We start from the raw sequence: 57,671 nt of genomic DNA, 5'->3' as shown, positions 1-57,671 counted from the left end.
AACTTAGCGTCGATTCTATTAGCAGCATTAATATCAGATACACTGAACTTGAAGTCACCAACAACAACCCCACAAGACTTTAAGATTGCTCTTCAATTAGAAGCTATTTCTGGATTGAATCGTTATCAATTTGCTCAAGAAATGTATGAAGTAACATCTTCACTTCGTAATAAAACTTATGAAGAGATTATCAACCAAGATATAAAAACATTCCATATTTCGGGACAGGTTGTAATGGTCTCGCAAATTGTAATCTACCACTTTACGGAGTTAGATGCAATTCAAGATACCTTTGAATCTTCAATGGAAGACTATGTATTGAAACACAGACTGGATTTACTCGTCGTCGTATTTACAAGTGTTGAAGATAATGGGTCGATTGTTGTTTCAGCAGGATCATTAAAGAATGCTGTACTTGAAGCCTTCCCTAATGAAGAGGGAAGTGATCGTAATTTCTTACAAGATGTTGTTTCCCGTAAGAATCAAATTATTCCACGATTATCTGCAGCAATAGCTAAAGTAGTTGCTTCAAATCATACGAAGTTAAAATAAGAAAACAGTTCCTATAATGGTTAGCTTACCATTTACAGGAACTGTTCTTTTTTTAATTTGTTAATCGAGATTACGGTAGAGTGCTTCAAGAGATTGAGACTCAATCCACTTATGATTGTTCTTTGCTAGTAATTCTTGAGCTTCAACTGGTCCGTCCGTATAGGCTGGATAGAAATCAATTGCTTTGCGACTATGTCTTGTAATGTTCTCAACAAATGTCCAACTTGCTTCAACCTGTTTGTAACTTACAAATAACGTCATATCATCTTCCATTGCTGAATTTAGTAAACGTTCATATGCTTCAGGAGTATTGAGACGGTTGTGAACAATACAGCTCTGGCAGAAGTCCATATAGACTGTTTCAATAAGATTCTCTTGACCAGGTTTCTTAATATTGAAACGGAGATAAATACCTTCTTCTGGTTGAATCTTGATTACTAAGACATTTGAAGGAATATCATCTTTTGATTTGAATTCAATGATGACTTCAGTGGAGCGGTTGTTCATTCTCTTTCCTGTACGAACGTAGATTGGGGTGTTTTCCCAACGGTTCATATTAAGTCCAAGTTTGAGAGCAACATATGTCTCAGTCTGAGATTCTTTATCAACGTTCTTTTCATCACGATATGCTAAGGAATCTTCGTTTTCTGTATATTGACCCCAAACAATATCGTCATTGTAGTCATCAATATAGAGACTGTCGAGTACTTTTTCCTGTTCGTGATGTAATGCTGCAACACTATCATCTTTTGGGGGATCCATTGCAACAATCGAAAGAATTTGTAGGATGTGGTTTTGGAACATGTCTTTCAATGCACCAGTTTGGTCATAATAATTACCACGACTTTCGACACCTACAAGTTCATTGGCTGAAATTTGGATGTTCTCTATGTGGTGATTATCCCATATGTCTTTGAACAGTGTGTTCGCAAAGCGAATAGTATGGATATTTTGCACCATTTCTTTTGCGACATAGTGGTCAATACGGAATACCTTGTCACCGAATATCTCTGTGAGTTTTGCTTCAATTTTTTTGGCTGAATGCAAATCATCACCAAAAGGTTTCTCAATAATAATTTTACTGTTGTGAACAAGTCCTGATGCTTCTAAGTTTTCAGCGATTGTCGTGAAATAAGTTGGGGCAACCGCAAAGTAAATGAGGTTTTCACCACTACATTGACACTCTTTATAGAAATCTTTTAAGCGTAAATAGCCTTCAAGTTCAGTAAATACCATTTTAAAATAGTGTACATAACTAAGAAATGTATCTGCTAGTTCATCGGTGACATTGAATCGAGCATGTTCAAAGAGCCATTCTCGAGCAATTGAACGATACTTTTCTTGAGTATATTCACGTCTTCCGATGATAATAATCTTAAAATTTTCTGGTAATTCTTTGGTAACCATTAGATTGTAGAAAGCTGGTAACAACTTACGGTAAGTAAGGTCACCAGTTCCACCAAAAATGGTTATTGTTTGATTATTTTTCTTCATTGTTGCTATTCCATTCGTAATGGAATACTCCGTCCATGTCGATACGTTCAAATGTATGCGCACCAAAGAGGTCGCGTTGTGCTTGAATTAGGTTAGCGTTTGAACGAGCGCTACGGTATGAATCAAAGTAGCTGATAGCCGTTGTAAATGCAGGCATGCTAATTCCGTTTTGGATGGCCATACTGATGACATCACGTAAACTTTGGTGATAATCTTCTAATTGTCTTGCGAAACTATCGTCAAGCATTAAGTTTGCAAGTGCAGGGTTTGTATTATAAGCATCACTAATACGGTTTAAGAAGCGTGCACGAATAATACATCCTTCACGGAAATTACGAGCAATTGCCCCGAAATCTAAGTCCCACTTGTATTCAACACTTGCATTCTTAAGTAGGTCAAAACCTTGAGCATAAGCAATAATCTTGCTTGCATAAAGTGCTTTACGGACCATCTCTACAAAGTATTCTTTGTCATTAATGATTGCTTTATCAAATTCTGGTTTAAGAATTTCAGAAGCGGCAACACGTTGTTGTTTTTGTGATGACATGAATCTTGCGAATACTGCTGAAGCCAATAATGATGCATCAGTTCCAGTATTAAGTGCTTCTTCAGCTGTCCATTTTCCTGTACCTTTTTGAGCGGCAGTATCAAGAATGACGTCAACCATATGTTTTCCAGTAGCTGGATCAACTTCTTTAAAGATTTGTGCAGTAATTTCGATTAAGAAGCTTTCAAGTTCGCCTTGATTCCATTCATTGAAAATAGCTGCCATTTCATCATTGGTAAACCCACCAAGATGTTTAAGAACGGAGTAGCTTTCAGCAATAAGTTGCATATCTGCGTACTCAATACCGTTGTGGACCATTTTTACATAGTGTCCAGCTCCATCTGTTCCCATATAGGTTGCACAAGGTTCATTGTTGTATTTTGCTGCAATGTTTTCGAGAATATCTTGGACATAAGTGTAAGCATCTTTGCTTCCACCTGGCATTATAGCAGGACCAAAACGAGCTCCTTCTTCACCACCTGATATTCCTACTCCTAGATAACGTAAACCTTTAGCTTCAATAGCTTCAGTGCGTCGAATTGTATCGTGGAAATTTGAGTTACCACCATCCATAATAATATCGCCTTCATCAAGTAAAGGAATTAAACCATTAATTACTAAGTCAACAGGATTTCCTGCTTTAACCATAATCATGATTTTGCGTGGTTTTTCTAATGAAGCAACAAAGTCTTCAAGTTCTTTATATAAATGTAAATGTGTATGTGGATTTTCGCTAATTACCTTAACACCAACTTCATATGTACGATTAAATAAAGCGACATGGTAACCATGATCTGCCATATTTAAAGCTAAGTTTGACCCCATTACTGCTAGGCCAATTACCCCGATTTGATTTTTTTGCATAATTTCCTCCATATTCTTCTATGCTTCTATTGTACAATAAACAATAGTAAATACCTAGGTTATTCCTAATCTATTAAAACTATTTTGCTTGGTTTTTCACAGCGTTCATTTTTTCATTAATTGCATCTTGATCACCGAGATAATAATGACGAATCACTTTCATAGTGTCGTCAAATTCGTAGACTAACGGTGTTCCTGTAGGGATATTAACATCAACAATTGCTTCTTCGCTCATTGAATCGAAATACTTAACAAGTCCTCGAATAGAGTTACCGTGAGCAACGATGAGAACGTTTTTTCCATTAAGCATATCAACTTTTATATGATTTTCAAAATATGGGACTGCACGTTCAATTGTTTCTTTAAGTGATTCCGTAAAAGGGAGAACTGATTTATCTACGATATCTCGATACATGACATCATGAATAGGTGCATGTTTATCATTTTCATCGAGTGCAGGAGGAAGGACATCAAAAGATCTTCTCCAAATATTAACTTGTTCTTCGCCGTATTGTTCTGCTGTTTCTTTCTTATTAAGACCTTGAAGGGCGCCATAGTGACGTTCGTTAAGTTCCCATGCTTTGGTAACGGGTAACCAATTACGATCCATCTCATCTAAGATATGATTTGTGGTGTGAATTGCACGTTTTAGGTAAGAAGTGTAGACAATATCGAAATCAAAGTTGTTTTCAAGAAGTAGCTTTCCGGCGGTCTTTGCTTCTTCTTGTCCTAGATCTGACAAATCTACATCTGTCCAACCAGTGAATAAGTTCTTTTCATTCCAAACGCTTTGACCATGTCGTACTAATACTAGTTTCATAATAATAACCTCCAATAAGACTATTTTACACCTAAATCAAAGAAGTTTCATTGAATATGAAAGATAACTGTTTACTTATAGAAATTCATGAAGAAAAATCAAAAATTCCAGATTTTAGCACTTAACGCTTGACACTGCTAAAACAAGTGGTATACTAATAATGTAATAGCACTTAGATAGGTCGAGTGCTAAAGGAGGCATATATTATGAAACAAGAATTAACACGTAGACCAGTGAGTTTGTTGGAAAGTATCTTTGGTGAAGACTTATTAAATAATGCTTCATTTGGTACCGGTATTGATATTTATAAAGATGAAAACAGTTATACAGTAGAACTTGAAATGCCTGGATTTACTAAAGATGACATTGATGTTCAATATAACGGTGATGTTTTATCAATTAGAGCAGAGCATAATGAATCTGAAGAAAAAGACGAAAAGAATTACTTCTATCGTTCTAGAAAATCTAGCAGCGTCAATCGTCAAATTAGATTCTCAGATGTAGATGATAGTAAAATCGATGCAGAGTACCAAGACGGTATCTTAAAAGTTATCTTACCAAAGAAAACTCAAGAAGAAATTGTAAATAGAATTTCAATAAAATAAGGAACGTATGTAATAGAGTTTTAAGCTCAGGAGCATACGCTCCTTTTTTGTTTGGTGATCATGTTAAACTTCTGTTAATTTACCATGTTTATTTTGTATTACAAACTAATATTCGTTATACTATAGTCATTACTAAAGGAGAAGTCTTAATATGATGAAACTAACGAAAGAAGAGAAATCATGGGTAATGTACGATGTTGCAAACTCTGCTTTTATATTGATCGTAACGGCTACAATTCCAATATATTTTAGAACTTTAGCTACTGATGCAGGAGTTTCAGAGAATATTATTAGTGCTTGGTGGGGAACGGCTACTTCTATATCTCTATTTATTTTGGCGTTTATGTCGCCATTTCTAGGTGCTTTAGGGGACTATAAAGGCATGAAAAAACGCCTCTTTACGATATTCTTACTGATTGCGGTTGTTTCTGCCTTTGGCTTTACATTCGCAAACGACTGGCAAGTATTTATTGCACTTTATATCGTTGCGCGCTTGGGGTATTCTGCCTGTAACATATTCTATGACTCCATGCTTGTTGATGTAACAACAAACGAACGTATGGATGCTATATCATCGTATGGGTATGCTTATGGATATGTCGGGAGTACTATTCCGTTTATTATTGGTGTAGTTCTAATTTTCATGAACGAATCATTGGGTTTAAGTGCTGACTTTGCAGTTAAACTATCGTTTATTATTGTTATTGCATGGTGGTTGATTCTTTCAATTCCACTACTTAAGAATGTGAAACAAACTCACTACCTCGAACACCAACCTCAATTGTTGAAGACTTCGGTAAGTCGAGTAATTAACACAATTAAAGACATTCGCAAAAACCCAAAAATTATGTATTACATTTTTGCTTATTTCTTTTATATTGATGGAGTTTATACAATTATCTCAATGGCAACCACATACGGTGGTGAAGTAGGAATTGATGACACACAGATGTTATTGGCGCTATTACTAACACAGTTTGTAGCGTTCCCATTTGCAATCTTTTCAATTAGTTTTGCGAAAAAATATGGTGTTCTTAATGTCATTAAAAAGTTCGTATTATTATATGCAGTTATTGCGGTGTTTGGTTTCTTCTTAGAACATGCATGGCAATTCTGGACGTTAGCAATCATGATTGGAATCGCACAAGGGGGTATTCAATCCTTGTCACGATCATACTTTGGTCAAATTATTCCTAAAGAAAAATCGAACGAATACTTTGGATTCTTCGATATCTTTGGTAAGTTTGCGGATTTCATGGGACCTTTAATTATTGCTTTATCATCAATCATGTTGGGAGAATCACGTTATGGTGTACTCTTACTTGTTGTCCTCTTTATCGTTGGTTACGTACTTCTAGGAAAAGTACAACAATATGAAGAATAAACGCCTACGGGCGTTTTTTTATGACTTAGTATCGGTAAAACATGATAGGGTGTTATAATAGAAGAAACAATAAAATTAGAGTAGGTGATAGTATGAACATTCCAGAACCAATTCTTTCCATAATGAAGCGCTTAGAACCACACTATCAGGTATATCTTGTGGGTGGTTTTGTTCGCGACGCAGTCTGGGGAAAAGAATCATTTGATGTTGATATGTGTACGGATTCACCGGTACAAGAATGTGCTCAAATTTTCAAAGATTTACGACCAAGTATTTATGAACCGTATGGAATTAAATTCAAACATAATGAATATGATATTGAAATTAGTATCTTAAGAAAAGAAACTGGTACTCAAGATTTACGACATCCTGAGATTATGGAGGCTGTTGATTCAATTGAAATTGATGCCAAGCGACGCGACTTTACAATCAACACTTTGTATTGTGACAGTGAAGGTTTAATTCATGATCCACTTGCTGCCATGAACGATGTTCTTGGGTATCGTTTAAAGTTTGTTGATGACCCTTATACGAGGATACAGGAGGATGCTTTAAGAATTCTAAGGTTTTATCGTTTTATTGCACAACATAATTTGAACTATGATAGAGAAAGTTATAAAGTCTGCAAGAAAAATATAGACTTACTTAACAAGTTAACATTAAGACAGATGCGTGATGAATTTATCAAATTATTAATGTCGGAAGGCTTTCAAGAACTTGTCCTGTCCGCTCCATGGTTACTATCTGAAATCTTTGATGAGTATCGTATAGCGTATCATTTTGACCAAAAGAATAGTTATCATCAATATAGTTTGTATGAACATAGCATTCGGGTTGTAGGGGCGTGTCCTTATGATGAATCAATACGTTTAGCAGCTCTATTTCATGATTTAGGCAAACTTGAAACACAAGTTATTGAAGATGGACAGGGTCGATATCCAAATCATGCAAAGGTGAGTGCTGCAATTGCTCAACGTTACTTGATAGAGATGGAATTGCCTAAGAAACAGTGTCTATTCATTGTTTCTCTCATTGAAAATCACACCTTGAGATTTGAACGCACAACTTCTCATTTCCAACACCTTATTAGAAAGCATGGAGAAGTGTGGGTAAGAAGCTTGCTTGCGCTAAAAAGAGCGGATAATGCTTCTAAATCTTCTAAAGCATCCTATCAATTGGATAACTGTGATGAGTTTGATGGCATTGTGAATACGATAATCAAAGAAAACTATCCAGTTTCAGTCCAAGATATTAATGCAAGTTCTGAAAAGATACTAGAACTCGGTATAAAAAAAGAACAGTTGTCAAAAGTAAAGGAAGATATACTAGATCGACTTATCGATGGTTTATTAGAAAATAATGAAGAAGCAATACTTTCGTACTGTAAGGAGGCATGGTTATGAGTTATATTTCAGTTAATGATATTCGTAAAGTGTATAAAATAGGAGATGTAGAGATTCATGCTGCATCAGGAGTTAATTTTGAACTTGAACAAGGTAAGTTTACCGTTATTGTGGGTCCTTCGGGTGCTGGGAAAACTACTGTAATGAACATTCTTGGTGGTATGGATTTACCAACCTCGGGTAGTGTAATTGTAGATGGTAAAGATATTTCAAAACTTAATGACAAAGAGATGACACGGTATCGTCGCTATGATGTTGGTTTTGTTTTTCAATCATACAACCTTATTTCTAACTTAACGGCATTAGAAAATGTTGAACTCGCAACGCAAATATCAGAAGATGCTAAAGATCCTGCAGCAGTTTTAAAACAAGTAGGCTTGGAAGATCGAATGAATAACTTTCCATCACAACTGAGTGGTGGGGAACAACAACGTGTTGCTATTGCACGAGCAATCGCTAAGAACCCTAAGATATTATTGTGTGATGAACCAACTGGAGCTTTAGATACCAATACTGGTCAACAGATATTGAGAGTTCTTCGTCAATGCTCGGATTTCTATAATATGACGGTTGTAGTTATTACTCATAACCAAAGTATTACACAAGTCGCAGACCGTGTAATTGAAATCAAGAATGGTAAAGTTGAATCAGATGTTGTGAACCATAATGTCAGAGATGTGGATGATATTCAATGGTAAAAGATGTCATTCGTGATATTAAAGGAAGATGGCTACAGTTTGTAGCGATTCTATTAATTACAGCCCTTGGGGTTGGTTTTTATATTGGAATTCAAGTCACAGGTTACGATATGCGCTTTACTGCAGATCAATATATGAAAACAAGTAATGCCCTTGATTTGGAAGTACGGCATACTCTTGGGATTGATGAGGAGATGCTTACTTCACTTAACAAGCTTACAGGCTCCCAAGGACAAGGTATCTACGTTACAGATGCCTATATTCATCTAAGTAACAGAGACGGTGTTGCACGTGTTATTGAGTTTACAGATGCAACATCGAATGATGTTTTGATAAGTGAAGGAACAGTTCCCAAAAATGATAATGAAGTTTTCGTGGATGAACAACTCATCAATAAATTTCAATTGAAAATTGGAGACACTATAGTACTTAAAGACAATGATATCTTTGAAGAAATAGAATTAACAATCGTAGGATTTGGAAAATCTAATCTCTATATGAATCTTGAAAGAGGATCTACTACATTAGGGACAGGTGAAGTAAATGGTTTTATCTACCCGAAAGGCTTACAGCATAAACATGAAGTTTTTACTGCTGTGCGTTTTGAAGGTGTAAATGTTAGTGAAGCCAAAGATGTGATTGGTAATAATGAAGAAACACTTTCTAATGAACGCTTTGAACGGATTGTGGCAAACGATCGACAAAAACTTGCGGATGCCCAGTCTGAATTAAACACTCAGAAAGCAAAGATCTTACAACAATTCACACAAGCTGAAAATGCTCTAAAAGAAGCAAATCAGAAACTCAAAGATGCGAGTCATGAGTTAGCTTCAGGTATTCAAGAAATTACAAGTCAACTGGGTATCAATATTTCTGGAATGAGTTATCAAGCACAACTCGATAATGTTAAACTTCATGTGACAGAATTCAAAAATACAAATACTAAACTCGTCGATGGTGAACTTGCGAAAGCAACAGTGATGCTAGAAGAGCTTCAAACAAACTATGAAGCAATTGCTAAGCAAATTGAAATCACAACTGATGTTTCACTGCTGGAGCAACTTACAATTCAACAAAAAGAAATGGAAGTACAAATTCAGACAGTGGAAGCTCAAGTCACAATGCTTATGGAGAAGCAATCGGAGCTCACTGCAGAGTTTAAAGTGGTGGATGATGGAGTAAATACTCTTCAAGCTGGAATAGACTACTACAACGAAGCAAATCAGTTATATAAAGAAAATATGCAAAAATTGCAAACGAATCGAAATATAGCACTTACTAAGATTAATCAAAATCAAAGCGAAATTGATGAAGGTATTGCTACTATAGATTCTACAAGTCATGGTAAAATCTATAGTTTCGAGAGAAAAGATGTCCTTGTCGGTTATACCGAATTTTACCAAGACAGTGACCGTATTGAAGCTATTGGTAAAGTATTCCCGCTCATTTTCTTCGGAGTTTCAGTTCTTGTAACATTAAGTACTATATCAAGAATGATTGATGAATCACGATCACAAATTGGTGTATATAAAGCCTTGGGATACTCTTCGTGGTATGCTTCCTTAAAGTATATTTATTTTGCCTTGTTTAGTTGGGCAGGTGGTGTTCTTATAGGAGTTGCCATTGGGTTTTATATGATACCTAGTTTAATATATAATGCTTATCGTATTATGTATCAAACACCGGATTTAATTACCCAGTTTGTAATGTCTTATGCATTGTTACCACTAATTATTAGTTTTTTATGCAGCGTTGGTATAGCTGGCTATAAAGCATTAAAGGTTAGTCGTCAAAGGACTGCAAATCTACTACGACCTGAAGCACCTAAGAAGGGGCAAAGAATTATTCTAGAACGTATTCCTTTTATATGGAATCGCATGTCATTTCTGTATAAAGTTAGTTTTAGAAACCTGTTTAGAAACAAGTCACGCTTTCTAATGACAATCTTAGGTATTGGTGGTTGTGCTGGGCTACTTATTACTGCTTTTGGTTTACAACATTCAATTTATTCAATTATTGATAAACAGTTTGGTGAAGTTATTCATTATGATGGAACTGTACTGCATAATGATGCCACTATCGATACATCTTTATTTACACAGTCAATAAATGTTGCTTCGGTTGGTGGCAAGTATGAAGGCAATGACATTCAAGTAATGATTTCAAGTCCAGAAGATGATATCAGTTCTTTTATAAGCCTTCAGTCTCGTGTTACCAAAGAGAAGTTAAGCTTAGATGATAATTCAATTATTATCAGCGAGAAGCTGGCGATACTTGGGGGATTAGAGGTTGGGAACACAATGATGTTAGATCTTAATGGTCAGGACGTTAGTGTACTTATTGGTGGTATTACAGAGAACTATGTAATGCATTATGTGTATATGAGTCGCAATCTTTATACAGAAAAAACAGGAGAAAGCACACACGATACAATAACTTTCTTTAATACTGATACAGATAATCAAGCTCTTGCAACGCAGATTTTAGAAAATAAAGATGTTTATTCAATATCGTTTATGGATAATGTCTCGGATGCCTATAGCGATATGATGAAGAATTTTGATATCGTGATCTATGTAATTATGGGGGCTGCTTTCATTTTAGAGCTGATTGTATTATTAAATCTTATTTCGATGAATTTAAGTGAACGAACGAAGGAGTTAGCGACGATTAAAGTCTTAGGATTCTATCCAAAAGAGGTAGCTCAATACGTATTACGTGAGAATATTATTCTTACATTTATTAGTATGGTCTTTGGTTTAGGCTTTGGTGTGGTATTGCATCGTTATGTTATATTAAAAGCTGAACTTAACTTTGTAATGTTTAATCGCGAACTTTTAGTATCAAGTGTTGCTACAGCAATCGCAATAACCATACTTCTTTCGTTGATTATTAATTTCTTAATGTCGCGTAAAGCGAATGACGTTAATATGAGTGAGGCACTTAAGACGTTTGATGAATAATAGGGGGAACATGATGAAAGTCATACTTGGAGCAGGTAATACACGTGTCAAAGGTTGGGTTTCAACCGATGAAGACAGCTTGAATTTACTGTCGGAAGAGAGTTTTTCTAGTTTTTTTAAGAATGGTAAGGCACAAACGATGTTAGCGGAACATGTTTGGGAACACCTAACTTATGAGGATGGTGTTCGGGCAGCACGCTTATGTTATGACTTTCTTGAAGATGGAGCTTACATTCGTGTGGCGGTTCCAGATGGAAACCTGCACGATGATGCTTTCTTACGGCTTGTAGGAATCGGGGGACCTGGTCCAAAGGACCATCCAGCCTACACTCATAAAGTGTTGTATACCTATGATAAATTAGTAGAAGTATTTGAGAGTGCTGGATTTGTGGTGAAGTTGTTAGAGTATATTGATGAAAAAGGGATATTTCATTATATCTACTGGAATGCAGAAGACGGTCCAATCGGACGGTCCTTACGCTACGACACACGCAATAGTAGAGAACGAATTGGAATGGCCTCAATAATCATTGATGCATATAAACCACTCTGTATTAATTTGAATGAAAGTATCTAGTCTTATGGTCGAAAAATTTTGAAAGTACCAAGGAATTATTTGGTGCTTTTTTCTATAATAGTGATATAATATTGGTAGTAAAATGTGTGAAAAATACAATATTCTTGACAAAAGTATTTATTATTGTGTAAACTTCTTTATATATAAAAATGGAGGATGTTTGTGGAAAACAGTGACCAGGACAGTTGTCCGAATTGTATACTATTGAGAAAAACTATAAGTAAACTGAGATGTGGTTGGTTCAATCAGATCGTTTTTAATATTGCAGGAGGTGCAGAATTATGTATGGCCAAATAGCTGTATTAATTTTCCTTGTTGCGTTAAATGCGTTCTTTGCAGGTAGTGAACTTGCTTTCGTCTCATTAAATAATAACAAGCTTAAAAACATGAAAGAAGAGGGTAACCGTAAAGCGGGAGTAGTACTATCGCTTAAGGAAAACCCTAACCAGTTCTTATCAACAATCCAAATTGGTGTTTCTTTAGCAAGTATTCTATCGGGTGCTTTTGCTTCAGATGCCTTTGCGGAAGTTATTACGAATTGGTCTGTGGCTCAATTTAATTTAAGTGCCACACTCGTTAGACCTATTGCAATGATTGTGGTTACCTTAATTACTTCATATCTCATGCTTGTATTTGGTGAGTTGGTACCGAAACGAATTGCAATGTCAAACTCAGAGAAGTTTGCGTTCTTTGTATGTTACCCAATATCGTTCTTATCGAAAATTACTAAACCGATTGTAAAATTCTTATCATTCTCAACAAATATTGTTTTACGCCTTGTTGGTATTGATCCAAATAGTGTTGAAGATGAAGTTACAGAAGAAGAAATTCGTATCATGGTCGAAGCAGGGGAAATCAACATTGAAGAAAAAGAAATGATTCGAAATATCTTTGAGTTTGATAACCACACTGCAGAAGATATCATGACTCATAGAACTGATATTATAGGTGTTGATATAAACAGTACATTTGAGGATATTATGAATATCGTTGATGAAGAACGCTTCACGCGATATCCAGTCTATGATGATAGTATTGATGATATTATTGGGATCTTGCATTTACGAGATTTATTACGTTATGTAAAATCAAGCAATGGTAAAGATTTTGATATTCATGAAATTATGTGGGAACCATTATTTGTTCCTGATTCAAAGAAGACCGATACTTTATTTAGAGAGCTTCAGAATGCTAAAACACATATCGCTATAGTAATTGACGAATATGGTGGAACAGCAGGTCTTGTGACCATGGAAGACTTAATTGAAGAAGTTATGGGTAATATCATGGACGAATACGATGATGAAGAAGGTCATGAAATTGTTGAAGTGCATCCTGGAGAATATCTGGTTGATGGACTTGTGGACCTTGATGAACTTGACGATGTCCTAGATATAGAATTACCGATTGATGATTATGATACCTTAAGTGGTTTCTTGATTAGCTTCTTAGATCGTATTCCAAACGAAGATGATATCAAATTTGATACTTCTGATGTGGTTTATAAAGGTTATCGATTCTCAATTGTTGATGTGGATGAAAAAGTAATCTCAAAAGTTAGGATTACAAAAGAAAAGCAAGACGATGAAGACTTGCTTGAAGAAAATTAAATATAGTACATAAGGGATTCGCTTGTTTCAACTTGAATTGACTCAGCGATTTCGAATAAGCGAAGCGATTGTAGCTTCGCTTTTATTGAGTCATCAAGTAAAACATAAATATGATTGTAGAGTGCATTGTTTAGAGTTTCGCTGCTGCACGCATCCTCTGTTATTTCAAATAATTGGGGTTCTAGTGTTTCAAAGATTTCAAGTAAGGTCACATTGGAGTCTTTTACATAGTAACCGCCAGTAGGTCCTTTTATAGATTCAACGATTTGCGATTTCTTTAAATCAGAATATATTTGTTCTAAGTATATTTTAGAGATATCTAGTTCTTTTGATAAAGTGTTTAGTGAAGTTTGTTGGTTACCTTTGCTTACGATATAGACAAGACTAGCGATACCGTAGCGAGTTCTTGAAGAGAGTTTCATGTTTATCACATCCTTAAACACTATGTTATAATATAATAAAACGTGATGTCAAGAGAAATCATTACTGTTTACAGAGATAATTGATGTATGCTATACTCATTTTACACATAGTTAGTTAGGTGGTTATTATGAAAATATATAAGAATATTCGTGAATTGATTGGACATACACCATTAGTATCATTACAAAACATAGTAGATGAGAATGTGGTAGCTGATGTAGTTGTTAAAGTTGAAAGCTTTAATCCAAGTGGAAGTGTTAAAGACCGTGCTGCATTGGGAATGCTTGAAACAGCAATGAAAGCAGGTATTGTTAATAAGGAAACTGTGATTATTGAACCAACAAGTGGAAATACAGGAATTGGTTTATCTGCTATTGGTGCCTCATTAGGCTTAAGAGTTATTTTAACAATGCCAGAAACAATGAGTGTTGAACGTCGTAATTTATTAAAAGCTTACGGTGCAGAAGTGGTGTTGACTGATGGGTCAAAAGGAATGAAAGGGGCAATCGCTAAAGCGGAAGAACTTTCAAAAGAAATCCCAAATAGTTTTATTCCTTCACAATTTGACAATCAAGCAAACTCAAGAAAACACTTTGAAACAACTGGTCCAGAAATTTTCGAGGATACTGATGGTAAAGTTGATATATTTGTTTCGGGAATTGGAACAGGTGGAACTATCACTGGTGCCGGTCAATATTTAAAGGCTCAAAACAATAAGATTCAAGTAATCGGTGTCGAACCAGAAGCTTCACCAGTATTAAGTGGTGGTGAACCTGGGCCTCATGCCATTCAAGGAATTGGAGCTGGATTTGTGCCAGGGATCTTAGACACAGAAGTGTATGATGAAGTTATCAAAGTATCGAATGCAGATGCTCTTACAACGGGTAAGAGACTTGCTCAAGAAGAAGGAATCTTTGCAGGTATCTCCTCAGGTGCTGCGGTTAGTGCTGCTCTAGAGGTTGCGAAACGTCCTGAAAACAAAGGTAAACTAATTGTAGTTATTTTACCTGACTCAGGGGATCGTTATTTATCAACTGCAATGTTTGCAGAAAACAATTAAGAAAGTCTTCGGACTTTCTTTTTTTGTTTATACAAAGCTATATTTATTCTTTAGTTCTTTAGAAAAGTTTGGTAGTATTAGTACTAAGGAGATTATATCTATGAAACAACCGCGTTATCAACAAATTGCTATTGATATTGCCAGCCGCGTTGCTCGTAATGATTTTACGAAAGGACAACGTCTTTCAGGGCGTTCAGTTTTATCAAGTGAGTATGGAGTGTCGCCAGAAACTATACGTCGTGCAGTGAAACTTTTAGAAGAAGAAGGCGTAGTTACTGTTGCTACTAATTATGGTGTTATTATAGATTCGAAAGAAAAAGCACGTCTTTACTTAGAATCCACATCAAGTGTTAATGATGTTAGTCAGCTTCGACGCAAACTATCGGAATTGATGGTTAAACGTTCCCGTATTGATGATGAAATTGAAAACACAATTGACAAAATTATAGATTTATCCAGCCGTTTTAGTTTCTCTGATCCGCAGAAGAAATATGATTTTGTGATTGGGCATGAATCAGAGCTCCTAGGAAAAACTGTACGTACCTCATCATTCTATCAAACTACTAATATGACAATTACTGCAATCCGCCGAGGTAATGAGACATTCTTATCTCCAGGACCTGATGTAGTTTTCCAAGAAGGAGATATGCTCAGTGTTATTGGTCATGTACAAGATGTTGAACATGCAGAAGAAGTTATTGAAGGTGAGTAGACAGCTTGTGTCGAAAGACATTGAGTATTGGGATGCATATGATTGCAATGAGAATAAAATTGGATTTGATTTAATTCGAGATGAACCAATTCCTAGGGATATGTATCACTTGGTTTCAGAAGTATTGGTTTCCCATGAAGATGGGTCGTTTCTAATCATGAAGAGAGATCTACAGAAACAATCTTATCCAGGTCTCTATGAAGCTTCTGCTGGTGGAAGTGCCTTAAAGGGTGAAGATGCACTGGAAGCAGCTCAACGTGAGTTGCTTGAAGAAACAGGTTTGCATGCTTATTCATGGGAAGAGATAAATACAGAGATAACGCACAATACAATTTATAAATCATTTGTATGTATTACTAAGTGTTTGAAATCTTCGGTGCTTTTACAACAAGGAGAAACAAGTGACTTTTGTTGGTTAAATCGAGAAGAATTTCTTAGCTTCCTCGATTCTAAATGGTGTATCCCTGCTCAAAAACGTCGATTAAGCAAGTATCTAGGAATAAAACTAACCGTATGACTAGAAACCAATTTACGAATATGGTAAAATACGAGTAGAAAATCTTAAGCAAGCCATATCTTTATAAACTTTCTTTCAAGAGAGGTGCGGTCAGGTGAAACGCACTAAGAATATTATAAAGATGCTACTTGACTAGATGGGCACATGCCCCGTACGTTTGCGTTAAAAACTAGAGGTGTATACGATTTGTATAAATCAGGATGGTACCGCGTGAAAACGTTCCTGTTGGGGATGTTTTTTTTATGTTAAAGGAGAAACCAATGAAGAAATTAACAAGCAATCAAATTCGTCATATGTTTTTAGAGTTCTTTGAAAGTAAAGGACATATGATTGAACCAGGGGCACCGCTCGTGCCAATTAATGATGATACCTTACTTTGGATTAATTCAGGTGTGGCAGCATTAAAACGTTATTTTGACGGAACAGTAAAACCAAAGAATCCGAGAATCGTCAACATTCAAAAATCATTAAGAACCAATGATATCGATAATGTCGGTCGTACAAGTCGTCATCATACTTTCTTTGAAATGATGGGAAACTTCTCAATTGGTGACTACTTTAAAGTAGAAGCAATTGCTTTTGCATATGAGTTTCTATTCTCTGAAGAATGGTTAGGCTTAGATATAAACAAAGCATACTTTAGTGTTCATACTAACGATGATGTTGCTTACGATACATGGGTCAACAATCACAACATAGATCCAAAACGTATTTTGAGAACGGATGATAACTATTGGATGATTGGTAATGGACCAAGTGGACCAAATAGTGAAATCTTCTACGATCGTGGTGAAAAATATGATCCAAACGGCATTGGCGAACGCTTATTCTTTGAAGACTTAGAGAATGATCGTTATGTAGAAGTTTGGAATATTGTATTCTCACAATACGATGCTGTCGAAGGACAAGCAATAGAAACGTTTAAAGAACTTCCACAGAAGAACATTGATACAGGAATGGGGTTTGAACGCCTTGTAAGTATTATTCAAGAAACAGAGTCTAATTTTGAAACAGACTTATTCATGCCGCTCATTCAATCAGTATCAAAGCTTACTGATATTAAATATGAAGACAACACGATGGCATATCGCGTTATTGTTGATCATATCCGTTCTTTAGTGTTCACATTAGCTGATGGAGCAGTGTTCTCTAATGAAGGGCGTGGATATGTATTGCGTCGTCTCTTACGTCGTGCTGTTCGTTATGGAAAAGTTCTTGGTATTCAAGATGCATTTCTTTATAACTTAGTGGATGATGTTGTAGTTCTTATGGAAGATCCATATCCATACTTAAAAGAACGTGCAGATATGATTCGAGAACTCGTGCTTCATGAAGAAAAACGCTTTGCAAAAACTTTATCAGGTGGAGAAAAACTACTGCTCGATACAATTGAATCAACAGACAGTAAAGTATTGGCTGGTGAAGTAGCCTTTAAGCTGTACGATACTTATGGGTTCCCAATCGAATTAACACAGGAAATAGCAGAAGAACATCAAGTGACTGTTGATTTAGAAGCATTCCAAGTTGCACTTAATGAACAGAAAGAACGTGCGCGTTCAAGCCGTCATAAAGTTGAGTCAATGAGTTCTCAACAAGAAGACATTCTTAATTTCAAAGAAAAGAGTGAGTTTCTTTATGACACATTAACAAGCGAAGGAAAAGTCGTTGGCTTGTTTAAAGATGGTCATGCTGTTGAAGTCTTAGAAGGTAAGGGTGAAGTGGTTGTTGATATCACTCCATTCTATGCTGAAAGTGGTGGACAAGTATCAGATACTGGAGTTCTTGAATTTAATGGTAAAGAATACCCAGTAACTTCTGTTCGTAAAGCAAATGCAGGACAACATCTTCATACTGTTACACTTGATCAAGAATTAAAAATTTCAGATCGTGTAGTGCTTAATGTAGATCGTGAACGTCGTGTACTAATTCGTAAGAATCACTCTGCTGTACACTTACTCCAAGCATCACTTCAAAATGTAGTTGGGGATCACGTCCAACAAGCGGGATCTTATGTCGATGATGAATACTTCCGTTTTGATTTCAGTCACTTTGAACGTGTTAATACAGAACAACTCAAAGAAATTGAACAACAACTTAACAAATGGGTAGCAGCATCACTTCCTATTTATACAGATGTAATGAGCCTAGAAGATGCTAAGGCAACAGGTGCTATGGCATTATTCTCAGAAAACTACGGTGATACTGTCCGTGTTGTATCAATGGGCGATGTATCGAAAGAACTATGTGGTGGAACTCACGCACAGAGCACAGGTGAGATTGGTTTAATTACACTTGTGTCTGAAGAGAGTGTTGGATCAGGTGTACGACGTATTGTTGGTAAGACAAGCATTGGTGCTTATGAATACCTATTGACCTATAAGAAGGAAGTATCGGGGCTTCGTGAGAGTTTAAAACTTACGCCTCAAAAAACACTTGAAAGTAAGATTCACGAAATGCAAAGTCATATTGATACCCTTCAAAAAGAGTATGATGGTATGATTCAAGATATGTTGACAGTAAGTGTTAAAGAATATCAAACACAAGCATTAGTAATGAAAGATGACTTGAAGTTTATTTGGATAGAAAAACACAACGAACAACAAGAAGTACTAAAAGACTTAGTCGAAAGACTTCGTGAGAATGTTGACTTAGTTATCGTTGCAAATATTAAAGAAGATTCTGTAAATTTTGTAGCTGGAGCAAGCGAGAAAGCTATTAAATTAGGTCTAAAAGCAGGTGACTTTGTAAAACAAGTTGCACAAATAACAGGCGGTAATGGTGGTGGAAGACCAAACTTTGCACAGGCAGGTGGTAAAGATATCACAAAATTACCAGAAGCAAAGCAAGAAATATACGATAAACTTGGTCTAGAGCTTTAATTTTGATTGCCGTTACTGTAAAATAAGAATAAAGGATGTGATAGAATGAGTAAAAAGAATTTGACTGAAACTGTAGCATATAGTGCAGAGTCTGTTCGTCATGAGCGCATTAAAGAAATCCTTCATGAAGTTGAAGTTGCACTCGAAGAACGTGGATACCAACCTGTTAGTCAGATATCAGGTTATTTGGTTTCAAATGATCCAGCTTACATTTCTTCTAATCGTAATGCTCGTAACACGATTCAAGAAGTAGAACGTTACGAAATTATCGAAGAATTGGTTCGTTTCTATCTTAGTCATAAATAATGATAGGAAAGACTATTGGACTTGATCTGGGATCAAAAACATGTGGTGTGGCAATATCAGATGCATTAGGAATGTATGCACATCCTGTTGAAACACTGTACTACAAGGAATCAAGAGATGAGCTTAAAGCTCCACTTCAAGAATTGATTACGAAAGAACGTGTCAAACATCTAGTTTTGGGTTATCCTAAGATGATGAATAACGATGTTGGAGAACGAGCACAACTTTCGGAATCTTTTAAAACGGAACTTGAAGCATGGTTTGGTATAGAAGTGTCACTCATGGACGAACGTCTTACAAGTGCTGCTGCGAACCGTGTTCTCATTGATGCAGATGTTTCAAGAAAGAAACGAAAAAAAGTTGTTGATCAATTGGCAGCGGTAAATATTCTGCAGTCCTATTTAGATCGCCAACGCTTTTTAGAAAGGTAATATTACTATGGATGAAAAAACAATTGTAGTCATCGATGCAGATGGCAAAGAACAAGAAATGGACATTCTCTTCACTTTCGAAGATGATGAGTTTAAAAAATCATATGTTCTCTATGTAGACCCTGCAGATGAAACAGGAGAAGTTTTTGTTTCAAGTTATACTCCAGAAGGAGAACTTGAGTCAATTACGGATGAAAAAGAATGGGCAATGATTGAAGAAGTCTTCAACGCTTTCGTAATTCAACATGAAGGTAGCGAACACAATCATGACCACGACCATGACCATGACCACGACCACGATCATGACCATGATCACACACATGAAGAAATTCACTAAAATAAGTTTAGCCGTTGTAAGTTTTCTTATAGCGGCTAGTCTTACGTTTGTACTGATTTATACGTCTCAGTTAAAACCTGTTATGAGCGATTCATCGCCAATTGTGTTTAAGGTTGATGCAGGGGAAACGTCCAATTCTGTTATCGATAAACTTGGAAACGAAGGTATCATTCGTTCTAGCATGATGACCAAGTTACAGGCTCGTTTATCAGGTAAACGATCTGTTTTCGAAGGATACTTTGAACTAGACAAATCATGGTCATCGGAAGAAATCTTAAACTACATAACAAACCCCAATAACGCTGCACCGATGGAAGCAACAGTTACTCTGGTCGAAGGTAGCTGGGCCAAAGATATGGCTGAAGAAATTGAGAAGTATGTTGACGTAAAAAAAGAAGACCTCTTAGACTTATGGAATAACAAAGAGTATATTCAAGAGTTAATGAGTAAATATGAATTTTTACCTAAAGAAATTCTTGATAACGAGCATGCTAAAGTATATCTTGAAGGGTTCTTATATCCGGACACCTATACATTTAGAGTTGATTCAGATATTAGAACTGTGACTGAGTTAATACTTAATAATTCAATGCGATATTACGATACATACAAAGAGGCATTAAGCAATTCAAGTTTCTCAATGTATGAATTAATCACACTTGCATCCATTGTTGAGTATGAAGCAAATACACAAGAAGATATGGAAAAAGTAGCTGGTGTATTCATGAATCGCTTGAATCAGGGAATGAGACTTGAATCAAGTGTAACGGTTTGTTATGCCTTGTATGATTTTGATTCATGGGAAGAATGTGAACGAAAAAGTCCAGAATCACCATACAATACATATCGAAATCCTGGCTTAACTCCTGGACCTATCTTAAATCCATCAGTGAAAGCAATTAATGCAACACTTAATTACGGACATCATGACTATCTATTCTTTATTGCAGATGTCCATGGTGATGGAAGTGTTCATTATCAAAAAACGTACGCAGAACATGAAGTCGTACGTAAACAATTACTAGGTTATTAGGAGAGTTATATGGAACCAATTATTATCGGAATAGCAGGTGGAAGTGCTTCAGGTAAATCCAGTATTGCTAATATACTTAAAGAACGCTATGTTGAAACACAAAGTGTTGTGATTATTAAAATGGATGATTACTACAATGATCAATCCAACTTACCAATGGAAGTTCGTTATAAGACTAACTATGACCATCCATTTGCATTTGATATGAATTTACTCGTAAATGACATGCAAAAACTAAAAAAAGGTCAATCTGTTGATAAACCAGTCTATGATTTTATGAATCATACACGTAGCGAATTTACTGAAAAAGTTGATTGCAGTGATGTGATTGTTTTAGAAGGATTGATGGTACTTGAAAATGAAGAAGTAAGAAACTTGCTTGATATTAAAGTGTTCGTTGATACAGCTGCAGATGTTCGTTTCATAAGACGATTAAAGCGAGATGTAAACAAGCGTGGTCGTAGTATGGAAAGTGTTGTTGATCAATATATGACAACAGTACGTGCAATGCATGAACAATTTGTTGAACCATCGAAACGTTATGCTGACATTATTATTCCTGAAGGGGCTCATAATAAGGTGGCAATTGATTTACTAACAACAAAAATAAGTAGTATCATTAAGACTAGTGTGCTATAATTCAATTTTGAGGAGTGATAACATGAGTGAAAGAAATGAAAGAATTCCAGTAACCCAAGAGGGATTGGATGAACTTAATCGTGAGTTACGTCATTTAATTGATGTCGAACGTCCTGACGTTATTGAGGATCTAAAAGCAGCTCGTGCACAAGGTGACTTGTCAGAGAATGCTGATTATGATGCAGCCCGTGATCGTCAAGCACGTGTAGAGGCTCGTATTCGTGAGCTTGAAGCAACAATATCAAAAGTTGAGATTATTGATATTAATGCTAAGAAGAAACATAAAACAGTTGCTTTAGGAGCTACTGTTACTATCTATGACATGGAAATGGAAATTGAAGAAACATTTACTATTGTTGGTTCAGTAGAAGCTGATCCAGAAAATGGTCGACTATCAAACGTTTCTCCATTAGCTCAAGCAATGCTTGAATCTAAAGTTGGAGATGTAGTTGAAGTTGCTGTTGACGAACCATACCAAGTTAAGATTCTAGCAATAAAATAATATAATTTTAAGGACACGATGTATTGATACCACACTTTATAATGAGGTGATTCAATGCAACGTGTTCTTTTTTTATTGTGTATTGCGGGAGTAATCTATACATCTTACTTAGGAATTAGAGATACACATGGTATTCAAGATATTCAAAGAGATAGTATTGATGTAAGTGTCATTTACGAAAATGAGGTCCAAATATATACCTTGGAACCATATGCGACGATGGATGAACTTTTAGAACGTATCGATATCAATGAATCCATGGATTTAAGTAAGTTGAATCGAAGTAAGATACTAGCTCATAGAGATGTTATTACGATAAGTAAGTATAAAGAAACACCTCTAATATCCATAAATAGTGCAACACTAGAGGAGTTAATGGAACTGAATGGCGTGGGTCCATCACTTGCTCAGCAAATTATCGATTATCGTGAAAATATACGTAGCTTTCAAGATTTAGAAGATCTCAAAAATGTTAAAGGATTTGGCGATAAAAAATTCGATGGAGTCAAAGACTTTATATGTCTTTGATGTATCTGCTTACACTTCTTTCGATTACGCATGGAAATTTATATTTGCAGATTTCCTTTGTCTTTGTATATTTCACTCTGCGATTTCACCATAGAAGAAAAATCATTTTCCATATCATTCTGTTACTCATATTTTTTGTAATGTCTTATTGGTATCCTAAACCATCTTTGATAATTGGAGAGGTAGTAGAGATACAAGCAGATTCAATGATTGTTGAGACTGATACCCAAAGAATTGCTGTAAATAAGCTTTATCATGGAAATCTTGGTGATAAGGTGAAAGTAACAGGTGAGATAAAGAAACGTGATATCGCTATAAATCGTCTCATGTATCAAGTGAATAAAGCAGAAATCGAATGTCTTGAGGAAGGTTCAGGCTTAAAAACAAAAATTTGGAAGTATGTAAGTGTGGATCAGCGTTTTAAAAATACTCTTTATGGTGTTTATAATGATGAGAGTTCTATATCAAATTCGTTATCATTACAACTTTCGGGTTTTCATTGGATTGTAGTTGCTTTAATAACTCCTATTATTGGGAGGAAGAATGCAGGAGTAACGAGAAAAGTAATTGACATCTTATTCACATTAATATTTGGGCTAACTTTCAATGTTGTAAGGCTTTACTTAAAAAATCTCAGAAATAAAGAAATGCAAATAATTATCTTGTTGTTACTCTATCCAAATGCAACACGATATATATCATTTTGGTTATCGTTTGGAGTATATCTTGTTCATTCTTTATCACATCGCTTTGAAAACATTCCTCGAATATTCACTCAATTACTTGTTAGTTTGAGAGTTCGATATCAATATTCTTTTCTTGAGCACTCTCTATATCCAGTTACCAAAACGCTTCATGGTTTGTTATTTATTACTGCTCTGGGTGCTCCAGTTTATAGTAAACCTTTTGATTTAGTCTATTTTATTCTTGAGCGATATTATGGTCACCTAAATCACAATGTTCTCAGAAGATTCTTGATAGTGGGAATGCCTAATTTTATGATGCTTCTGATAATTTTCTGTATAGCTTACTTGGGTAAGAAAAAAATTCTCTATTTTTCTACGTGTTTATTAGTTTTGTGGATGATGTATTTTCCGTTTGCAAGATATACCTTTGTAGATGTTGGGCAAGGGGATGCTTCAATCGTTCAACAAGCCTATAACTCTTACACTACTGTCATTGATACTGGAAGAAGTCATGCTTATTACAGCTTAAAAAGCACTTTATATAAACTAGGGATTCGTAGCATTGATCAGATAGTAATCACTCATGAGGATGGTGATCATAGTGAGAACATGAATCGTTTAGTTAGAGACTTCGGAGGCCAAAAAATTACTGAGAAAGGCGAGGAAATCGACTTTTTTATCCAGATATTAGAAGAAAATAAATATGATGATATTAATGAAAACTCACTTATTTTACTAAGTTATACAGGTGTTCTCTTTATGGGAGATGCTGGAATTCATCAAGAATTTGATATTGTTAGTAAATACGATAACTTATCAGTTAGTATTTTGAAATGTGGTCACCATGGTTCAAAGACATCTACTGATTTAGAGTTTTTGAAACATATTAAACCACGCTATGCAATTATTAGCTCGAAGCCCAGTGTCTACGGTCATCCTCATGCAAGTGTGCTAAGGGCGCTTCATAATACTGGAACAACAGCAATTCAAACGTCACAAGAGGGATCAATCACAATAATAATGACCCCATTCTATCAATTCATCAATACATCGAGAGGGATGTTTGATATAATAGATTTGGTGATAAAATGATTGACTTAATCGTGAGTAATAATGATTTTTTAGTAAAAGAAAAAATTAAACAATTAATTGATGAGGAGGTTGCTACTTTTTCAACTGAGGAGATTGTTCGTTTTGATATGATTGAACGAGGCTTCTCGTTTAATAGTGTTGCTGAAGCAATTCAAACGATATCTCTATTTGATACTCGTAAGATTGTGGTATTAACAACACGAGAAAAAGAAATGAAGAAAGAAACTGAAGACATACTTCTCGAACTAGTTCAAAAAGTTCCAGATTCTGTTCACTTAATTATTAACTTAGAGAAGAAACTCTTAGCGAAGTCAGCGCTTAAAAAGTATCTTGATAAGAATTCACGCGTCCATGCGCTTACAAATTCAACAGATCTTGTTAATGAATATGTTCGAAGTGAAATAAAGAAAAGAAATATTAAAATGAAACAGAGTGTAATTTTTGAGTTCTTAGATCGAGTGGGTGACGATTTATCAAAAATACGAAATGAAATGGATAAGTTTGAAGTGCTTGATCGAGAAATTACAAGTAATGATATCGAACTCTTGGTGGCTAAAAATATTGACGACAATATCTTTGCCTTGAGTGATGCTATAGTAAAAAAAGACAAAGAACGTGTCTTCTCTTTGTATCAAGATTTTCTCAATTTGAAAATTGATCCATTAGCATTAGTAGGGATGGTTGCAGCAGGTCTTCGAAGAATGTATCAAGTTAATGCATTGATTGAATCCCAATATTCAAGCGCGATGATAGCAGAACAACTTGGGATGTCTGAAAAGCAAGCCTACTATCTTACAAGAAATCAACAAGCAAATCCCAAGAAAATAATGGATTTACTTAATGAACTTGCAGAACTCGACCAGAAAGTTAAGTCAGGCTTAGTAGATCGCTTTATAGCATTTGAAATGTTTCTAATTAATGTAACGCAATAAAAAAGTTGAGGTCTTGATTTGAAGACTTCAACTTTTCTAATTAAGAAATTGAGTTTACGAGTTTTGCATATGTCGATTTTTGGCGACTCGCAAAGTTTTTGTGATGAATATTACTTGTCACACCTTGATCCAACTTGCTGTTAATGGTGTTAAGAATTTGCTGAGCAGTTTCAACATCATTAGCCTCAATTGCTGAATGTAAACTACGGATCTCTGTACGCAATGCTGATTTTTGTGAACGATTACGTAACTGTGCTTTACGATTGGTAAGAACACGCTTTGCTTGACTTTCAATTTGTGGCATAATAATACCTCCTTTCTATAATCTTAGCACGAATTAGCTTGTAAAAGTGATAAGTTACTGAAAAGGTCTTACTAATTAGCCTTTCTTTTGATTAACTATTCTTTTAACTTGACCGTGAGTCATGGTATAATACAACGTAGGAAGTGATAAATATGCGTATCGTATTTATGGGGACGACCCCTTTTTCATGTGTTGTTCTTCAACAGTTACTGGATGATAAGTATGATGTTGTTGGAGTTGTAACACAGCCAGATAGACCTTTTGGTCGTAAGCAAATTCTAAAACCATCGCCAATAAAAGAATTGGCTTTGTTAAACAACTTAGTAGTATTGCAACCAGAATCTATTCGTAAAGAATATCAAGATGTCTTAGACTTAGAACCAGATTTGATTGTTACATGTGCTTATGGACAAATTGTTCCAAAAGTTATTCTTGATTATCCTAATAAAGGATGTCTTAATGTACACGCATCCTTACTACCCAAGTTTCGTGGGGAGCACCTATTCACTGGTCAATCATTCGTGGTGAAACAGAGACAGGTGTAACACTTATGCATATGGATGTAGGTATGGATAGTGGAGATATGATTGCAAAGCAATCTGTATCAATTGAAGATAAAGATACTATGGGAGATGTGGAAGCAAAATTAATGAAAGCATCCCAGGTATTAATTCATGAGGATCTTAAAAAGTATCTAGCAGGAGAACTTACATCAATTGAACAAGATGAACCACAGGTTACACTTGCATATACCATTAAGAAAGAAGATGAATTTATTAGCTTTAATCGTCATGTAAAAGATGTATATAACCATATAAGAGGTCTTGTTCCATGGCCGGTTGGTTATGGTATCTTGGATGAAAAACGTGTTAAATTACATGCGGCAGAGTATCAACACAAAAAGGTAAACGAACCAGCAGGTACGATTCTCAAAGTAACAACTGAGGGAATAGAAGTTGCTTGCATTGATGGTGTTGTGATTCTAAAACGTTTACAAACTGAGGGGAAACAAGCAATGGATGTTAAAGACATTGCTAATGGAGTCGGTAGAGACTGGACAGGGAAGGTTTTCTTATGAGTGAAAAATACGAAGCAAAAAGAACACAAACATTAGCACTAATCGGTATATTTACAGCAGTTATTACGAGCCTTACATTTATGATTCGAATTCCGAGTCCTTCTTCTGGATATATTAATCTAGGAGACTCAGCAATTATGCTTGCAACACTTGTACTTCCATTTAGAGGAGCCGTTGTTGCAGCAGGTGTTGGTAGTGCATTAGCAGATATCTTTGCAGGATATTTAATCTATGCACCATTTACTTTCTTTATTAAAATATTAGAAGTAATCGTCATATATCTATTAAGACGTTACTTAAATACTAACAAATACTTTATTCCATTCTTTGCAGGAGGGCTTGTAATGGCTCTATCTTATGCAATTGTTGATGGTATTATGCTCATGGGCATTGGTGCTTTCTTTATTTCATTAGGAAGTAATATTGGCCAAGGAGTCGTTTCAGCTATGATAGTAACCGTAGTATATCCGAAATTCAATAAAATGGTTACGCAGCTTAGGGGTTTAGATACATGAATCAAAAAAACATTCGAAATTTTTCAATTATTGCTCATATAGACCATGGTAAGTCTACATTAGCAGACCGTATTTTAGAAAGTACGGAAACAGTTAGCAATCGTGATATGCAAAGTCAACTTCTTGATCAACTTGATCTTGAACGTGAACGTGGTATTACGATAAAACTTAATGCTGTTCAACTTAAATATCACGCCAAAGATGGCGAGGATTATATTTTCCATTTGATAGATACTCCAGGTCACGTTGACTTCACCTATGAGGTATCACGATCATTAGCAGCTTGTGAAGGTGCTATTTTAATCGTCGATGCAACTCAAGGTATTCAAGCTCAAACACTTGCGAATGCTTATTTAGCTATCGAGAACGATTTGGAAATAATGGTTGTTATCAATAAGATTGATTTACCATCAGCAGATCCAGAACGTGTAAAACAAGAAATTGAAGACGTTTTAGGAATCGATGCAAGTGATGCGCCGTTAATCTCTGCAAAAACAGGGCTCAATATAGATCAAGTATTAGAAGCAATTGTTCAGAAAATACCCGCTCCACGTGGTGATAATAATGCACCACTTAAAGCGCTAGTCTTTGATTCAATTTACGATTCATACCGCGGTGTTATTGTGTATGTCCGTATTGAAGAAGGACACGTAAAAGTTGGCGATGAAATTCAGTTTATGGAATCGGGAGCTGTCTTTGAAGTAACAGAACTCGGTATTCGTAATCCTAAAGAAGTGAAGAAAAAAGAACTAGTCACTGGTGAAGTAGGGTGGATTAGTGCTTCAATTAAATCCATTCGTGAAGTTTCAGTAGGGGATACCATTACACTGAAAGATAATCCTGCAGAAAAAGCTTTACCTGGTTATCGTAAACTTAATCCAATGGTTTACTGTGGATTATATCCAATTGATTCAAAACGCTATACAGATTTACGTGAAGCACTTGAAAAGATGTCGCTCAATGACTCTTCACTTGTGTTTGAACCAGAAACATCTCAAGCTCTAGGTTTTGGATTCCGATGTGGATTCCTTGGTCTACTCCATATGGACGTTATTCAAGAACGCCTTGAAAGAGAATTCCAATTTGACCTCATTGCAACAGCACCATCTGTAGAATTCCATGTTCACCAAACAAATGGTGAGATGATAAAGATTGATAACCCTTCGAAGATGCCTATTTCAAACGTTATAGACCATGTTGAAGAACCTTTTGTAAAAGCCCAAGTTATTGTTCCGTCAGAATATGTTGGTGCAGTTATGGAGCTTTGCCAAAACAAACGTGGAGTCTATGTTGATATGCAAGCGATTGACTCATCACGTATGAACATTATTTATAACTTACCGCTTGTTGAAATTGTTTTTGATTTCTTTGATAAATTAAAGTCATCAACACGAGGTTATGCTTCTTTTGATTACGAGTTTATTGGCTATCAAACATCCAAACTCGTTAAGATGGATATCCTTCTTAATGGCGAGGTTGTGGATGCTCTTTCAACAATTGTGCACCGTGACTTTGCATACCATCGTGGTAAAGCAATTACCGATAAACTGAGAACATTAATTCCAAGACAACAATTTGAAGTTCCTATCCAGGCTGCAATTAACCAAAAAGTTATTGCGCGATCAACTATTAAAGCATTACGTAAAAACGTTATTGCGAAATGTTATGGTGGGGATATCAGTCGTAAGAAAAAACTTCTTGAGAAGCAAAAAGAAGGTAAGAAACGCATGAAGCAAGTTGGTAGCGTAGAAATACCTCAAGAAGCATTCATGGCCGTTTTATCAATGGACGATGAATAGTAGAATATTTGAGCAAATCCAAGAGATGCGAAAGCATTTCTCTTGGGATGAAACAGATACAATTGAATTTATGGTAAATGCTATCCAAGAAGAGTCATTAGAACTTATTGAAAGTCTAAATGAAGATGAAGAAGCATTTCAAAAAGAACTAGCGGATGTGTTAATGTATGCATTCGCTATTTGCATTGATAAGAATTACGATGTAGAAACTCTCATCGAAACGAAGATTCAAGAGGTGATGAAGCGTGAGTACTAAAGCATTATATGTACATATTCCGTTCTGTGATCATATTTGTGGTTACTGTGACTTTACAAGATTTAAGTATGGTCGCGTAATTTCAGACGACTTTATGATACGTTTGATTCAACAAATTAACGCCTTACCAAATGATTTAGAGACAATCTATGTTGGTGGAGGAACACCTACTTCATTAGAATTTGATCAGTTAGAAGCCTTGTTACAAGCATTGAAACCACACCTTGCAAGTAAGTATGAATGGACCTTTGAAGGGAACCCAGAAAACCTTACGTTTGAAAAAGTATCGCTATTACACTCATATGGAGTCAACCGAATGAGTTTAGGGGTGCAAACATCAAATGATGACTTGTTAGAATCGATTGGACGTCACCATAAGTTTTATGATGTCGGTAAGGGTGTCACTTTACTTCGTGAAGTAGGGATTCATAATATATCACTAGACCTTATGTATGGTTTACCAGGTCAGTCTTTAGAAAGTTTTAAGACATCGATTAGCGATGTTCTTTCACTACAACCTGATCATGTTTCAATCTATGCATTAACAGTTGAGCCAAACTCATTGTTTGGACGACGTGGAATAAAACAAGTTCCAATTGAACTTGAGACTGAAATGTTTCTAACGTGTATTGAGATGATGACTGAAGCAGGATATGAACACTATGAAATATCAAACTTTGCACTACCTGGACGACGAAGCGAACATAATCAAGTCTATTGGCGATACGAAGATTTTTATGCACTCGGTCCAGGTTCTAGTCTGAAAGTAGATCATCAACGTAAAACATGGACTGTGCGACTTGGAGAATACCTCCAAAAAGATGCATTCAAAGAAGTTATCGACTTAAGTTTAGAAGATGAAATGTTTGAATTTGTAATGATGGGACTAAGAATACGAGAAGGTATAGAATACCGTAGGTTTGAAGAACGATTCGGTGTATCGATGCAATCAGTGTTTCAAGATGCCATTCAAGAAGGTGTTAATAAAAAGCTTCTTTTAGCTACAGAAGAAGGAATTATGACGACTTTTGAAGGCTATGTAATGCTTGATGATGTCTTACTTCCGTTTATGGATATTTTAGGTGATGAATAAGAGACCAAGATTGGTCTCTTTTCTTTCTAAAGATTTGTATATAAAGTAAATAAAAAGAACTTTAAAGTGGTATAATGATAATATATTTTACGAGTAAACTATAATCTAAGTGAAATTTACGCACAAAAAATGAATATGGCAGAGGTAGCAGGACTCGAACCATATCAAAACTAATTTTCAAAATGAAAAGTTGCAAGCAATACATTGATCCAAATAAAACAACACAAAATAACTATATTTTATCAAAGATTAATAAGTCAGTCGTGTTATAGGAGGCATTTATGAAGGCGTTTAGGAATTTCGTTTTTTCAAGTTTAATAGTGTTATCAGCATTAGTTTTTATTAATTTAAATTTTGGTTTAGACATTACTGGGAATGTGGGAGCATTATTTGAAGGAACTGAATATGTTGAAGAACTTAAAGCCGTTACTTCATTAGAACCAATTGTAGAAATGGTTCCAGTAGAGTACAAAGAAACAGTTACCGAAGTTATCGAACAGATTACATCAGATCCTAAAACACAGAAAGTAATAAACAATCAAGTAAATACCGTTATTAATGATATTGCAAAGGGAACAATGACTGTTGATGAAGCTTATATGCAAGCAGAACTTGCAGGTCTTATCGATACTTATGCCCCAGCAATTGAAAAAGCTACGAATAAAACAATTACTAAAGAAGTAATTAAAACACGAATGCAAGAAGTTGTTACGGGATATGATGTGAAGACAGTCTATGAGAAAGTTATCAACCAAGTCCAGAAACAACTTACTCCTTCACAAATTAAAATGATTAATCTTGCAAATGATGTTCAAAATGCAGGTACTACTTGGAAGACAGTATCTTTAGTTGTTATGGGAATTAGTGTTCTTGCATTAATAGGCTTTAATCTCAAGTTTGACTGGATAAAAAAATTACTTCCAATCGCAATTATCTTATTTGTATTTACGTTTATTAGTAAAGTGCTCGTGAGAATCGTAATCAATACTTTCGCAAGTAAAGCAGGTCTTGATGCAAGTACATTAAATATTAGTTATTCATTTTACTCAAATGTAATGATAGCATTAGTTGTAATTGCGGTACTCAGTATCGTAGGAGCATTTCTTGTACATAAATATGATGAAAGGATGTATCTATGATGATTGAAGGTATTTATATCATAATTATTATTGTTGTATCGTTTTTATTGATTGTTACTATTGCAGCTACAATCGTAAATAAATCAAGAATTAAACATGAAAATCGTAAATCACGTGAGTATAGTGATACTTCAAAGATGCGCTTTGATAAATCAGGTGAAATACGTTTTGCAAAGCCTGTAAGTGTACCGGAACCGCATATAATACCAAATGATGAAGTTTCTAAACAGCGTACTGAAAAGAAAACTGTTGAGAAACGTGAACCAGTTCTTGCTCCAATTCGTAATACTGAAACTGTTTATTCGGTAGATAACACAGAACGTTCAGTGAATGAACTTGATAAGACATCTAAACCTATAATTAATGTAGGTGCTCCAAAACAACCGCAAAAGAGCAAGATTGTGATTAGCGGTGTATTAAAAGACGAAATTTTAGGACTTTTATACCAGAATAAAAAAGTTCAAGCAATTAAACGCGTTCGTGAAGAAAAAGGTTTAAGCCTTGTTGATTCGAAAAAAATAGTTGAAGAACTCGAGTCGCGCATAAGCGAACTATAGTTAATACTGTATTCAAATCTAATTGGTAAGAGAAAATAAGATTGCTTACAAAAGGTATCTTGTTTACTCCTTCATGACTATGCTATAATAAATTAAATCGATGATCATAAGAGTATTCATAGCCTTGATGTTAAGAGAGTTGTTGGATGGTGCGAAACAATCACAAACTATGAAGAAAGTCCTATGTGAGATAATTTACCGAACATTGAGTAAGTAAATTCGTTCCTGGCGTTAACAGAAGTAGAGGCTCTTTATTGAGCGAATTAAGGTGGAACCACGATAACATCGTCCTTTGGATGGTGTTTTTTTATTTGTAAAGGAGAGAGTGTCATGAGTAAAGAATTAGCACAGAAGTATAATCATAAACAAGTTGAAGAAGGAAAATACCGTAATTGGGTTGAAAAAGGATATTTTACAGCGGGGGATACAAACAAAACTCCGTATTCAATAGTAATACCACCACCAAACGTAACAGGGAAACTCCACTTAGGTCATGCTTGGGATAATACACTGCAAGATATCGCAGGCCGTTATCAAAGGTTATTAGGGAAAGATGTTCTCTATTTACCAGGAATGGATCATGCTGGTATTGCGACACAAGCGAAAGTCGATGAACGCTTACGTGAACAAGGAATCTCTCGTTATGATTTAGGTCGTGAGGGTTTCTTAGATCAAGCTTGGGATTGGAAAGAAGAATATGCAGGTCATATCCGTGAACAATGGGAAAAACTTGGTATCTCCGTAGATTATTCAAGAGAACGATTCACATTGGATGAAGGTCTTAATAAAGCGGTTAATAAAGTTTTCGTAGACTTATATAACGAAGGCTTAATTTATCGCGGATACAGAATCATTAACTGGGATGTACAAGCACAAACAGCTTTATCAAACATCGAAGTTGATCACATCGAAGTAGAAGGTGCATTCTATACTTTCGAATATACTGTTGAGGAAGATGGTACAAAGCTTGCAGTTGCAACCACACGTCCTGAGACAATGTTTGGTGATGTTTGTATTGTTGTTCACCCTGATGATGAACGCTACCAACACTTAATTGGTAAGCACGCAATAAACCCAGCTAATAATGAAAGTCTACCAATTATAGCTGATAGTTATATTGATATTGAATTTGGAACAGGAGTAATGAAATGTACACCTGCTCATGATCCTAATGACTACGAGATTGGTAAACGTCACAATTTAGAAATGCCAATTTGTATGAATCCTGATGGTACGATGAATGCTTTAGCACATCAATTTGAAGGAATGGATCGTTTTGACGCACGTAAAGCTTTAGTAGAGTATATTAAAGAACAAGGGAAGTTAATATCAATTGAGAAACATGTTCACTCTGTAGGTCACTCAGAACGTACTGGAGTTATTGTTGAGCCATACTTATCTGAACAATGGTTTGTAAAGATGAAGCCACTAGCAGATGAAGTTCTTGAACAACAAAAGACAGATGATCCAATCAAATTTTATCCAGAACGCTTTAATCATACCTTTACACAATGGTTAGAGAATATTGAAGACTGGACAATTTCACGTCAACTATGGTGGGGACATCGTATTCCTGCATGGTTCCACAAAGAGACTGGAGAAACCTATGTAGGACTTGAAGCTCCACAAGATATTGAAAACTGGAATCAAGATGAAGATGTTCTTGATACATGGTTCTCATCGGCACTATGGCCATTTTCAACCTTAGGGTGGCCAGAAAATACTGCAGATCTAGAACGATATTACCCAACTGACTTAATGGTTACAGGATATGACATTATCTTCTTCTGGGTAGCTCGTATGGCTTTCCAAGGACGTCACTTCACAAAGAAAAATCCTTTCAAACATGTCTTAATGCACGGACTTATTCGTGATGAACAAGGTCGTAAAATGAGTAAATCATTAGGTAACGGTGTTGATCCGATGGATGTTATTGAAAAGTATGGTGTTGATTCACTTCGCTTCTTCCTAACAACCAATTCCTCACCAGGACAAGATATGCGTTATATTGAAGAAAAAGTTGAAGCTTCATGGAACTTTATTAATAAGATTTGGAATGCTTCACGATTTGTAAAGATGCATGTAGGTGATACCTATTACGACATTAATAAAGCAAAACTCAATCAAGTAGATCGCTATATTTTGAATCAGTTCAATGAAACACTTGTTGAGATTACAGGTAATATGAATAAATATGAATATTCTCTAGTAGGGAATACGATCACGCGTTTTGCATGGGATGATTTCTGTAGTTGGTACTTGGAATTAAGTAAAACAGGACTTCAAAGTAGTGATGAAGAAGTAGTCTATGCAACAAAAGCTACTTTAGCTTTCGTACTAAAACAAATCACAATTATGCTTCATCCATTCATGCCATTTGTAACAGAAGAAATCTATGCTACTCTACCAGGTGCTGGTGATACAATTATGTATGAAGCATGGCCACATGAATTAGAAATTAATCAAGAAGGCTTAAAGGATGTTGCCTTCATGATTGATGCGATTAGTAAAGTGCGTGAAGCTCGTGTAAGTTATGATGTTAAACCTTCTAAACCTCTTAGTGCAGCTCTTAAGGACTCCACAGGAAGTAATTATCCACTTACTGATGTTCTTGCTTCAATGTTTGAAAGTATGGCAAGAGTAAGCTTAAATACGCTTGAAGGGGATACCTTATCACTTCCTATTGGTGGTGGATCACTCCTTCTACTTGAATCAGAACTTGTAGATAAAGAGGCATTAATCGAAAAGCTTAATAAAGAAAAAATACGTTTAGAAGGTGAAATTAAACGTGGAGAGTCAATGTTAGCGAATGAGAAATTTACTTCTAAAGCTCCAGAAGCTAAAGTAAATGAAGAACGTCAAAAACTTGAAGAATATAAACGACAATTAAGTGTTGTTGTAGAACAGTTGCAATAATCTATGGAACAAATACTCGATAGCCTTGTTGCTGTTATTAGCATGATATGTCGCTTTGATGTCAAGAAAGATCCACGTGGTGCTCGAAGAAAGAGTTTGTTGATTCTATTAATATTATTTGTAGGATTGCAAGTTGCTGTATTCTGGTCACTGCTTAATAAGTAAAAGAAAGCTCAAGTTCAGTTAAGAACTTGAGCTTTAGCTTATTCAATTGGTGTAAATACAAATTTCTTAAAGAGTGAAGTGGTGATAAGGTATGCTGCAACGATACCAAATACCCACATTAAGTGAACACTTGAAATTACTTGAAGTTCAATTGATTCTGCTAATGGTGTTAGGACAAAGAGTAAGGTAACAGCAACAGCACTTAAACTTGTACCAATTAACACTTTAGATGGCATATTCTTTGTTGAGAAACTGTGTTTGCTTCGTATTACGAAGATAATAAGTGCTTGTGACAGAATTCCAAATGCAAACCAGAAAGTATGGAATAGTGTTTGTTGTTCAATGGATGTAACTCCAAATACAAAGTAGAGAACCACAAAGCAAGTAATATCAAAGATTGAACTTAGAGGACCGAAGATCTTCATGAAACGGATTAAAGATTCTGTTTCAAGTCGACGAGGTTTCTCTAACTCTTCATCAGTACAGTTATCAAATGGAATACCCATTTGTGCAAGATCACTAATTAAGTTTTGAACTAAGATATGAACTGGTAGAAGTGGTAGGAAAGGGATGAAGAGGCTAGCAACGATTACTGAAATCATATTACCGACGTTACCACTTACCGCCATTTCTAGATATTTAATCATGTTTACGATTGTTTTGCGTCCTTCAAGAATTCCTTCTTCAAGAACCATTAAATCTTTTTTAAGTAGAATAATGTCTGCAGAGTCTTTCGCAATATCAACTGCAGTATCAACGGAAATACCGACATCCGCTTGTTTTAAAGCTAGAGCATCGTTAATTCCATCACCCATGAAGCCAACAGTATGTTTGTTCTCTTGATATGCTCTGACGATACGTTGCTTTTGATCAGGTGATACTTTTGCATAAAGATGACAGGTATCGACAATACTTCTAAGTTCTTCATCACTCATCGCTTCGATTTCTTCGCCAAGATAAACGATTTCAGTATCAATACCTACTTTACTACTTACTTTCTTAGCAACACCCATGCTATCACCTGTAATAACTACGACATCAACACCATGGCGGTAGAGACTTTCGATAGTTGGTTTAGCACTTTCTTTAGGTGGATCTAAGAAACCAATAAATCCAATAAGAACGAGATCGTTTTCATCTTCGATTCCAAATTCGTGGTCTCGAGGAATATCATTCTTTTGAGCAACAGCAATCATTCGTAAACCATCGTGATTATGTTGCATATAAACTTCCATTGCTTCATCACGTGTTTCTTGATCAAGGATTTTTACTTCACCACCACGATCAATGTATTTACAACGCTCCATTATTTCTTCAACGGCACCTTTAGTAATCAGTTGACGTTTGTCTTTTGGATCTTCGAGAATAACACTCATACGACGACGTGCGAAATCAAAAGGAATTTCATCTACTACTGTGTAGTAGTTTACAAGGTCATCCATACCATAGGATTCAGCACGATTAATAATTGCTAAATCGATAAGATTCTTTAACCCACTTTGGAAGTAGGAGTTTAAGAATGCATGGCGAAGTACGCGCATGTCATCTTCTCCGTTAACATCCATATATCGTTCAAGAATGATGTCATCTTGAGTGATTGTTCCAGTTTTATCGGTACATAGAATATCCATTTCTCCAAATGAAGAAATTGAACTTTGTGATTTAACGATTGTTTGATGTTTTGCCATGTTAATAGCACCACGAGCTAAACCACTACTTAAGATTACAGGTAGCATTTCTGGAGTTAAACCAACTGCTACTGTAAGCGCGAATAAGAATGCTTCAATAAAATCATGTTTAAGAAAACCATTAATGACAAAAATGATTGGAAGCATAATAATCATTAGTCTCATTAAGAGTCTACTTACTTTACTTATACTTACTTCAAAACTATTTGTACGACGTGTTTCTTTTAAACTTCGATTCATTGTTCCTAAATAGGTATCATCGCCTGTACGGATTACGATTGCGCGAGCACTACCTGAAACGACGTTAGTTCCCATAAGACAAAGATTTGAATAATCAGCAACATTTGACATGCTTTCTTCATCAAAGCGAACAAATTTTTCAATAGGTTGACTTTCTCCAGTAAGTGTAGCTTGTGATAAGAACAAGTCCTTAGCAGAAATTACACGCATATCAGAAGGAACAATATCTCCAGCAGACAATCTAACAATATCTCCAAGTACGAGTTCATCGATTGGAATCTCAATGAAATCACCATCACGCAATGCAGCAGTGGTGTTGGAAACCATATTTAATAGTTTTTCACTTGCAGCACTTGAACGTTCATCTTGGATGAAAGATATAAGTGTTGAAATGATTACTATAACTGACAAGATTGAAATTGTTAAGTAATCCTTTTGTTGTGTTAAAAGGATATCAGTAATAAAAGTAATTAAGATAACTACCAGTAAGACAAGGTTAAAAGGATTGATAAGTACGTTTACGAATCCAATAATTGGATTTTTCTTTTTACCTTGTGACATTTTATTTGGGCCAAGCTCTTCGAGTTTCTTTTCAGCTTCCTCTTGAGTATACCCGTTTTTATTTGCGTCAAGCGCAACAAATAAGTCTTCTTGTTGACTTTTTAGCAGTTCAAGAAGACGATTCGTTTTGTTTGTCATGACAAACCCTCCCATTCAATTTTCGTGAATGTTATGAGCGATCGATTAGGCTAAGTTATATGGTGACCCCAAGGGGTCATCGTCGCTAGAACATTCGATAATACACATTTGCCTACAACTCTGAACTTCCATGAAGCCACCTCCCTTTTGTTTAAATATATCAAAAAACGGGTAAAAACGCAACGATAAAGAGCACTGTATTTTTGCCCTTTAAGTGTGGTATAATTGCAAAAATGGTAGGAGGGTACTATGAAAAAAACAATACTTTTTGATCTTGATGGAACATTACTTCCAATGGATGCACAAAAATTCGAAGAAGCATACATTGGTTCACTAACTAATTACACCAAAAATATAATAAATCCCAAAGAAATGGGAATGAAATTATGGCGAGCGACTGGAATTATGATTAAAAGTGATGATAAGTCAATGACAAATGAACAAACTTTTTACAGTGAGTTCGAAAAATTACTGGATTCATCCACTTACAACAAAATACTGGAAGTTATTGACTCTTATTATGATAATGATTTTGATGTAGCTAAAACTGCCACAGGATTTCATAAAGATATGCCTAAAGTAGTACGCTACCTAAAAGATAAAGGTTATCGCGTGATATTAGCGACAAATCCAATGTTACCAAGAACTGCCACAGATAAGAGAATATCTTGGGCAGGATTGAATGTGGATGACTTTGATCATGTTACTCGATTTGAGGAATACGTTCACTGTAAACCGAATCCATTATATTATGAAGACATTATCAGTAAGTTTGATTTGGATCCTAGTGAATGTGTTATGGTTGGTAACGATGCGCAAGAAGATATGATGACAAAGCAATTTGGCTTTGAAACATGGTTGTTGACAGATGATTTAATTGATCGTGGTCAAGAATACCATGCAGACTGGATTGGTACTAGAGACGATTTACTTGAAAAAATAATGGAGGTTTTTAAATGATAGTTGGATCAGTTAAAGAAATTAAACAAGCAGAAAATAGAGTAGGCTTAATTCCCAGCCATGTAAAAACGTATATAAATGCGGGTCATAGTGTTTATGTAGAAAAAGGATTAGGAATTGGAAGTGGTTTTGAAGACCAAGAATACGAAGAGGCTGGAGCAATTCTTTGTGATGATCCAAAAGATGTTTGGGAGAAATCTGAATTAATTATTAAAGTTAAAGAACCTTTAGAGAGTGAATTTAAGTTTCTAAGACCCAATCTAATTATTTTTACGTATTTACACTTAGCAGATAACATGAAATTAACACAAGCAATGCTTGATCAAAAAGTGACAAGTTTTGCGTATGAGACAATTACTGATAGCAATGGTTTCTTACCGCTTCTAAAACCTATGTCTGAGATTGCAGGACGTCTTGCGATTAAAGAAGGGGAGAAATATCTTCAAGGACAATTTGGAGGTAAAGCGAAACTCTTATCAGGAGTTGCAGGTGTTGCACCTGGACATGTCGTTGTTATTGGAACAGGAATTGTAGGTTACAATGCATGTAAGACTGCAATAGACTCAGGAGCTCGCGTTACCGTTCTTGGAATTGATAACAGTCGCCTTGATTATTTTGCTGAGAAGTTTGGTGGAATTATCACCACATTATTCAGTACAGAAGAAAACATTAAGAAAGCAATTAAAGATGCTGATATTATTGTGGGTAGTGTGCTTATTCGTGGAGACCGTGCACCGCGTGTGATTCGTCGCGAACACCTATCACTAATGGAAAAAGGAACAGTAATGGTTGATGTGTCCATTGACCAAGGTGGTTGTTTCGAAACAAGTAGAACAACAACTCATAGTGATCCAGTCTTTGTGCTTGATGGTATTGTTCATTACTGTGTTGGCAACATGCCTGGGGTTGTATCACGCACATCAACAGAGAGTTTAACAAATGCAACACTTGCATATGGACTGAAAATTGCAAGCCAAGGTGTTAAATGTGTTGAGTCTAATAAGGGTCTATATAATGGGCTAAACACCTATAATGGTACTGTTTCGAACAAAAATGTTGCGAATGCCTTGGATCTTGAATATATTCCTTATGAAAACTAGGTTAAAATAGTGACCTATTAGGTCATATTTGATACAATGTAGAAAAGGAGGTGGCCGTCATACCGAATGTTATTACACATGGACTTATGGCGCTTGATGTTTATAACAAACTTGAAACCTCAGAAGTCCAAATGGCAATATCGAATCATCCTAGAGCTTATCTTTTAGGAAGTAATGGTCCTGATATTCTATTTTATTACAAAGTCTTTCCTTGGGAAAATCAGGAACTGAACCAAATCATTGCGAAAATAGGTAACGAAGTTCATAGTACACATGTTAATGAATTCTATACTTATGCGATTGCTTTGATTCATGATATAAAAGATGAGAATCGTCGTCAAATCTTACTTGCTTATTTAGCTGGCCACTTAATGCACTGGTCACTTGATTCTCTAGCTCATCCATTTGTGTTTTATCGCAGTGGTGAGATAGATGGCCCCACACGCTATTGGCATTATCGATATGAGTCGATGATAGATGCTCTGATGTTGGCATATGTGAAACGTAAAGACATGCGTACGGTCAAGGTGAAACGATTCCTTGATGTGTCAGATGAAGAACGTCGTGCAATTGCTTCATTCTATCAAATGATTCTCGCAGAAGTCTTTGATGTTGTAATCAGTCCATCCGTTATTGATGATGCGATTGTTACTATGAAACGTGCAGTAGAACTACTCTACGATCCAAAAAATATCAAAACTCCTGTAATCAAGAAATTTGAGAATCAATTCTTAGAACCATGGCAATTATCAAGTCATATTGTGAATTCACAACTTGACTCAGAACATGACATTTTAAATCTAAGACACGAGGCATGGTCAAATCCAACAGATATTAATGATGTATCAACATTGAGTTTTGTTGATTTATACGATTATTCCATTAAGTTGGGACAATTACTAATCGATCGATTTGACGCAATACTCAAAGGTGAATTTGATAATTTTGATGATATTATTCAAAATTGTCAATATGATACAGGAAGACCTGTTGGGGTCGAAATGAAGTATTACGGAAATATCTACCAAGATTAAATTAGAGGAGGAATTACTATGTTGATTAATATTCATGGCAAAAATGTTGAAATTACAGAGGCAATGCAAGAGGCTGTTGAAAAGAAATTACAATTTATTGATAAATATTTCGAGACAGATGACTCATGGCGTGCAAATGTGATTGTTAATACATATCCAGCAGGAGTGAAAGTCGAAGTTACCATTACATCTAAATTTAGCCCATTACGTGCTGAGGTAATAAACGAAGATTTCTATTCTGCATTAGACAAAGTAGTTCATAAATTAGAAGATCAAATTCGTCGTCATAAGACACGTCTATCAAAACGTCGTCGTGAAAGTCTCTCAGAAGCTTTCATTGAAATGATTGAAGGAAGTGAAACACCTCAAGTTGAGGAGGCAGAATTAGTTCGTACAAAGACTATTAATGCTGAAGAAATGAACCTAAATGATGCCATTCTCGCAATGGAAATGTTAGGACATACATTCTTCATCTATACAGATGATGAAACACATGAAGTTGCAGTAGTTTATAAACGTCATGATGGCGACTATGGCTTATTAGAAGTAGAACAATAAAAAGAAGTTTAATTACAGTAATTTGTGATATAATAATGCAAACGGAGGATTGGACATGAGCTTTAAAGACAAATTTAAAAATTTCATAACACCTGTAGATGAAGATGAATACATCGAATTTGAAGATGAAGAGGTAGAAAACTTGAGTGAATACGAAACACCAAGAAAAGCTGAAACTTCAAAATTACCAAGTGATACTAAAATGGTATTATTCGAACCACGTTCATTTGAAGAATCAGAAGAAGTTGCGCGTTATCTCAAAGATAAACGTGCTGCAGTTGTAAACTTACATCGTTTACAACGTGATTATGCACAACGCACAATTGATTTCCTAACAGGAGTTGTGTTTGCTCTAGACGGATCAATTCAAAAAATTGGTCATAACGTAATTCTATGTACACCACGTACAATAGGAGTACAGGGCGAAATTAGTATGAATCTTGAAGATATCGATTCATAATATACTATGAGCCGCAAAAACGATTTTCGTATCATGCGACAAGGCTACGATCGTTTTGAGGTCGATCAAGCGATTGACGAACTTAAACGGGAGAAGGATGTCTTGCTTCGACAAGCACAAATCAATAAGAAGCAAATAGAAACCTTACAAGAACAATGTAATGTCGTAAAAAAACGTTACCAGCAACTTGTAGGAGAAATTGCAGTTAGAGAACGTGCTTCAGAAGAAATGTCACGTCTAGCACTTCGTGAAGCGAACAGCATAATTGATAATGCTCGTAGTAACGCAGATATGATTGTTAGAGAAGCAATGTCAACCTCACGTCAAGTACTTATTGAGATAGCACGGATATCCAATGAGTCACATTTACTCCGTGATGAATTAAAAGATAAATTAGAAAAACTAGAAGAGGCAATCGATGGTTTAGAACTACCAGATAGCCCCGACTTAAGTTTAATAAGCGATGATTAAGACAGGCTGTTTGTTTATTTACTTATAGAGACTTTGCGCTTGGTGGAAGCAAAGAGTAAAGGATAAATAGTATCCCTTATGAGCATGATTTCTGAACTTTAGTAAGAATCACGTTGGCGGCGTTAACGCATTGAAGTGCACTGGATATTTTGTTCAGTGAATTAAGGTGGTACCACGCGAAAGCGTCCTTTCGATAGGACGCTTTTTCTATTGAAAATAGGAGAGATAGTTATGAATTACAAAGATACATTGTTGTTACCAACAACAGAATTTGAGATGAGAGGTAATCTCAATAAAAAAGAACCTCTAATCCAAGCAAAATGGGATGAAATTGAACTTTATGAAAAAATGCTTAAAGTACGTGAAGAGGAAGGTGCAGAACAATTCGTTCTTCATGATGGGCCTCCATATGCGAATGGTAACATTCATATTGGTCATGCTCTAAACTCAATTCAAAAAGACTTCTTAGTTCGTACTAAGTTTATGGCAGGATTTAAAACACCATACCGTCCAGGTTGGGATACTCATGGATTGCCTATTGAAACAGCAATTCAAAAACTTGGAGTAGATCGTAAGTCAATGCCATTATATGAATTCCGTGAGTTGTGTGAGAAATATGCACGTGAACAAGTAGAAATTCAAAAACGTGACTTTAAATCATTAGGTAAGATCGGTGATTACAAGAACCCATACCTAACATTGAGTAAAGATTATGTTGCAACACAAATTCGTGTTTTCGCAGCAATGGCTCTTAAAGGAATGATTTTCAAGGGCTAAAACCGGTATACTGGTCACCATCCAGTGAAACTGCATTAGCTGAAGCTGAAATCGAATACTATGATCGTAAAGACCCAGCTATCTATATTGCATTTAATGTAGTAGATGGTAAAGGTGTGTTGGATGAGAATGACCGTCTTGTGATTTGGACAACGACTCCTTGGACTATTCCTGCAAACCTTGCGATTTCTGTAAATCCAGACTTAGATTACGTATTGATTAAAACAGAAAAAGGCAATTTAGTAATGCTCGAGTCTCGTGTAGAGGCTGTTATGAAAGAATTAGAACTCTCAGAATATGAGATTCTAAAAACTTTTAAAGGACAAGAATTAGAATATGTTACATACAAGCATCCGCTTTATGATCGTATCTCACCAGTAATCTTGGGAGATCACGTAACTGATGAAGCAGGTACAGGTGCTGTCCATACTGCTCCTGACCATGGGGTAGAAGACTTTGAAGTAGGTCAAAAATATGGAATTAAACCAATTGCTCCAGTTGATGCACAAGGTCACTTGAATGAAAAAACAGGTGAATTTGCAGGTATGTATTTTGAAAAAGCAAACAAAGAAGTGACACTTCGTCTTGAAGAAGAAAAAGCACTTCTTAAACTAGACTTCTTTACTCACAGTTATGCACATGACTGGCGAACAAAGAAACCAATTATTTATCGTGCAACTACACAATGGTTTGCATCCATTGATAGCATTCGTGATCAATTGCTTGAAGAGATTGCAAATGTAAACTGGGTTCCAAGTTGGGGCGAGAAACGTATGCACAATATGATTAAAGACCGTGGAGATTGGACAATTTCCCGTCAACGTGCATGGGGTGTTCCAATTCCTATTTTCTATGCAGAAGATGGAACTCCAATTATGGAAGAAGTTGTATTCAATCATGTTGCTGATTTATTCGATGAGTTTGGTGCAAACATTTGGTTTGAAAAAGAAGCTAAAGACTTATTACCTGAAGGCTATACACATCCAAATTCACCAAATGGACTCTTCACGAAAGAACAAGATATTATGGATGTTTGGTTTGATTCTGGATCATCCCATACTGCTGCACTTAATTTAAATGAAACTCCACTTCCAGTTGATGCTTATGCTGAAGGAGCTGACCAATTTAGAGGTTGGTTCAACTCATCATTAATTATTTCTGTTGCGGTTCACGGAGTAGCTCCATATAAGAATGTTATTACCCATGGTTTCATCAAACTTGATAGTGGTGAGAAGATGAGTAAATCAAAATCAAACGGACTCTCTCCAAACGAAATCACATCATCACTTGGTGCTGATATTCTAAGACTTTGGGTAGCTAGTGTTGATTATCATTCAGATATTACAATGTCGATGGATTTACTAAAACAAGTTAGTGAATCATATAGAAAAATTCGTAATACATTTAGATTCATGCATGGTAACTTGAAGAACTTTGACTATGCTCGTGATGCTGTAGCTATCGAAGATATGTCAATTCTCAACCGTTATGTTCTAAATGAAACTATTAGAATCAATAATGAATCACAAAAAGCATACGCTGCTTTTGATTATCAAAAGGCAACGACAGCGATTCTTAATTCATTAATTAATACAATGTCGTCATATTACTTAGACTATACAAAAGATATTCTCTATTTAAATAAAGAAGATGATAAAGCGCGTCGTGAAATTCAAACAGTAATCTACTTAACACTTAAAGCATATTCAAGACTTCTAGCACCAATTCTTGTTCATACAACAGAAGAGTTACATTCATTCTTCAATGAGGGTGAAGAAAGTATTCACTTAACTCGCTTTGAAGCAACTCGTGAAGAAATTCTAAGTGATGAAGAAAAAGTAATGATGACAGAACTCTTTAAGCTTCGTGAAACTGTATTTAAAGCATTAGAAGAAAAACGAGCAAGTAAAGAGATTGGTAAATCACTTGAAGCAAGTGTTGCGATTTCAACAGATGCAAAAACATTATCTTCATTAGAAACTGTATTGGGATCTCACTTAGCACAATGGTTTATTGTGTCTAACGTTGAACTTCATGAAGGTGATGAGAGTGTTGAAGTTTCTCGATTCGAAGGACATACATGTCCACGTTGTTGGAATGTTGTTGAAACTGTAGACGAAGATGGATTGTGCGAACGATGCCATCATGTAATTCACAACTAGATATGAAGATAACTTCAGTTAATAACGATTTTGTAAAGAAACTGGTGAAGCTATCAAAGAAAAAGTATCGTGATGAAGCTTCACAACTACTTGTTGAAGGAGAACATCTTTACGAAGAGGTTCTTAAAGCTGGACTCAAGCATCAAACAATCGGTCTAGATTGTACTTATGATATTGAAATCAATGAAGCTATTGCTGAAAAGATTTCGCAAACCAAGTCGGGTTCTAGTAATTTTACGCTAGTAACGAAACCTGAATACCAACTTGATGTATCTGGTAGTAGGTACTTACTGTGTGATGGAATTCAAGATCCAGGCAACCTGGGTACAATAATTCGCACTGCACATAGCTTTGACTTTGACGCAATCATCGTTTCAGATGATACGGTTGATGAGTATAATGATAAAGTCGTTCGTTCAACTCAGGGATCCATATTTCATATCCCAGTAATACGAATGAACTTGATTGAAGCAATTGCTTCATTGTCAGAGAATGGCGTTGCTACGTATGCAACATATCTTGGTGATGATACCATTGCGTTATCGGATATTCAGGATGAACGCTTGGCGTTTGTCTTGGGTAGTGAAGGTTCAGGTATTAAGGAAAGTACAAAAAAAGCATGTAAGCAATCTGTTAAGATTGAGACATCAAATTTTGAATCACTAAATGTGGCAATAGCTGCAGCAATAATTAGTTATACTTTCAGAAGCAAATAGTGAGCTAAGTAAGCTTTCAGTTTAGGGTTTAATGCAGAGCGTTTCAAACCTTTCATAGACGAGCTAAAAGCCTGTAATATTTTATATTACAGGCTTTTGTCTATTAGTAAGGGGGTAAATGATATTAAATAGTAAATATGTAATTTAAACAAATACTTCTAGTTTTAATGGTTATCAATAAAAAAGTGTTAATTAGAGGTTTTACTCGCTAATTAACACTTTGATTTATTATGTATATCTTTTGCCTTAACGTGTAGCTAAGAATAATTTGTTTGCTGCATCCCAGTTAATGATATCAAACCATGCACCAATGTAGTCTGGACGACGGTTTTGGTAGTTTAGGTAATAAGCATGTTCCCAAACATCAATACCAAGAATAGGTGTGTAACCATCCATAAGTGGATTATCTTGGTTTGCTGTTGAATAAACAACAAGTTCTTTCTTATCGTTTAGTACTAACCAAGCCCAACCTGAACCAAAACGTGTTTTGGCTGCAGTATCAAATGCTTCTTTAAATGCATCAAATGAACCAAATTTTTCGTCAATAGCTTTTGTTAGTTCGTTTTCTGGTTTTTCACTAGCAGGTGCCATGATTTCCCAGAACAAACTGTGGTTTAAGTGTCCGCCACCATTATTGCGAACAGCTGTACGGATGTCTTCTGGTACATCGTTAATGTTAGCAATTAATGTTTCAAGTGGTGTATCCTTGAGCTCAGGATGTTTATCTAGAGCAGCTACTAAGTTAGTAATATATGCTTGATGATGCTTTGTATGGTGGATTTCCATTGTTCTTGCATCAATTTGTGGTTCTAATGCATCGTATGCATAAGGTAATTTTGGTAGTGTATATGTCATTGTATAACTCCTCCTCTTATAGACTTATGATACCATGACCAACAAAATCAATCAAAAGCTATGCCCAATAGTAGACTGTACTTGTTTTTTAAGTAATCAACGAAATAGTTAGGGTTAAATGATTCTCCAGTAACTTTCTTAATTAATTCTTGAGTTTCAATTGTTCCGCTATATTGATGAATGTTTTCATGTAACCATTTAAATATCTCAGATAGATTTCCTTCAAGGAGTAGAGCTTCTACGTCGATATCTTTTTTCATTGCTTCATAGAACTGTGCTGCATATGCTGAACCAAGTGCATATGTAGGGAAGTAACCAAAGCTAGCGCCTGACCAGTGAACATCCTGAAGAATTCCTTGAGAATCGTTTTCAGGAGTGATTCCAATTAATCGAGTCATTTCTTGTGCGAAAAGTGTATTCAATGTATCTACAGATGCATTTTCAACGAGTATTTTCTTTTCAATGTTATAACGAACCATGATGTGTAGTGGATAAGTTACTTCATCGGAATCAATTCTTATTGGATTTCTTTCGATATAATTGATTCCAAATACAAATTCATCTAAATTAACATCCGATAATACTTCAGGAATAATATTTTGTAGTTTTGGATAAAGAGGTGTCCAAAATTCTTTAGATCTCCCGATAATGTTTTCTAAGAAGCGACTTTGCGATTCATGCATACTCATGCTCATGTTGTCAGCGAGGGGTGTTCCCTCGAAATCTGGATTTACTTGATGATTATACATCGAGTGTCCAATCTCATGGATAACTGAGAAAATATTTTGAGTAAAAGCATGTTCTTGATAATGAGTAGTGATTCGGGTGTCATTGATTGAAAAAGTAGAACTGAATGGATGTGCTGTTTCAGTTAAATATCCGAAGTTCTTGCTATAACCGATGTGTTCCATAACAATTTCGGAAATAAGTCGTTGTTTTTCTGTTGACACATAAGCATCTAAGAACGCAGGTCGTTGAGCTTGTGCTTCAATCATTGTATCAAGGTGAGGGACAAGTTCATCTTCCAAGACTTTGAAGAATGCTTCAACAGACTCCATACGCAAACCTTCCTCATAATCATTGAGGCTTTCATCATAAACTGAGAGATTGGATTTGCGATAGTCGATTAATTTCTTATGTGTCTCAATAATAGAGTGTAGATCATCTTTGAATAGATTGTAGTCTTTCTTATCGCGAGCTGTTTCCCAAGAGATTTGTGCATTATTTACAAGTTCTTGAAATGCGACATATTCATCATGTGGTATATCTTTAATCTTTTTGAGTTCTTTAAGTAAGTACTTGGATCCTTCTTGAGTAATCCAATTATTTGATTGTGATGCCTCCGTTAACGCAGTGTCTGCTTCATCGGAAGTTAATAGCTTAAAATGTTCTCCTGCAAGAATTGCCATAGCTTTGTTTCTATATGCTGCACCATCTTTTGGTGCAATCGTTTGAGCATCATAGCCCATAGTAGCTAAAGCAAGACTATAGGAATTTAGTAAATCTAATAGATCAGAATAGTTCATAATTTACCTCCTCTATAAAGTCTATAATAATATTGTACATCAAAATTGAATTGTTTTAATACAAACTTATTGTATAATATAGTGACTAGAATACTAATGGAGGTATCGCTATGAACGATATGTATCAGGAATGTGTTGACCTACTTGAAAGTAGAGGAGTCACTATAGATGACATAGTTGATTGTGTTGTCTACTTACAAAAGGATTACATCCGTGAAATAGAAAATATAGATATTCATGATTATGTAAGAAGTGTTTTAAGAAAACGTGAAGTTCAACACGCATTGTTGACAGGTATTAATATTGATATCCAAGTCGATAAGAAAGAATTTGGCAGTGAAACAATCTGCGATATAATAAGTGTAGATAAAGGATTGTATGGTATTGACGAAGTGTTAGCATATGGAATTTGTAATCTATATGGTTCGATTGCTCTTACAAACTATGGTTACATTGATAAAGTGAAACCAGGAATCATTGGAGTCCTTAATAATCATGAAGGAAATCAATGTAATACATTTATTGATGACATAGTAGGCGCTATTGCTGCTGCCGCTGCAAGTAAATTAGCCCATTCTCAAGAATAGATAGGAGATAAAGATGGACTCAGTTAATAAACACGAAAATAATTCAATAAAAAAACTGATGCACCGTCTTGGTGTTGGTGCTGAAGGTCTTGTATTAGTTCATGAAGGAAGTGATATCGCGCCTAGAGATATTAAGTTTCTATATAATCGAATGAAGCAAGCAACCAAAGAAGGAACTTTATGTGTCTTTGGAAGTCACAAACTTAACTCGAAAATAGAAGGAGATGCAACATTGCTTACCTTAACGAATCAAGAAAGAATCTTGCTGGCGTCTGATAAGCTGTTGCAACTTCTTGTCTTAGAAGATGAGACTATCTTTGCAAGTCATCCTTCACTATTAATAGGGAGCACTGGTAAATACTCAAAATTCTTTGCTAGAACGACGGAACTTGATTATCCTTATGGATCAACATCGATCTTTGCAGACTTTTATGATTTAAACGCTTGTGTGCTTTTTGTAGGTAATGTACGTGAAGTACCAGAAGTACGCCATGCTGCATCCCTACAGAAATCGGTTGTTATGCGAAACACATGCATAAAGGATGGACAGGTATATTCATACTTAGACTATGACTGTGATTCTGATTTTATAACAGAGCAATTATTTAAAAGCAATATGTTAATTAGTGAATCGCTTAATGGTATGGAAATATATGGAATCCGTTATCGTGAACTTATGGATTTTGCTAAGCGATTTATTTGAAACTCAGTAATAAATGACTTATAATTAAAAACGTGAACAGGGGTGCTGTAACAAGCTGAGATAAAACCCTTAATCACCTGATCTAGATAGAGCTAGCGTAGGGAGTTCAAACTTTTTTTCCTTGCGCCTCGTGTGGAGGTGTTTTTTTATGAAAACAAAAGATTTGGTGTTAATCGCATTTTATAGTGCGTTGTTTGGAGTGCTGGAATATATAACGGTAACTTTCTCGTTATTTAAGATGCCTCAAGGTGGAAGTGTATCAATAAGTGTTATTGCTTTAATTCTTGCAAGTTATCACTTAGGGGTTATGAAATCATTAATTGTCTCACTGATTTCATTCCTATTTATGTTTATGGTAGAGCCACCAGTCATCTTAAATGCAAGTCAGTTTATGTTTGATTACATTATTGCTTATATGGTGTACTCGCTATCTGTATTAATTCCTGATTTAAAAGCAGGCGGACTTGCCTTGCCTCTTGGTGTAATCTTTTCTAACTTTCTAAGGTTTATGTGCCACAACATTGCAGGTTGGGTATTCTTTGCAGAATACTATCCAGGAAATGTATTGTGGGGAGTTATGGCATACAATGCTGTGTACATGGTTCCAACAATGATTGTCAGTTTTATTATTGTCACACTTGTGAGACCAAAACTTGAAAAAAACTTTTAAAAGCCGAATAGGCTTTTTTTCTTTAATAAGAATCTGTATAATGAATGATGATGTAAAGGAATGATATCTATGATGAAACCAAAAGTTGGAGAAGTAATTTATATCCAAAGCTATAAACATGATGGGTCACTACACCGTACTTGGTCGAGTGGAACTGTTCTTGATGTAGATGATGATCGAATTGTACTCATCACTTATAAGACATGGGTCATTGAAGCGGATGGTAGACGTTGGTTCACGCGTGAACCGGCAATTTGTTTTTATTACTTCAAACGCTGGTATAACGTAATCTCTATGATACGTAGCCGCGGTGTTTATTATTATTGTAACCTTGCGTCACCAAGTGTTTATGACGGAGAGTCGTTGAAGAATATAGATTATGACTTGGATCTTAAAGTGTTCCCGGATCATAACTATCAAGTATTGGATCGAGATGAATTTACTTTGCATTCAAAACTAATGAATTATAGTCCTTTGATTATTGATACAGTAGAAAAAGAAATGACTCGATTGATTGAGGTTGTGAAATCAAATTTCTCGCCATTTAAAGAAAAAGAAATTTACGAATACTTTAATCGATACCTCTATATTCATGAACATAAGTAGGTTTAAGTGGCTATATTGATACTTCAAAAAAATATTTAAATAATTGTTGTAATTTCGTTGACAATTCTATTTTGAAGTAGTATTATAGTAAGGCACTCAAGAGAGCGCAAAAAGGTCTTTGAAAACTAAACAGGAAACGTCAATTTCAATAGTAATTTTAGATAGAAATAAACTCGTCAGAGTTAAAGAGAAAGAATCAAATGGAGAGTTTGATCCTGGCTCAGGATGAACGCTGGCGGCGTGCCTAATACATGCAAGTCGAACGAAGAGCGAAGAAGTTTACTTTTTCAATCTTAGTGGCGAACGGGTGAGTAATACATAAGCAACCTGCCTCACTGCCTGGGATAACTGATGGAAACGTCAGCTAATACCGGATAGCTTATCTTAAGACATCTTAAGATAATTAAAGATGGGATACATCACAATGAGATGGGCTTATGGCGCATTAGTTAGTTGGTAAGGTAACGGCTTACCAAGACGATGATGCGTAGCCGACCTGAGAGGGTGACCGGCCACACTGGGACTGAGACACGGCCCAGACTCCTACGGGAGGCAGCAGTAGGGAATTTTCGGCAATGGGGGAAACCCTGACCGAGCAACGCCGCGTGAGTGAAGAAGGCCTTCGGGTTGTAAAGCTCTGTTGTAAGGGAAGAACAAGTGTGAGAGGGAATGCTCATGCTATGACGGTACCTTACCAGAAAGCCACGGCTAACTACGTGCCAGCAGCCGCGGTAATACGTAGGTGGCAAGCGTTATCCGGAATTATTGGGCGTAAAGGGAGCGCAGGCGGTTTATTAAGTTTATGGTGAAAGTTCGGGGCTCAACCCCGTGATGCCATAGAAACTGGTAGACTTGAGTGCAGGAGAGGTTAGTGGAATTCCATGTGTAGCGGTAAAATGCGTAGATATATGGAGGAACACCAGTGGCGAAGGCGGCTAACTGGCCTGTAACTGACGCTGAGGCTCGAAAGCGTGGGGAGCAAATAGGATTAGATACCCTAGTAGTCCACGCCGTAAACGATGGATACTAAGTGTTGGAGAAATTCAGTGCTGTAGTTAACGCAATAAGTATCCCGCCTGGGGAGTATGCGCGCAAGCGTAAAACTCAAAGGAATTGACGGGGGCCCGCACAAGCGGTGGAGTATGTGGTTTAATTCGAAGCAACGCGAAGAACCTTACCAGGTCTTGACATACCACGCAAAAGCATAGAGATATGTAATAGTTATGGTGGATACAGGTGGTGCATGGTTGTCGTCAGCTCGTGTCGTGAGATGTTGGGTTAAGTCCCGCAACGAGCGCAACCCTTGTCTTCAGTTACCAGCATTAAGTTGGGGACTCTGGAGAGACTGCCGGTGATAAACCGGAGGAAGGTGGGGATGACGTCAAATCATCATGCCCCTTATGATCTGGGCTACACACGTACTACAATGGCGTATACAGAGGGCAGCGAAGCAGTGATGTGGAGCGAATCTCAGAAAGTACGTCTCAGTTCGGATTGGAGTCTGCAACTCGACTCCATGAAGTCGGAATCGCTAGTAATCGCGAATCAGAATGTCGCGGTGAATACGTTCTCGGGCCTTGTACACACCGCCCGTCAAACCATGAGAGTTGGTAATACCCGAAGCCGGTGGCCTAACCCGAAAGGGAGGGAGCCGTCGAAGGTAGGACCGATGATTGGGGTTAAGTCGTAACAAGGTATCCCTACCGGAAGGTGGGGATGGATCACCTCCTTTCTAAGGAGTAATACACTTAAGAAAGAAGCGGAATTGACACAAAGTTTCCTGTTTAGTTTTGAGAGGCTTTTTAATAAGAATCTCAGAAGAAATGAATGATCTTTGAAAACTGAATAATAGAGAAGACAATAGATAGAAATAGAGATATAGACATCAGTAGGTCTTTTCGAATAGTTGAAAACTAGATTTACATCAAGTTAAACAAACAGTAACTTAAGCAAAGCGAACACACGTTTATCAACAGCTGATAAACACAAAAACTGATTTTAAACAATCAGGCGCAAAACCATGTGATTAAATATGGAAGGGCGTACGGTGGATGCCTAGGCACTAAGAGTCGAAGAAGGACGCGACTAACAGCGAAATGCCTCGGGGAGTGGTACGTACACAATGATCCGGGGGTATCCGAATGGGGGAACCCAGTACTGGTAATGCAGTATTACACATGTATGAATACATAGTACATGCTGAGACAACCTTGCGAATTGAAACATCTTAGTAGCAAGAGGAAAAGAAAACAACAGTGATTCCCTGAGTAGTGGCGAGCGAAACGGGAAGAGCCCAAACCAACTTTAGAGTTGGGGTAGTAGGACCATGATGTGGGATTAGTCAAAGTTAGTTGAATGGCATTGAAAGGCCAGTCGTAGAAGGTGCAAACCCTGTAAACGAAAACAGCGACTACCCTAATGGAATCCTGAGTACGGCGAGGCACGTGAAACCTTGTCGGAATCAACCGGGACCACCCGGTAAGGCTAAATACTCCTTAGTGACCGATAGTGAACCAGTACCGTGAGGGAAAGGTGAAAAGAACCGCGGAAGCGGAGTGAAATAGAACCTGAAACCGTATGCTTACAAGAAGTCAGAGCCCGTTAAAGGGTGATGGCGTGCCTTTTGTAGAATGAACCGGCGAGTTACTCATAATGTGCGAGGTTAAGTTTTAAAAGACGGAGCCGAAGCGAAAGCGAGTCTTAATAGGGCGAAATAGTACATTGTGGTAGACCCGAAACGAGGTGATCTAGCCATGACCAGGTTGAAGTTTGGGTGAAACCAAATGGAGGACCGAACCGACCATCGTTGAAAAGCTGGCGGATGAGTTGTGGCTAGGGGTGAAATACCAATCGAACCTCGATATAGCTGGTTCTCCCCGAAATAGCTTTAGGGCTAGCGTCATTGGAATGACTTTGGAGGTAGAGCACTGAATGTATGATGGCCCCATCTCGGGGTACTGATTATAATCAAACTCCGAATGCCAAAGTAGAAATAGATGGCAGTCAGACTGTGGGTGATAAGGTCCATAGTCGAAAGGGAAACAGCCCAGATCGCCAGTTAAGGTCCCAAAATACATGCTAAGTGGAAAAGGATGTGGGGATGCACAGACAACTAGGAGGTTGGCTTAGAAGCAGCCACCCTTGAAAGAGTGCGTAACAGCTCACTAGTCGAGTGACCCTGCGCCGAAAATGTACCGGGGCTAAGCATGATACCGAAACTGCGAATTTATAGTAATATAAGTGGTAGGGGAGCGTTCTATACCGCGTTGAAGATGTACCGTAAGGAGCGTTGGAGCGTATAGAAGTGAGAATGCCGGTGTGAGTAGCGAGAGGTCAGTGAGAATCTGACCCACCGATTGCCTAAGGATTCCAGGGAAGGCTCGTCCTCCCTGGGTAAGTCGGGACCTAAGATGAGGCTGAAAAGCGTAGTCGATGGACAACAGGTTGATATTCCTGTACCCGAATCATAAGTGAAGGAATGACAGAGAAGGCTAGATTGAGCAGGCGAATGGAAGAGCCTGTCTAAGCGAAGGAGCAGTGTGGTAGGCAAATCCGCCACATAATGCAAAGGCGTGATGGGGAGTGAACCCGTGAGGAAGTAACGAAGCAATTGATGCCAGCTCTCGAGAAAAGTTTCTAGCGTTAATTATGATTTGGCCCGTACCAAAACCGACACAGGTAGGCAAGGAGAGAATCCTAAGGTGAGCGAGAGAACTGTTGCCAAGGAACTCGGCAAAATGACCCCGTAACTTCGGGAGAAGGGGTGCTCTTGTAAAAGGGAGCCGCAGTGAAGAGGCCCAAGCGACTGTTTAACTAAAACACAGCTCTCTGCAAAGTCGCAAGACGAAGTATAGGGGGTGACGCCTGCCCGGTGCTGGAAGGTTAAGGGGATGTGTTAGACCTTGAGTCGAAGCATTGAACTGAAGCCCCAGTGAACGGCGGCCGTAACTATAACGGTCCTAAGGTAGCGAAATTCCTTGTCGGGTAAGTTCCGACCCGCACGAAAGGCGTAACGATTTGGGCGCTGTCTCGGCAGCAGACTCGGTGAAATCTTAGTACCGGTAAAGATGCCGGTTACCCGCAACTAGACGGAAAGACCCCATGGAGCTTTACTGTAGCTTGATATTGAACTTTGAATTTACATGTACAGGATAGGTGGGAGACTATGAAGCATGGACGCTAGTCTATGTGGAGTCATCATTGGGATACCACTCTTGTAAGTTTGAAGTTCTAACCGCAACCCGTTATCCGGGTTCGGGAGAGTGTCAGGTGGGCAGTTTGACTGGGGCGGTCGCCTCCTAAAGAGTAACGGAGGCGCCCAAAGGTACCCTCAGATTGGTTGGAAATCAATCGACGAGCGTAAAGGCAGAAGGGTGCTTGACTGCGAGACATACAGGTCGAGCAGGGACGAAAGTCGGGCTTAGTGATCCGGCGGTACCGCGTGGAAGGGCCGTCGCTTAACGGATAAAAGCTACCCTGGGGATAACAGGCTGATCTCGCCCAAGAGTTCACATCGACGGCGAGGTTTGGCACCTCGATGTCGGCTCATCGCATCCTGGAGCTGAATTCGGTTCCAAGGGTTGGGCTGTCCGCCCATTAAAGCGGTACGCGAGCTGGGTTCAGAACGTCGTGAGACAGTTCGGTCCCTATCTGTTGTGGGCGTAGGAAATTTGAGGAGCGCTGCCCCTAGTACGAGAGGACCGGGGTGGACATACCGCTGGTGTACCAGTTGTCCTGCCAAGGGCACGGCTGGGTAGCTAAGTATGGACTGGATAAGCGCTGAAAGCATCTAAGCACGAAGCCAACTCCAAGATGAGATTTCCCATACGTAAGTAGTAAGACCCCTGAGAGACGATCAGGTTGATAGGTCAGAGGTGGAAGCATAGCAATATGTGTAGCTGACTGATACTAATAGGTCGAGGATTTAATCACACACCACAACTATTTGAAAAGAACTAAACGTCACACTTTATTATTCAGTTTTGAGAGATTATCTCTCAGCAAAAGCAATTGATCTGGTGATAGTTGCGAAGTGGTCACACCTGTTCCCATCCCGAACACAGAAGTTAAGCACTTTAGCGGCGACAATAGCTAGGCACGCTCTAGTGAAGATAGCTCATTGCCAGGTAATTCGGAACACCTTCTCGGTGTTCCTTTTTTATCTTTTGATCAGAATTATGATATAATTTAGAACGGTGATAGTAAGATGATAAAAGAATATACAACACATTCAGTTAATGAGACAATGGAAATTGCACAAAACTTTGGAAAACAAATAGGCAAAGGTTGTGTTATATCTTTAGTCGGTGATTTAGGAGTAGGTAAAACTGCTTTTACAAAGGGGTTAGCCAAAGGCTTGGACATTAGTGATACAATTACAAGTCCAACATTTACTCTATTAAAAGAATATGAAGGAAGACTTAATTTAAAGCATATCGATGCATACAGATTAGAAACTGTAAGCTCAGATACACTAGGACTCTATGACTTAATTGATGATGAGAACGTTGTCGTATTAGAGTGGGGACAATTTCTCGATGATATTGATTTTGAAGTGGACGTTACTATTTCAATAAATTACATTGATGAGAATACTCGTACAATAAAATTTGAGGGGACAAGCATATGATTACATTGATTATTGATACTTCGCATTCAATATTAGCCATTGGGCTTGCGAATGAAGAGAAAGTTATTGACTCATATCAGGAAGTCATAAAGAAACAACATTCAGAATTACTTATTCCAGAAATTGATAAACTTTTAACTCGAAACGGTTTAACTGTTGAAGATATAGGTGAAATAGTAGTTACTGAAGGTCCTGGAAGTTATACAGGAACTCGTATTGGTATTACCTTTACTAAAGTATTTGCGATAGGACATCCTAAAGTGAAAATATATACGATTAATACTTTAATTTCTCTAATGGGCGCTAATGATGGCTTTGCATTTATTGATGCACGTTCAAAACGCGTATTCGGGGCAATAATTACTAATGGAGAAATTAAGGATGAAAGAGTTTATTCTATTGATGAAATCAATGATTTGAACCTTCTAATGTTTGGTGATGTGCACTTACTGAATGGTCAAGATGTTTCATATCCATCAATTATTAAAAATATCTTTGATGTAAAAAAATCTTGGAATGAAGTATTACAAGTTGATACATTAGTACCACAGTATTTAAAGTAATGATAAGAAAAGCAAATGAATCCGACATTGATTGGGTTATGAAACTAGCACAAGATCAATCTCTTGCAAGATGGTCAAGGAATGAGTATCTAAGCTCTATAAATGATGAAAATTCTCTGTTTCTTGTATATGAATTTGAGAATGATATTCAGGGTTTAATCATATTTGGTATCTCTTATGATTTTATGGAAATACACCAAGTGATTGTCAATGAACGTAATAGAAACAAGGGCATTGCAAGTAGCTTATTA

The 57,671-nt window shown here is 36.6% G+C and carries 52 protein-coding genes, 3 rRNA genes, 2 pseudogenes, 1 riboswitch and 2 other annotated features (2 of these 60 cut by a window edge); of the genes and pseudogenes, 49 read left to right on the top strand and 8 right to left on the bottom strand.

Annotated features, from left to right (window positions below):
- Positions 1–552, top strand: the 3' end of a protein-coding gene (locus tag G7059_RS07670) for a putative manganese-dependent inorganic diphosphatase (protein WP_166081499.1). Its footprint begins 1,113 nt before the window's first position; only the last 552 of its 1,665 coding nucleotides appear in the window; its start codon lies off the left edge, out of view; the stop codon is at positions 550–552.
- A gap of 60 nt (positions 553–612) precedes the next feature.
- On the opposite strand, the gene zwf is transcribed toward G7059_RS07670, so the two are convergent.
- The 3 genes from zwf to gpmA all read right to left on the bottom strand — a co-directional run bounded on the left by zwf (position 613) and on the right by gpmA (position 4,277).
- Entirely contained in the window at positions 613–2,046 is a 1,434-nt protein-coding gene (zwf, locus tag G7059_RS07665) for a glucose-6-phosphate dehydrogenase (RefSeq protein ID WP_166081498.1), read from the bottom strand.
- A complete protein-coding gene (gene gndA, locus G7059_RS07660; RefSeq protein ID WP_166081497.1) occupies positions 2,033–3,457 on the bottom strand; it encodes an NADP-dependent phosphogluconate dehydrogenase in 1,425 nt (474 codons plus the stop codon). The genes zwf and gndA overlap by 14 nt, the downstream gene beginning before the upstream one ends.
- Positions 3,458–3,536: 79 nt before the next feature.
- Positions 3,537–4,277: a 2,3-diphosphoglycerate-dependent phosphoglycerate mutase gene (gpmA, locus tag G7059_RS07655; protein WP_166081496.1), complete on the bottom strand. Its 741-nt coding sequence runs from the start codon at positions 4,275–4,277 to the stop codon at positions 3,537–3,539.
- A gap of 206 nt (positions 4,278–4,483) precedes the next feature.
- On the opposite strand from gpmA, the gene G7059_RS07650 reads away from it, so the two are divergent.
- From G7059_RS07650 to G7059_RS07620, 7 genes are all read left to right on the top strand, one after another.
- A complete protein-coding gene (locus G7059_RS07650) occupies positions 4,484–4,882 on the top strand; it encodes an Hsp20/alpha crystallin family protein (RefSeq protein WP_166081494.1) in 399 nt (132 codons plus the stop codon).
- 151 nt (positions 4,883–5,033) lie between these two features.
- A complete protein-coding gene (locus tag G7059_RS07645; protein ID WP_166081493.1) occupies positions 5,034–6,266 on the top strand; it encodes an MFS transporter in 1,233 nt (410 codons plus the stop codon).
- 92 nt (positions 6,267–6,358) lie between these two features.
- Complete coding sequence (locus G7059_RS07640) at positions 6,359–7,669, top strand: CCA tRNA nucleotidyltransferase (protein ID WP_166081492.1); 1,311 nt, start codon at positions 6,359–6,361, stop codon at positions 7,667–7,669.
- Positions 7,666–8,367: an ABC transporter ATP-binding protein gene (locus G7059_RS07635; protein ID WP_166081491.1), complete on the top strand. Its 702-nt coding sequence runs from the start codon at positions 7,666–7,668 to the stop codon at positions 8,365–8,367. Before G7059_RS07640 ends, G7059_RS07635 begins: the two co-directional genes overlap by 4 nt.
- Positions 8,361–11,330, top strand: coding sequence for an ABC transporter permease (locus tag G7059_RS07630; protein ID WP_166081490.1), 2,970 nt, complete (start codon positions 8,361–8,363; stop codon positions 11,328–11,330). The genes G7059_RS07635 and G7059_RS07630 overlap by 7 nt, the downstream gene beginning before the upstream one ends.
- Before the next feature lie 10 nt (positions 11,331–11,340).
- Positions 11,341–11,907 carry a hypothetical protein gene (locus tag G7059_RS07625; protein WP_240920480.1) on the top strand — a complete coding sequence of 189 codons (567 nt, stop codon included), beginning with the start codon at positions 11,341–11,343 and terminating at the stop codon, positions 11,905–11,907.
- A 281-nt stretch (positions 11,908–12,188) separates the two neighbouring features.
- Entirely contained in the window at positions 12,189–13,517 is a 1,329-nt protein-coding gene (locus G7059_RS07620; RefSeq protein WP_166081488.1) for a hemolysin family protein, read from the top strand.
- Here the strand turns inward: G7059_RS07620 and G7059_RS07615 are convergent.
- Positions 13,514–13,939, bottom strand: coding sequence for an Rrf2 family transcriptional regulator (locus G7059_RS07615; protein ID WP_166081487.1), 426 nt, complete (start codon positions 13,937–13,939; stop codon positions 13,514–13,516). The genes G7059_RS07620 and G7059_RS07615 overlap by 4 nt on opposite strands.
- Before the next feature lie 128 nt (positions 13,940–14,067).
- On the opposite strand from G7059_RS07615, the gene cysK reads away from it, so the two are divergent.
- The 13 genes from cysK (at position 14,068) to holA (ending at position 25,594) form a co-directional block, all read left to right on the top strand.
- Entirely contained in the window at positions 14,068–15,000 is a 933-nt protein-coding gene (cysK, locus tag G7059_RS07610; RefSeq protein ID WP_205700196.1) for a cysteine synthase A, read from the top strand.
- A 100-nt stretch (positions 15,001–15,100) separates the two neighbouring features.
- On the top strand, positions 15,101–15,712 hold the full coding sequence (locus tag G7059_RS07605) for a TrkA C-terminal domain-containing protein (RefSeq protein ID WP_166081486.1): 612 nt from the start codon (positions 15,101–15,103) through the stop codon (positions 15,710–15,712).
- A complete protein-coding gene (locus tag G7059_RS07600) occupies positions 15,684–16,229 on the top strand; it encodes an NUDIX domain-containing protein (RefSeq protein WP_205700195.1) in 546 nt (181 codons plus the stop codon). The genes G7059_RS07605 and G7059_RS07600 overlap by 29 nt, the downstream gene beginning before the upstream one ends.
- A gap of 260 nt (positions 16,230–16,489) precedes the next feature.
- Positions 16,490–19,108, top strand: a complete 2,619-nt coding sequence (alaS, locus tag G7059_RS07595) for an alanine--tRNA ligase (RefSeq protein ID WP_166081485.1) — start codon at positions 16,490–16,492, stop codon at positions 19,106–19,108.
- A 45-nt stretch (positions 19,109–19,153) separates the two neighbouring features.
- On the top strand, positions 19,154–19,414 hold the full coding sequence (locus tag G7059_RS07590) for an IreB family regulatory phosphoprotein (protein ID WP_166081484.1): 261 nt from the start codon (positions 19,154–19,156) through the stop codon (positions 19,412–19,414).
- Positions 19,414–19,845, top strand: coding sequence for a Holliday junction resolvase RuvX (gene ruvX, locus G7059_RS07585; protein WP_166081483.1), 432 nt, complete (start codon positions 19,414–19,416; stop codon positions 19,843–19,845). Before G7059_RS07590 ends, ruvX begins: the two co-directional genes overlap by 1 nt.
- Before the next feature lie 7 nt (positions 19,846–19,852).
- Entirely contained in the window at positions 19,853–20,182 is a 330-nt protein-coding gene (locus G7059_RS07580) for a DUF1292 domain-containing protein (RefSeq protein ID WP_166081482.1), read from the top strand.
- On the top strand, positions 20,166–21,215 hold the full coding sequence (mltG, locus tag G7059_RS07575; protein ID WP_166081481.1) for an endolytic transglycosylase MltG: 1,050 nt from the start codon (positions 20,166–20,168) through the stop codon (positions 21,213–21,215). The genes G7059_RS07580 and mltG overlap by 17 nt, the downstream gene beginning before the upstream one ends.
- A gap of 9 nt (positions 21,216–21,224) precedes the next feature.
- Positions 21,225–21,854, top strand: coding sequence for a uridine kinase (gene udk, locus G7059_RS07570; protein WP_166081480.1), 630 nt, complete (start codon positions 21,225–21,227; stop codon positions 21,852–21,854).
- Positions 21,855–21,876: 22 nt separating this feature from the next.
- Positions 21,877–22,356, top strand: coding sequence for a transcription elongation factor GreA (gene greA, locus G7059_RS07565; protein ID WP_166081479.1), 480 nt, complete (start codon positions 21,877–21,879; stop codon positions 22,354–22,356).
- Between the two features lie 54 nt (positions 22,357–22,410).
- Complete coding sequence (locus tag G7059_RS07560; RefSeq protein ID WP_166081478.1) at positions 22,411–22,884, top strand: ComEA family DNA-binding protein; 474 nt, start codon at positions 22,411–22,413, stop codon at positions 22,882–22,884.
- 167 nt (positions 22,885–23,051) lie between these two features.
- The gene (locus G7059_RS07555) at positions 23,052–24,662 is read left to right on the top strand and encodes a ComEC/Rec2 family competence protein (protein WP_166081476.1); all 1,611 of its coding nucleotides are present in this window, start codon (positions 23,052–23,054) and stop codon (positions 24,660–24,662) included.
- Complete coding sequence (gene holA, locus G7059_RS07550; RefSeq protein WP_166081475.1) at positions 24,659–25,594, top strand: DNA polymerase III subunit delta; 936 nt, start codon at positions 24,659–24,661, stop codon at positions 25,592–25,594. The genes G7059_RS07555 and holA overlap by 4 nt, the downstream gene beginning before the upstream one ends.
- A 40-nt stretch (positions 25,595–25,634) precedes the next feature.
- Here the strand turns inward: holA and rpsT are convergent, their stop codons facing one another.
- Positions 25,635–25,898: a 30S ribosomal protein S20 gene (gene rpsT, locus G7059_RS07545; protein ID WP_166081474.1), complete on the bottom strand. Its 264-nt coding sequence runs from the start codon at positions 25,896–25,898 to the stop codon at positions 25,635–25,637.
- Between the two features lie 152 nt (positions 25,899–26,050).
- Between rpsT and G7059_RS10555 the strand changes: the two are divergent.
- The 10 genes and pseudogenes from G7059_RS10555 to G7059_RS07500 form a co-directional block, all read left to right on the top strand.
- Positions 26,051–26,505: pseudogene (locus tag G7059_RS10555) on the top strand (methionyl-tRNA formyltransferase); the annotation flags it as partial.
- The gene (locus G7059_RS10550; protein WP_370519190.1) at positions 26,482–26,976 is read left to right on the top strand and encodes a methionyl-tRNA formyltransferase; all 495 of its coding nucleotides are present in this window, start codon (positions 26,482–26,484) and stop codon (positions 26,974–26,976) included. The pseudogene G7059_RS10555 and the gene G7059_RS10550, both read left to right, overlap by 24 nt.
- Positions 26,973–27,491, top strand: a complete 519-nt coding sequence (locus G7059_RS07535; RefSeq protein ID WP_166081472.1) for an ECF transporter S component — start codon at positions 26,973–26,975, stop codon at positions 27,489–27,491. Before G7059_RS10550 ends, G7059_RS07535 begins: the two co-directional genes overlap by 4 nt.
- Positions 27,488–29,290: a translation elongation factor 4 gene (gene lepA / locus G7059_RS07530; RefSeq protein ID WP_166081471.1), complete on the top strand. Its 1,803-nt coding sequence runs from the start codon at positions 27,488–27,490 to the stop codon at positions 29,288–29,290. Before G7059_RS07535 ends, lepA begins: the two co-directional genes overlap by 4 nt.
- Positions 29,283–29,546, top strand: a complete 264-nt coding sequence (locus tag G7059_RS07525; protein WP_166081470.1) for a MazG nucleotide pyrophosphohydrolase domain-containing protein — start codon at positions 29,283–29,285, stop codon at positions 29,544–29,546. Before lepA ends, G7059_RS07525 begins: the two co-directional genes overlap by 8 nt.
- Complete coding sequence (gene hemW / locus G7059_RS07520; protein WP_166081469.1) at positions 29,536–30,639, top strand: radical SAM family heme chaperone HemW; 1,104 nt, start codon at positions 29,536–29,538, stop codon at positions 30,637–30,639. The genes G7059_RS07525 and hemW overlap by 11 nt, the downstream gene beginning before the upstream one ends.
- Before the next feature lie 281 nt (positions 30,640–30,920).
- A complete protein-coding gene (locus tag G7059_RS07515; RefSeq protein WP_166081468.1) occupies positions 30,921–31,778 on the top strand; it encodes a hypothetical protein in 858 nt (285 codons plus the stop codon).
- Entirely contained in the window at positions 31,775–32,335 is a 561-nt protein-coding gene (locus G7059_RS07510; protein WP_166081467.1) for a ribosomal protein L7/L12, read from the top strand. The genes G7059_RS07515 and G7059_RS07510 overlap by 4 nt, the downstream gene beginning before the upstream one ends.
- Positions 32,336–32,426: 91 nt before the next feature.
- Positions 32,427–32,631, top strand: a binding site (T-box leader).
- Positions 32,632–32,665: 34 nt separating this feature from the next.
- A complete protein-coding gene (locus G7059_RS07505) occupies positions 32,666–35,251 on the top strand; it encodes a valine--tRNA ligase (RefSeq protein WP_166081466.1) in 2,586 nt (861 codons plus the stop codon).
- Between the two features lie 3 nt (positions 35,252–35,254).
- On the top strand, positions 35,255–35,416 hold the full coding sequence (locus tag G7059_RS07500; RefSeq protein WP_166081464.1) for a hypothetical protein: 162 nt from the start codon (positions 35,255–35,257) through the stop codon (positions 35,414–35,416).
- A 38-nt stretch (positions 35,417–35,454) separates the two neighbouring features.
- Here G7059_RS07500 and mgtA read toward each other — a convergent pair whose 3' ends face one another.
- Positions 35,455–38,043 carry a magnesium-translocating P-type ATPase gene (gene mgtA, locus G7059_RS07495; protein WP_166081463.1) on the bottom strand — a complete coding sequence of 863 codons (2,589 nt, stop codon included), beginning with the start codon at positions 38,041–38,043 and terminating at the stop codon, positions 35,455–35,457.
- A gap of 249 nt (positions 38,044–38,292) precedes the next feature.
- On the opposite strand from mgtA, the gene G7059_RS07490 reads away from it, so the two are divergent.
- The 8 genes and pseudogenes from G7059_RS07490 (at position 38,293) to G7059_RS07455 (ending at position 46,281) form a co-directional block, all read left to right on the top strand.
- Positions 38,293–39,003 (top strand): HAD family hydrolase, encoded by a 711-nt coding sequence (locus G7059_RS07490; RefSeq protein ID WP_166081462.1) that lies wholly within the window; start codon positions 38,293–38,295, stop codon positions 39,001–39,003.
- On the top strand, positions 39,000–40,103 hold the full coding sequence (gene ald, locus G7059_RS07485; RefSeq protein WP_166081461.1) for an alanine dehydrogenase: 1,104 nt from the start codon (positions 39,000–39,002) through the stop codon (positions 40,101–40,103). The genes G7059_RS07490 and ald overlap by 4 nt, the downstream gene beginning before the upstream one ends.
- 86 nt (positions 40,104–40,189) lie before the next feature.
- Positions 40,190–41,137 (top strand): zinc dependent phospholipase C family protein, encoded by a 948-nt coding sequence (locus G7059_RS07480; RefSeq protein ID WP_240920474.1) that lies wholly within the window; start codon positions 40,190–40,192, stop codon positions 41,135–41,137.
- Between the two features lie 18 nt (positions 41,138–41,155).
- A complete protein-coding gene (gene hpf / locus G7059_RS07475; RefSeq protein WP_166081459.1) occupies positions 41,156–41,695 on the top strand; it encodes a ribosome hibernation-promoting factor, HPF/YfiA family in 540 nt (179 codons plus the stop codon).
- Between the two features lie 55 nt (positions 41,696–41,750).
- Complete coding sequence (locus tag G7059_RS07470; protein ID WP_166081458.1) at positions 41,751–42,155, top strand: cell division protein SepF; 405 nt, start codon at positions 41,751–41,753, stop codon at positions 42,153–42,155.
- 6 nt (positions 42,156–42,161) lie between these two features.
- On the top strand, positions 42,162–42,626 hold the full coding sequence (locus G7059_RS07465; RefSeq protein WP_240920472.1) for a DivIVA domain-containing protein: 465 nt from the start codon (positions 42,162–42,164) through the stop codon (positions 42,624–42,626).
- Positions 42,610–42,819 (top strand) — a binding site (T-box leader). Its footprint overlaps the gene before it by 17 nt.
- Before the next feature lie 38 nt (positions 42,820–42,857).
- Positions 42,858–45,565 (top strand): annotated as a pseudogene (ileS, locus tag G7059_RS07460) (isoleucine--tRNA ligase).
- A gap of 2 nt (positions 45,566–45,567) precedes the next feature.
- The gene (locus G7059_RS07455; protein ID WP_166081456.1) at positions 45,568–46,281 is read left to right on the top strand and encodes an RNA methyltransferase; all 714 of its coding nucleotides are present in this window, start codon (positions 45,568–45,570) and stop codon (positions 46,279–46,281) included.
- Positions 46,282–46,527: 246 nt separating this feature from the next.
- On the opposite strand, the gene G7059_RS07450 is transcribed toward G7059_RS07455, so the two are convergent.
- Positions 46,528–47,136, bottom strand: coding sequence for a superoxide dismutase (locus G7059_RS07450; protein ID WP_166081455.1), 609 nt, complete (start codon positions 47,134–47,136; stop codon positions 46,528–46,530).
- A gap of 47 nt (positions 47,137–47,183) precedes the next feature.
- On the bottom strand, positions 47,184–48,662 hold the full coding sequence (locus G7059_RS07445; protein ID WP_166081454.1) for a carboxypeptidase M32: 1,479 nt from the start codon (positions 48,660–48,662) through the stop codon (positions 47,184–47,186).
- A 110-nt stretch (positions 48,663–48,772) separates the two neighbouring features.
- On the opposite strand from G7059_RS07445, the gene G7059_RS07440 reads away from it, so the two are divergent.
- The 10 genes from G7059_RS07440 to G7059_RS07395 all read left to right on the top strand — a co-directional run.
- Positions 48,773–49,249 (top strand): phosphatidylglycerophosphatase A, encoded by a 477-nt coding sequence (locus G7059_RS07440; protein WP_240920471.1) that lies wholly within the window; start codon positions 48,773–48,775, stop codon positions 49,247–49,249.
- A gap of 13 nt (positions 49,250–49,262) precedes the next feature.
- A complete protein-coding gene (locus tag G7059_RS07435; protein WP_166081453.1) occupies positions 49,263–49,952 on the top strand; it encodes an AAC(3) family N-acetyltransferase in 690 nt (229 codons plus the stop codon).
- Between the two features lie 28 nt (positions 49,953–49,980).
- Positions 49,981–50,073, top strand: a riboswitch (TPP riboswitch).
- Between the two features lie 27 nt (positions 50,074–50,100).
- The gene (locus G7059_RS07430; protein ID WP_166081452.1) at positions 50,101–50,622 is read left to right on the top strand and encodes an energy-coupled thiamine transporter ThiT; all 522 of its coding nucleotides are present in this window, start codon (positions 50,101–50,103) and stop codon (positions 50,620–50,622) included.
- Positions 50,623–50,694: 72 nt separating this feature from the next.
- Positions 50,695–51,228, top strand: coding sequence for a DUF402 domain-containing protein (locus G7059_RS07425; RefSeq protein WP_166082089.1), 534 nt, complete (start codon positions 50,695–50,697; stop codon positions 51,226–51,228).
- 197 nt (positions 51,229–51,425) lie between these two features.
- Positions 51,426–52,960, top strand: a 16S ribosomal RNA gene (locus G7059_RS07420).
- A gap of 292 nt (positions 52,961–53,252) precedes the next feature.
- Positions 53,253–56,160, top strand: a 23S ribosomal RNA gene (locus tag G7059_RS07415).
- Between the two features lie 82 nt (positions 56,161–56,242).
- Positions 56,243–56,356 (top strand): 5S ribosomal RNA (rrf, locus tag G7059_RS07410).
- The 16S, 23S and 5S rRNA genes sit together here, the layout of an rRNA operon.
- Before the next feature lie 78 nt (positions 56,357–56,434).
- Entirely contained in the window at positions 56,435–56,857 is a 423-nt protein-coding gene (tsaE, locus tag G7059_RS07405; RefSeq protein ID WP_166081451.1) for a tRNA (adenosine(37)-N6)-threonylcarbamoyltransferase complex ATPase subunit type 1 TsaE, read from the top strand.
- Positions 56,854–57,420 (top strand): tRNA (adenosine(37)-N6)-threonylcarbamoyltransferase complex dimerization subunit type 1 TsaB, encoded by a 567-nt coding sequence (gene tsaB / locus G7059_RS07400; RefSeq protein ID WP_166081450.1) that lies wholly within the window; start codon positions 56,854–56,856, stop codon positions 57,418–57,420. The genes tsaE and tsaB overlap by 4 nt, the downstream gene beginning before the upstream one ends.
- Before the next feature lie 38 nt (positions 57,421–57,458).
- A protein-coding gene (locus G7059_RS07395) for an N-acetyltransferase (RefSeq protein WP_166081449.1) crosses the window boundary here: on the top strand, positions 57,459–57,671 show its 5' portion. The gene runs 168 nt beyond the window's last position; only the first 213 of its 381 coding nucleotides appear in the window; the start codon lies at positions 57,459–57,461; its stop codon lies off the right edge, out of view.

Source organism: Erysipelothrix sp. HDW6A, assembly GCF_011400295.1.
Classification (GTDB): domain Bacteria; phylum Bacillota_I; class Bacilli_A; order Erysipelotrichales; family Erysipelotrichaceae; genus Erysipelothrix.
This window is presented reverse-complemented; position numbering and strand designations above follow the sequence as displayed.

Coding starts and splice junctions, on each gene's coding strand:
- G7059_RS07450 (WP_166081455.1), bottom strand. CDS start 47,136: ATGACATATACACTACCAAAATTACCTTATGCATACGATGCATTAGAA.
- G7059_RS07640 (WP_166081492.1), top strand. CDS start 6,359: ATGAACATTCCAGAACCAATTCTTTCCATAATGAAGCGCTTAGAACCA.
- G7059_RS10550 (WP_370519190.1), top strand. CDS start 26,482: ATGATTGCAAAGCAATCTGTATCAATTGAAGATAAAGATACTATGGGA.
- G7059_RS07580 (WP_166081482.1), top strand. CDS start 19,853: ATGGATGAAAAAACAATTGTAGTCATCGATGCAGATGGCAAAGAACAA.
- G7059_RS07425 (WP_166082089.1), top strand. CDS start 50,695: ATGAAACCAAAAGTTGGAGAAGTAATTTATATCCAAAGCTATAAACAT.
- hpf (WP_166081459.1), top strand. CDS start 41,156: ATGTTGATTAATATTCATGGCAAAAATGTTGAAATTACAGAGGCAATG.
- G7059_RS07490 (WP_166081462.1), top strand. CDS start 38,293: ATGAAAAAAACAATACTTTTTGATCTTGATGGAACATTACTTCCAATG.
- tsaB (WP_166081450.1), top strand. CDS start 56,854: ATGATTACATTGATTATTGATACTTCGCATTCAATATTAGCCATTGGG.
- G7059_RS07430 (WP_166081452.1), top strand. CDS start 50,101: ATGAAAACAAAAGATTTGGTGTTAATCGCATTTTATAGTGCGTTGTTT.
- lepA (WP_166081471.1), top strand. CDS start 27,488: ATGAATCAAAAAAACATTCGAAATTTTTCAATTATTGCTCATATAGAC.
- G7059_RS07630 (WP_166081490.1), top strand. CDS start 8,361: ATGGTAAAAGATGTCATTCGTGATATTAAAGGAAGATGGCTACAGTTT.
- G7059_RS07480 (WP_240920474.1), top strand. CDS start 40,190: ATGGCGCTTGATGTTTATAACAAACTTGAAACCTCAGAAGTCCAAATG.
- G7059_RS07590 (WP_166081484.1), top strand. CDS start 19,154: ATGAGTAAAAAGAATTTGACTGAAACTGTAGCATATAGTGCAGAGTCT.
- G7059_RS07440 (WP_240920471.1), top strand. CDS start 48,773: ATGAACGATATGTATCAGGAATGTGTTGACCTACTTGAAAGTAGAGGA.
- G7059_RS07645 (WP_166081493.1), top strand. CDS start 5,034: ATGATGAAACTAACGAAAGAAGAGAAATCATGGGTAATGTACGATGTT.
- G7059_RS07515 (WP_166081468.1), top strand. CDS start 30,921: ATGAAGGCGTTTAGGAATTTCGTTTTTTCAAGTTTAATAGTGTTATCA.
- zwf (WP_166081498.1), bottom strand. CDS start 2,046: ATGAAGAAAAATAATCAAACAATAACCATTTTTGGTGGAACTGGTGAC.
- G7059_RS07635 (WP_166081491.1), top strand. CDS start 7,666: ATGAGTTATATTTCAGTTAATGATATTCGTAAAGTGTATAAAATAGGA.
- holA (WP_166081475.1), top strand. CDS start 24,659: ATGATTGACTTAATCGTGAGTAATAATGATTTTTTAGTAAAAGAAAAA.
- G7059_RS07510 (WP_166081467.1), top strand. CDS start 31,775: ATGATGATTGAAGGTATTTATATCATAATTATTATTGTTGTATCGTTT.
- G7059_RS07435 (WP_166081453.1), top strand. CDS start 49,263: ATGGACTCAGTTAATAAACACGAAAATAATTCAATAAAAAAACTGATG.
- G7059_RS07535 (WP_166081472.1), top strand. CDS start 26,973: ATGAGTGAAAAATACGAAGCAAAAAGAACACAAACATTAGCACTAATC.
- G7059_RS07470 (WP_166081458.1), top strand. CDS start 41,751: ATGAGCTTTAAAGACAAATTTAAAAATTTCATAACACCTGTAGATGAA.
- G7059_RS07465 (WP_240920472.1), top strand. CDS start 42,162: ATGAGCCGCAAAAACGATTTTCGTATCATGCGACAAGGCTACGATCGT.
- G7059_RS07620 (WP_166081488.1), top strand. CDS start 12,189: ATGTATGGCCAAATAGCTGTATTAATTTTCCTTGTTGCGTTAAATGCG.
- alaS (WP_166081485.1), top strand. CDS start 16,490: ATGAAGAAATTAACAAGCAATCAAATTCGTCATATGTTTTTAGAGTTC.
- G7059_RS07605 (WP_166081486.1), top strand. CDS start 15,101: ATGAAACAACCGCGTTATCAACAAATTGCTATTGATATTGCCAGCCGC.
- tsaE (WP_166081451.1), top strand. CDS start 56,435: ATGATAAAAGAATATACAACACATTCAGTTAATGAGACAATGGAAATT.
- G7059_RS07650 (WP_166081494.1), top strand. CDS start 4,484: ATGAAACAAGAATTAACACGTAGACCAGTGAGTTTGTTGGAAAGTATC.
- ruvX (WP_166081483.1), top strand. CDS start 19,414: ATGATAGGAAAGACTATTGGACTTGATCTGGGATCAAAAACATGTGGT.
- G7059_RS07500 (WP_166081464.1), top strand. CDS start 35,255: ATGGAACAAATACTCGATAGCCTTGTTGCTGTTATTAGCATGATATGT.
- cysK (WP_205700196.1), top strand. CDS start 14,068: ATGAAAATATATAAGAATATTCGTGAATTGATTGGACATACACCATTA.
- G7059_RS07505 (WP_166081466.1), top strand. CDS start 32,666: ATGAGTAAAGAATTAGCACAGAAGTATAATCATAAACAAGTTGAAGAA.
- rpsT (WP_166081474.1), bottom strand. CDS start 25,898: ATGCCACAAATTGAAAGTCAAGCAAAGCGTGTTCTTACCAATCGTAAA.
- G7059_RS07445 (WP_166081454.1), bottom strand. CDS start 48,662: ATGAACTATTCTGATCTATTAGATTTACTAAATTCCTATAGTCTTGCT.
- G7059_RS07455 (WP_166081456.1), top strand. CDS start 45,568: ATGAAGATAACTTCAGTTAATAACGATTTTGTAAAGAAACTGGTGAAG.
- udk (WP_166081480.1), top strand. CDS start 21,225: ATGGAACCAATTATTATCGGAATAGCAGGTGGAAGTGCTTCAGGTAAA.
- G7059_RS07615 (WP_166081487.1), bottom strand. CDS start 13,939: ATGAAACTCTCTTCAAGAACTCGCTACGGTATCGCTAGTCTTGTCTAT.
- ald (WP_166081461.1), top strand. CDS start 39,000: ATGATAGTTGGATCAGTTAAAGAAATTAAACAAGCAGAAAATAGAGTA.
- G7059_RS07625 (WP_240920480.1), top strand. CDS start 11,341: ATGATGAAAGTCATACTTGGAGCAGGTAATACACGTGTCAAAGGTTGG.
- mgtA (WP_166081463.1), bottom strand. CDS start 38,043: ATGACAAACAAAACGAATCGTCTTCTTGAACTGCTAAAAAGTCAACAA.
- G7059_RS07600 (WP_205700195.1), top strand. CDS start 15,684: ATGCAGAAGAAGTTATTGAAGGTGAGTAGACAGCTTGTGTCGAAAGAC.
- gpmA (WP_166081496.1), bottom strand. CDS start 4,277: ATGAAACTAGTATTAGTACGACATGGTCAAAGCGTTTGGAATGAAAAG.
- greA (WP_166081479.1), top strand. CDS start 21,877: ATGAGTGAAAGAAATGAAAGAATTCCAGTAACCCAAGAGGGATTGGAT.
- mltG (WP_166081481.1), top strand. CDS start 20,166: ATGAAGAAATTCACTAAAATAAGTTTAGCCGTTGTAAGTTTTCTTATA.
- G7059_RS07560 (WP_166081478.1), top strand. CDS start 22,411: ATGCAACGTGTTCTTTTTTTATTGTGTATTGCGGGAGTAATCTATACA.
- G7059_RS07525 (WP_166081470.1), top strand. CDS start 29,283: ATGAATAGTAGAATATTTGAGCAAATCCAAGAGATGCGAAAGCATTTC.
- gndA (WP_166081497.1), bottom strand. CDS start 3,457: ATGCAAAAAAATCAAATCGGGGTAATTGGCCTAGCAGTAATGGGGTCA.